This is a genomic window from Janthinobacterium sp. GW460-12-1-14-LB5, assembly GCF_059423585.1.
The window spans coordinates 1-55,894 of the sequence record NZ_JBWKYD010000018.1; the positions used below are offsets into that span (position 1 = coordinate 1).

A 55,894-nucleotide genomic window follows, 5' to 3' on the forward strand; every position below is an offset into this window, starting at 1 on the left:
GGGAATTCGGGTAGCGCATCACCGTGGCGGCCGCAGACAGCACGCCTGCCGCTGCGGCCGTTCACGGCGATGCGCATGTTGCCACTTTAGGAAGATTCAAGTCCGGCCGCCATCGCCGTGCGACAGATTGCACAAAATCGGGGCTGGAATGCAGAAAACGGCGACTGAAGACCGATACGGCATGCGACGATGCTTGAGCATCCTCAATGAGCCGATTCGCCGGCGCGCAAGAATGGCAGTGATGGTTGCGCCACCGGACGGGCCGCTCGGTCGCCGGTTGCGGTGTGGCCGCGCCACGGGGGGCCTGATGTCAGACCGGATTGCCGCAGCCGCCCCGTCGCCGGGCCGTTTGCTTGCCGCCGCGCCGGATGCAGGGCCGGCCGCCAGGGCGCTCGACTTGCTGTCCATCATCGTCGCTGCCGTCGAACAGGCGCCTGGCCTGGCCGTGCGCGGCATCGACCGCGACGGCATCGTGCGCTACTGGAGCTTTGGCGCGGCGCGCCTGTATGGCGTGCCGGCCGAACTGGCCCTGGGCCAGGCCTGGGCCGGCGTGGCCGCCGCCTTGCCGCAAGGCCAGGGCGGGTTCGACGACGGCCACGCGGAACTGGCGGCCGTGTGGGACAGCGGCAAGGCGCGCGGCATGCGCCTGTGGAAGCTCGATGCCGACGGCGCCGCGCCGCGCTGCATCTGTTCCACCGTGTTTCCTGTCATGCAGTCCGGCAGCGTGCGGCAAGTGGTCTGCATCGATGTCGACATCACGGCCAGCGGCCAGGATGGCGCGGCGCAGGGCGCCTTGTTGCTGATGGGCGACAATTTCCGCCAGTTGTACGACAAGTCCGCCGACGCCATCGTGCTGCTGCGGGACGAGCATATCGCCGAGGCGAATCCGGCCGCCATTGCCCTGTTTCAATGCGAAGACCGGCCACGGCTGCTGGGGCGCCGCCTCAGCGATTTTTCACCGTTGCGCCAGCCCGATGGCCAATTGTCCTCGTTGCGCGGCACGCAGATGGCGGCGCAGGCGCACGCGGACGGCAATTGCCGCTATGACTGGCGCTACCAGACGTGCCTGGGGGAACTGTTCTGGGGCGAAGTGCTGCTCACCTCCGTCACGCTCGACCACACCTATCTGTTTTACGCCGTGATCCGCGATATTTCTTCCCGTAAATTGGCCGAGCAGGCGTGGCACCTGTCGGCGCAGGTGGTGGAGCACGCACGCGAGGCCATCGTCGTGCTGGACCCGCAGCAGCGCGTCGTCAGCATGAATCCCGCGTACAGCGAGATCAGCGGCTACAGCCTGGACGACATGCTGGGCAAGCACTTCATCCTGCACGGCATGGAGCCGGACACGCCGGCATTTTTCGACCCCGTGTGGGATGAAGTCGATGCGAATGGCTATTGGCAAGGCGATATCGTGGGCCAGCGCAAGGCGGGCGGGCGTTATCCGGCCTGGCTGTCGCTGACGGCCATCCGCGACCCGCAGGGGCAATTGAGCAATTACCTGGCCATCCTCAGCGATATCAGCGAGCGCAAAAAGAACGAGGAGCACACGCGCCACTTGGCCGAGCACGATTTCCTCACCGACTTGCCGAACCGGGTGCTGCTGCTGGACCGGCTGTCGCTGGCGCTGGCGGCGGCGCGGCGCAAGCTGAGCATGCTGGCCATTCTGTACCTGGATCTCGATCACTTCAAGCACATCAATGACAGCATGGGCCACCATGTGGGCGACTTGCTGCTCAAGGAAGTGGCGCGGCGCCTGGTGCGCTGCGTGCGCGGCGTCGACACGGTCAGCCGGCATGGCGGCGACGAGTTCGTCATCATCCTGGCCGAGGTGGGCGGCATCGACCAGGCGGCCCATGTGGCGGCCAGCCTGCTGCATGCCGTCACGCAGGTGTACCAGCTGGGCGGCTATGAGCTGCAGGTGTCGGCGTCGATCGGCGTGGCCATCTTTCCCAGCGATGGAGACAATATCGAGAGTCTCGTGCACAACGCCGACATCGCCATGTACCACGCCAAGGAAAGCGGGCGCAACAATTTCCAGTTTTTCAATGCCGAAATGAATGCGCAAATCGTCGAGCGGGCCAGCCTGGAGCACGGCTTGCGCGAAGCGCTGGGGCGCGATGAATTCGTGCTCGAGTTCCAGCCCGCGCTGGACGTTGCCAGCGGGAAAATCGTCGGTGCCGAAGCCTTGTTGCGCTGGCGCCACCCGCAACTGGGACTCTTGCCGCCCGAGCGCTTCATCGCCGTGGCCGAAGAGTGCGGCTTGATGGTGTCGATTGGCAACTGGGTACTGCGCCACGCCTGCCTGCGCGCACGCGCCTGGCACGATGCGGGCCATGCCTGGAGGGTGGCCGTGAACCTGTCGCCGGCGCAATGCCTGCACAACAACTTATTGCTCAGCGTGCAAGAGGCGCTGGCCATGTCGGGCTTGCCTGCCGGCTGCCTGGAACTGGAAGTGACGGAGTCCTTGCTGATGAAGGGCGGCGCGCGCCTGGCCGGCGTGCTGGCGCAGCTGCGCGCGCTGGGCGCCAGGCTGGCCATCGACGACTTCGGCACCGGCTATTCGCGCCTGGCCAATCTGCGCCATTACCCGGTGGATAAACTCAAGATCGACCCATCCTTCCTGCCCGCCGCGGCGGACGACGCGGCAGGCGAGTCCGACACGGCCGTCGCCGCCACCATCATCGCCATGGCGCGCGAGCTGCAATTGACGGTGATCGCGGAAGGCGTGGAAACGGCGCAGCAGCTCGCGTATCTGCGGGCGCAGGGTTGCCAGCAATACCAGGGGCGCTTTGCCAGCGCGCAAGTGGCGGGCAGTGTTCTGGCGAAGTTATTGAATTAGTTAATGTTTCCCAGCAGCTTGATACGCATCAAGACCTGGCCATGGTCGGAGGCATGCGGCAGGCCCAGCAGCAAATGGTCGTTCAGGTAGTTCACGTCGAGCACGGCGCCGATGGCGCGCGGCGAGGCGGCGTGGAAATGCTCGGACACAAGGATGTGGTCGATCGTCATGTAGGCGCTGTCGTGGATATTCGTGTAGCCCGCGTGGCGCGCCGCATCCTGGCGCAGGGCGATGGCGTTGGCGTCGTACAGGCGCGCGCGCATTTCCATGCCCGGTTCGCACGGCGCGCCCGCCCCCATGACGATGGACGTGGTGACGGCATTGGCGATGTCGTTGAAGTCGCCCAGCACGATGCGGGGACGGCCGCTGTGACCCAGTTCGCTTGCCAGCACGCGCAGGGCCACCGCTTCCGCGCCGCGCCGCTGCAGCGAGCGCAGGTTGGCCAGCGCGTAGGCGATGGCGTCGTTGCCGTCGCCATGGCGGTAGTCGGGCCGGCGCGATTTCAGATGCACGACGACCACGTCGGTGAGTTGTCCTCCCGGCAAGAGCAGCTGCACGTGCAGCGGTGCGCGGGCGAAGCGGCAGGCATTGTCGTCGGCGGACGCGCTCACGCCGGCCGGAAAATCCGTCCAGGCAACACCGGCGCCCGCCAGCGGCAAACGCGACACGAGCGCCACCGTGGGCAGCATGCGTCCGGCAATATCCGTCGCATCGTAGCCGGCCAGGGTGGCTTCGCGGTAATGGCGCGTGCGCGACAGCACGTCGCGCAGGGCCGCTTGCGAGAAAATTTCCTGGAAAGCGATCACGTCCGCGTCGAGCAGGTCGATCTGCCGCGCCGTCCATTCCGCCTTGGCTGCGTATTGCGCGGGGCTCAACGGTTCCAGGTTGTCATACAATTTTGCCCCGGCCGGGGCAAGGTTGCAGACATTGAAGGTGGCAAAGCGGATTTCTTGCTGCATAATTAGGACTCCTCACTGAACGATCAGCGTATCACGCATGGCTAAAAAAGAGCATATTTCCGAAACCCAGGCGACGCAGCTGCTGCGCAAGCATCAAGTTTCCTTCGAAGAACACCCGTATCCGTATGAAGAACACGGCGGCACCAGCGTCTCGGCGCGCGAGCTGGGGGTGCCGGAACATGCGGTGATCAAGACCCTGGTGATGCAGGACGAGGCCGCCAAGCCGCTGATCGTGCTCATGCATGGCGATTGCAAGGTATCGACCAAGAACCTGGCGCGCGGCATCGGCTGCAAATCCGTCGAGCCGTGCAAGCCCGAAGTGGCGCAGCGCCATTCCGGCTACATGATCGGCGGCACGTCGCCGTTCGGCACGAAGAAGGCCATGCCCGTCTACGTGGAAGCGTCGATCCTGGAATTGCCGCGCATCTACATCAATGGCGGACGGCGCGGTTTCCTCGTCTCGCTGGCGCCGCAGGTCTTGCTCGACTTGCTCAAGGCCAAGCCGGTGCAGTGCGCGCTGCAGGATTAAGAAAACCAGACGCCACCCTGTCCGTAGGCTGGACGCTGGTGTATATTCTGCTGCGCCAGCCCCGATGCTGGTGCAATAAACACAATAAAGGGAAGAAATGAATCCAGTAATCACAACCGTGGCAATGACAGTGGCCGCTTACTTGCTCGGCTCGATATCGTTTGCCGTGGTGATGAGCAAGGTCTACGGCATTGCCGATCCGCGCACCTATGGCTCGAAGAATCCGGGCGCCACCAACGTGCTGCGCAGCGGCAACAAGGGCGCTGCCATCATGACCCTGCTCGGCGATGGCGCCAAGGGCTGGCTGGCCGTGTTCCTGGCCGACCATTTTGCCAGCGCGCTGGGCGTGGGCGACACGGCCGTGGCCCTGGTGGCCATCGCCGTCTTCCTCGGCCATCTGTGGCCCGTGTTTTTCCGCTTTGTCGGCGGCAAGGGCGTGGCCACGGCCCTCGGTGTGTTGCTGGGCATCAATCCCTGGCTGGGTCTGGCGACCCTGGCCACCTGGCTGATCATTGCCTATGCGTTCCGCTATTCCTCGCTGGCAGCCCTGGTGGCGGCCCTGTTCGCGCCGTTTTACTATGGCTTGCTGTTCGGCGTCGATCCCATCTTGCTGGCCGTCATTGTCATGAGCGTGCTGCTGGCCTATCGCCACAGCCAGAATATCGCGAACTTGCTCTCTGGCAAGGAAAGCAAGATCGGCGGCAAGAAGGATGGGGCCAAGGCGCCCGCGAAGAAGAAGTAAGCGCTTGATTTCCCGCGGCCCGCATGCATATGCTGTGCTTGCGGCGCCGCGCGGTGCGGCCGCCACCGACCCGCGCAAAGGCTGCCCACCATGAGTTCCACTCCCGCCACCCCCATTCCCCTCCGTATCGATTTCGTTTCCGACGTTTCCTGCCCCTGGTGCGTGATCGGCCTGAAATCGCTGGAGCAGGCGCTGGACAAGCTGGACGGCACCGTCCAGGCCGAGATTCACTTCCAGCCCTTCGAGCTGAACGCGAACATGCCGCCCGAAGGCGAGGATATCGGCGAACACATCGCCCGCAAATACGGCTCCACCCCGGAACAGATGGCGCAGTCGCGCGAAGCGATCCGCGCGCGCGGCGAGCAGCTGGGCTTTACGTTTGCCATGGACAAGCGCGGCCGCATCTACAACACCTTCGACGCGCACCGGCTGCTGCACTGGGCCGCTCTGGAGGGGCGCCAGAAGGAACTCAAGATGGCGCTGTTCGATGCCTACTTCACGCAAGGCCAGAACCCGTCTTCGCACGAGATGCTGCTGAAAGTCGCGGGCGACGTGGGCCTCGATACCGCGAAAGCGGCCGAAGTGCTGGCCTCCGATGCCTATGCGGACGAGGTGCGCGCGCAGGAGCGCTTCTACCAGCAGAACGGCATCAATTCCGTGCCCGCCGTCATCATCAACGAGCGTCACCTGATTTCCGGCGGCCAGCCGCCCGAAGTGTTTGAGCAAGCCTTGCGCCAGATCATCAGCGGCGCTTAAGCCAGGCGCCAACGGCGCGCGCCATGGCGGACTTTTTGCGCTACACTCGGCGCAGAAGGAGGATAGTCAAATGCCAACAGCCAGCTGGAATGGCGCCGTCATCGCGCAAGCGACCGATGCGCAGGTGCAAGTCGTTGAAAACAATGTATATTTTCCTTTGTCGGCGGTGACGCAGGCCTATCTGCGTCCCAGCAGCCACACCAGCATTTGCCCATGGAAGGGCACGGCCAGCTATTACGACCTCGTCGTTGATGGCCAGACGAACGCCAACGCCGCCTGGGTTTACCCGCAGCCCAAGGATGCCGCCAGGCAAATTGCCGGCCACGTCGCCTTCTGGCGCGGCGTCAGCGTCGAGCGCTGACCCGACTCCCCGATTTCCCCACCATTCCCACAGAAAGCAGACGATGGATCTACGCCTCGCCGTGTATCAGCTCGCCTCGGCCCATGCGCTCGATGCCCAACAAACCCGGCAGTTGCAGGAAGTGGCCGGCTTCCAGCGCGAACCGGCGCGCCTGGCCTACTGGCTGCCGCGCGGCGTGGCCGTGCTGGGCGCCGCGCTGCTGGGCATGGGCCTGATTTTCTGGGTCGCCGCCAACTGGGAAGACCTGGGCCGCGTGGGCCGCTTTGCCCTGCTGCAAGGCATGCTGGCCGCCGCCTGCGTGGGTGCGTTTGCCGTGCCCAAGGCGAGAGTCCCCTTGCTGCTGCTGGCCTTGCTGACCATCGGCGGCCTGTTCGCATATTTCGGCCAGACCTACCAGACGGGCGCCGATCCCTGGCAATTGTTCGCCCTGTGGGCCGTGCTGGCCTTGCCCCTGTGTTTTGTCGCGCGCAGCGACGTGCTGTGGACGCCATGGATGCTGATCTTTTCGACGGCCGCCACCCTGTGGATGCAGGCGCATGCGCACCACAGCTGGCGCATCGATTCAAGCGATCTGTCCATCTTCGTCGGCGGCTGGCTGGCTGTGCTGGCCGCGTGTGCGTTCGTGTCGCCTTTGCTGGCGCGCTGGACGGGCGCTGGTGTCTGGTCCTTGCGCCTGGGGCTGGTACTCGCCACCCACCTTATCGCTGGCACGGCTGTTACCGGCCTGTTCGGCAGCGAGGTCGGTTCGCCGTACTGGGCGGGTCTGGGCTTGCTGGCCGTCGCTGGCGTCCTGCTGGCCACGCGCCGCTACTTTGACGTATTTGGCCTGAGTGCCGTGGCGCTGGGCATCAACGCCCTGCTGGTGGGCGGCCTGGCGCGTGCCTTGCTTAGCGGGGGGGGCGATGGTGTCGGCAAGCTGGTCATGCTGGGCTTGCTGGCTGCCGTGCTGCTGGCGCTGACCGTGCAAGGCATTTTGTGGCGCACGCGCCAGGAGGCGGCATGAGCAATATCAATAGCCAACGAGCCGATGCGCTCGCCACCCTGATCGATGACGCCACGCGCGCCGGCCTGCTGCCGCCCGACGCCGCCCGTCCCGTGCAGGATGTCCGGCCGTGGCCGCTGGTGCTGATGACGGCCTTCGGCGCCTGGCTGGCCGCCATTCCCCTGATGATTGCGCTGGGCGTGGGCCTGGAAAGCGTCGTGCGCCACGGCCCCGGCGCGTATGTCGTGGCCGCCATCGTGCTGGTGGTGGCCGTGCTGCTGATCCGCACGCGCGGCGTGGCGCTGTTTCTCGAACAGCTGGCCGTGCCCTGCCTGCTGGTGGGCGGAGGTTTGCTCGGCTACGCCTTGTACCGCGACTATTCCACGCAGACGGCGTCGCTGCTGCTGTGCCTGGCAACCCTGGTGGTGGCTGCCGCCTTGCCGCGCGACTGGCTGCGCGTGCTGCTGGGGCTGGTCGCCTGCGGCTTGCTGGGGCTGGGCATCATCGACAGCACGCGCGACTGGATTTTCGACAACGATCCGACGCAACTGTATCTGGCCTGGATGCTGGCCCTGGCTTGCTGGCTTGGCGTCCACTGGCTGCAAAAGCAGGCGTTCAACGATGGCCGCGGCGCACCCGTCGCCGCCTTCCTGGAATCGCTGTCGACGGGGTGGGTCCTGGCCATCTTGCTGGGGCTGGTCTTCTGGTCCGGCATGACCTTCATGCTGGGCGGTGCCCTGGGCGGCGGCTTCACGGGCGACGTGGCGCGCGAAGTGGCCCGGCACCAGGCCGGCGCCTGGTATGCGCAAGCATTGAATGGCGTCTCGCTCGTGCTGGCCACGGCGGGGGCCGCCTGGACGGGCTGGCGCTGGCCGGCGCTGCGCCAGCTGCCCGCCATCGGCGTGGCGCTGGTGCTGGTCGTGCTGGCGTGGTTCATGCCGGCGCTGGGGCCCGTGCTGCTGATCCTCGCGTATTGCGTGACGAGCGGGCGCTCGCGCGTGGCCGTGGCGGCCGCGCTGGCGGCGGCGTGGATCATCGGCAGCTTTTATTACCAGCTGGCCTGGCCGCTGGCCAGCAAGGCGGCGCTGCTGGCCGTGGCCGGCGCGCTGCTGTGCGCCCTGTCGTGGCTGGCCATGCGCGGCGCCGTGCTGCACCTGGTGGAAAGCAAACCGGCGGGCGTGGTTGCGCAAGGCCGCCATGTCCGCCTGGGCGTGCTGGGAGGCTTGCTGCTGGTGTTGCTGGTCGCCAATGGCGGCATCTGGCAAAAAGAGCAGCTGATCGCCAATGGGCAAGCGATCTTCGTGGCGCTGGAACCCGTCGATCCCCGCTCGCTGATGCAGGGCGACTACATGCGCCTCAATTTCGTCAACCTGGGCGTCCTGTCCACTTTGGCCAGCGTGGAGCGGGCGCCAGGCCGGCCCCTCGTCGTGGCCAGGCGCGATGCACGGGGCGTGGCCGAACTGCTGCGCCCGTACACCAAGGAGGCGCTGGCGCCCGGCGAATTCCTGCTCGAGCTGACGCCGAAGGATGGCAACTGGGTGCTGGTCAGCGATGCCTGGTTCTTCAAGGAAGGCGAGGCGGCGCGCTGGGAAAAGGCCCGCTATGGCGAGTTCCGCGTGCTGCCCGATGGCCGCGCCTTGCTGGTGGGCATGCGTGGGGAAGATTTACAGGCGCTGTAGCCGCTTGATTGAACAAACCCAATGGCAGAATCCGGGGTCGTACCCTCAGGGTACGACCCCAGCCTTTGCTCTTGGGGTGGCCGTATCCTGTAAAATTGCCCGATGGATAATATTACGCATTCGGTCATCGGCCTCGGGGTCGGCGAACTGGTACACCGCAGCCTGCCGCCCGAGCCGCAAGCCCCCGCCCAGCGCACCCGGCGCGCGCTGTTCCTGTTTACGGCCTGGTTCGCCAGCAACGCGCCCGACCTGGACCTGGTCCTCACGAAACTGTTGCCGCGCCCCTTCGGCTATATGTTGCACCACCGGGGCCACACGCACACCTTGCTGCTGGCCTTGCCGCAGGCGCTGCTGTTGCTGGCCCTGCTGTGGCTGCTGTGGCCCGGCGCCCGGCGCTTGCTCAAGGAGAGCGTGCCCGCCCGCATCGGCCTGGCGGCTTGTCTGCTGCTGGGATTCTGCTTGCACATGGGCATGGATTTTCTCAATTCCTATGGCTTGCACCCGTTTTACCCGTTCAACAGCCGCTGGCTGTATGGCGATATGGTCTTCATCGTCGAGCCCATGTTCTGGGTGCTGCTGGGCGTGCCCGTGATTATGTCCTTGCGCTACGGCATCGTCAAAAGCGTGCTGCTGGCAGGGCTGGCGGCGGCCCTGTGCTTCTTCACCTATAAAACCTATCTGGCGCCCGCCTCGCTGGCCGTCTTGCTGGGGCTGGGCGTGGTGCTGGCCGTGCTGCAAGGACGGGCCGGCGAGCGGGGGCGCGGACCGCTGCTGCTGGCCTTTGCGCTGGCGGCCACGTTCATCGGCACGCAGGGCGTGGCGTCGGCCCTCGGCCGCAGCCGCATCGAGGCGGCCGTGCAGCGGCTGGATCCGGGAACGCGCGTGTGGGACGTGGCGATGACGGCGTTTCCCAGCAACCCGCTGTGCTGGATTTACGTTTCGCTCGACAGCAAGACGGACGTGTACACCCTGCGGCGCGGCACCCTGAGCCTGCTGCCCGCCTCGCTGGCGCCCGCCGCCTGCCCGGCCGGCCTGGCGGAAACGGGCAAGCAAGGGCAGCAACTGGCGCCCGGCATCGCCGTGTCGGCACAGGCGGCGGGCAGTCTGGCCGCCTTGCGCGCCTTGCAGGAAGACAATTGCTATGTCGACGCCTGGTTCCGCTTTGCCCGCATGCCCAGATTGAATGCGGACAAGCTGACGGACGTGCGCTTCAATCCCGGCATGCTGCCCAATTTCACGACCGTGGAACTGCAGCAGTTCCGCAGCCGCCCGTGTCCCGCCTACGTGCCGGGCTGGGACCGCCCCCGCGCGGACATGCTGGCGCCGCCGAAATAGGGTGCCGGGAGCGAATATATTGCCTTGCGGCAAAAATATCGGGTGTGCACTGACTTCGCTGCGGCAGTGCATGCGACAATTATCAATTCGACATAGATGTCATTAAGTTAGGATTATCTTGGAAGAGCAACACGCCTTACCGTATTTGCGGGAAACCCTGCTGTTTCTCGCCCTGGCCGGGATTTTTATTCCGCTATTGCAACGCCTGAAGGTCAATCAGGTGCTCGGCTTCCTCGCCGTCGGCTGCCTGTTCGGCCCGTTCGGCTTCGGCCTGTGGGCGGGCGACTTCACGTGGCTGACGTATTTCTCGTTCGTGCGCGCCGAGCAGGTCAGCGGCCTGGCCGAGCTGGGCGTGATGTTTTTGATGTTCATGATCGGCCTGGAACTGTCGACGGAACGGCTGTGGGCGCTGCGGCGCTGGGTATTCGGCGCGGGCGTGGGGCAGGTGGCCGTCAGCGCCTGCCTGATCGGCGGCGTCGCGTATTACTTTGGTCTGTCGCTGGAAGCGTCCATCGTGCTGGGCCTGGTGCTGTCGCTGTCGTCCACGGCCGTCGTGATGCAGTTGCTGACGGACCAGCGCTCCCTGCAGACGCCGGCCGGCCAGGCGGGCTTTTCCATCCTGATGTTCCAGGATCTGATGGTGGTGCCGCTGTTTATCCTGATCGACGTGTTCGCCAGCGGGCGCAGCGACGACCTGGCCTACCTGCTCAGCTTTGCGGCCGTGAAATCGGCGGGCGCCATCCTGCTGATCTATCTGCTGGGGCGCCGCGTGATTCGTCCGCTGTTCCAGTTTTTCGTCAAGAAACGCCAGCCCGACGTGTTCATGGCCTTGACCCTGCTCAGCACCCTGGGCATCGCGGGATTGACGTACCTGGCGGGCCTGTCGATGGCGCTGGGCGCCTTGCTGGCGGGCTTGCTGCTGGCGGAAACGGAATTTCGCCATGAAGTGGAAGTGACGATCGAGCCGTTCAAGGGCTTGTTGATGGGCTTGTTCTTCATGTCCGTGGGCATGCAGATCGACGTGCGCGAAATCCTCAAGTCGCCGATTCTGATCCCGCTGGCCGTGCTGAGCCTGTTTGCGGTAAAAACCCTGGTCATCAGCGTGATTTTCCGCCTCGGCGGCTTTCACTGGGGGCGCGCCGTGGAAACGGGCGTGCTGCTGGGGCAGGGCGGCGAATTCGCCTTCATCGTCGTCGCATATGCGCTGGGCACGAAATTGATCGGCCCGCAGGTGGCGCAGTTCGTCATGCTGGTGGTGGGCCTGAGCCTGTTTGCCACGCCGGCGCTGGCCAAGGCGGCGCGTGCCTTCGGCAACTGGTGGGAAAAGCGCCACCATCATCAACTGGCCGACCTGGCGCACGGCGCGCCGCCGCCGCAGGGCAGCACCGTCATCATCGCCGGTTTCGGCCGGGTGGGGCAGTTGCTGGCCAAGGTGTTGACGGAGCAGGATATCGCGTATGTGGCGATTGAAAACGATGCACGGCTGGTGACGACCCTGCATCCGCGCGGCTTTCCCGTGTATTTCGGCGATGCGTCGCGCGCGGAATTGTTGCAAAAGGTCAATGCGGACCGGGCCGCGGCCGTGGTGCTGACGATGGACCATGCGGCGTCCGTGCTGCACGCCGTGAAATCGATCCGCCGCGAGTATCCGCAGTTGCCCGTGTATGCGCGCGCCCGCGACGAGGCGCATGCGGTGGCCCTGATACAGGCAGGCGCCACCCTGGTCGTGCCCGAGGCGCTGGAATCGGCGCTGCAGCTGACGGCTACCGTGCTGCACACGGTGGGCTTGAGTGAAGCGCGCACGACGGACATCGTGCAGGCCGAGCGCGACCGGCGCAATGCCGTGCTGCTGGCGAAGAAGCTGTCGTAACGCAACAGTGCGTGTGGCCGTGCTTTGTAAATTATCTATACAATAATAGTATATGAGCACATTACCCACATGAAAGCCGCGACGAAGAGCGGGGCGGCACCGTTGACGCCGCAGCAAATTGCCGCGCAGGAAACGCAACAGAAATATGGCAAGCCCGAGCGGGGCTGGCGCGAGCAGGTGTACACCGTCATTTTCGAGGCGGAAACGCGCACGGGCCGCGCCTTCGACCTGCTGCTGATCGCCGCCATCCTGATCAGCGTGACGGTGGTCGTGCTCAGCAGTGTCGCCTCCGTGGCCGAGCGCTATGGCAGCTGGCTGACGGCGCTCGAATGGTTTTTCACCATTTTATTTACCATCGAATATTTCGCCCGCCTGGCGTGCCTGCAGCATCCGGTGCGCTACGCCAAGAGTTTTTTCGGCATCATCGACTTGCTGGCCATTGTGCCGACCTACATCGGCTTGCTGCTGCCGGGCGCGCACGTGCTGATCGACGTGCGGATTTTGCGCCTGCTGCGCATGTTCCGTATCCTCAAGCTCACGTCGTATGTGCATGAATACACGGTGCTGGGGCGGGCCTTGCTGGCCAGCCGGCGCAAGATCCTCATTTTCTTGTCTTTTGTCATGATGGTGGTCTTTCTGTTGGGTACTGTGATGTATGTCGTGGAAGGGCCGGAAAACGGTTACAGCAGTATCCCCACGTCGATTTACTGGGCCATCAGCACCATGACCACGGTCGGTTTCGGCGATATCACGCCGAAGACGGACATCGGGCGCACCATCGCTTCGCTGATGATGCTGCTCGGCTGGGGCATCCTGGCAGTGCCTACCGGCATTATCAGCGCCGAAATGACGGTACAGCGCAGTTCCAAGCTGGTCACCACGCGTACCTGTCCCACGTGCCTGAAAGAAGGGCTCGATGACGATGCCAATTTCTGCAAGAACTGCGGTGTCGATTTGCCGCCGCTGGCACGCGATTAATTCATAACCATATTTACTTTACTTTGTTAAGGCCAACATGATTCCAGTTCGCCTGATCGCGACGGGCAAGGCCGTGCCGTCGCTGAGCGTGACGTCCGCCAGCCTGGACCTGACTTTGGGCCACCCGGCCGGCTATACCCTGCGCAAGAGCGGCGTGCTGTCGCGCTTTGTCGCCGCGCCCGATGAATCGCAAAGCCAGCTGGGCGCCGCCGCCCTGCTCGACGCGCTGAAGAACGCCAGCCTGCGTCCGGCCGACATCGATTTGCTGATTTGCGCCAACGGCGTGCCCGAGCAAGCGTTGCCGAACACGGCCTGCTTCGTGGCCGAACACGCGGGATTGCCGCCAGGCACGCAAAGCTTCGACGTCAACGCCAGCTGCCTCAGCTTCATGGCCGCTTTCCGCGTGGCCGCCTCGATGCTGGCCGGCGGCGCCTACCGGCGCATCGCCATCGTCTCGTCCGACCTCGCCTCGCGCGGGGTCGACTGGAGCGAGCCGGAAGCGTCGATGATCTTCGGCGACGGCGCCGCCGCCGTCATCGTCGAGCGGGGCGACGGCAGCGCCGGCATCCGCGCCTACAAGATGGGCACGTATCCGGAAGGGCGCCGCTACTGCGAAATCCGCGGCGGCGGCACCGAGCGCAACCCGCGCAACGGCTGCGAACCGGGCGATTACCTGTTCCGCATGGATGGCAAGGCCGTGTTCCGCCTGGCCGTCAAGGTGATGCCGGATTTCCTCGCGGAACTAATGGCCGAATCGGGCGCGGGACTGGAAAAAGTCGACGTGGTCGTGCCGCACCAGGCCAGCCCGCTGGGGCTCGCGCATGCGGCGCGCATCCTTGACGTTCCCGATGCTAAAATCATCAAGATCTTTGAAACGCATGGCAACCAGGTGGCCGCGTCCCTGCCCACCGCCCTGCACGAGGCGGTGATGACGGGGCGGGCCGTGGCAGGCCAGCGTTTGCTGATGATGGGCACGGCTGCGGGCCTGACCATCGGCGGCATGATTCTTGACCTGTGAAGGTGGTGCGATGAGGCGGATACTGGTCACGGGAGCGACGGGCGGCTTGGGGCGCAATGCCGTGCGCACCCTGCTGGCGCAGGGCGTGGAAGTGCGCGCCACGGGCCGCAATGCCGCCGTGGGCCGCGAACTGGAACGCATGGGCGCGCAATTCGTCGCGCTTGACCTGGCGCAAGCCACCCCGCGCCAGGTCGATGAGCTGGTGCGCGGCATGGACACCGTCTGGCACTGCGCCGCGCTGTCCTCGCCGTGGGGCGCGGAGCGCGACTTCATCGCCGCCAACGTCACGGCCACGGGCCAGTTGCTGCGCGCGGCCGCCAGCCTGCACGTGGCGCGCTTCGTGCACATCTCCACCCCGGCCATCTATTTCGACTACCGCAACCGCTACGAGGTGCCGGAAACCTTCCGCCCCGACGCCTTCGTCAACGCGTACGCGCGTTCCAAGGCGATGGCGGAAAGGCTGGTGCAGGATTGCGTCGACCGCCACCGCGGCATGACGTGCGTGATCCTGCGCCCGCGCGCCATCTTCGGCCCGTACGACCAGGTCTTGATTCCGCGCCTGGCGCGCGTGCTGCAGCAGCGCGGCGGCAAGCTGCCGCTGCCCAACGGCGGCGCGGCCACCATCGACGTCACCTATGTGGATAACGTCGTGCATGCGATGTGGCTGGCCACCGTGCACAAGACCATCGCTTCCGGCGCCGCCTTCAACATCACGAATGGCGAACCGGCGCGCCTGTGCGACATCTTGCGCACTTTGTTCTGCGAGCACCTGCAGCAGCCGTTCGAAATCGTCAGCGTGCCGTACCGCGTGCTGGCGGTGGTTGCGCGCCTGATGCAGTTCGCCTCGCGCTTTACGCGGCGCGAACCGTCGCTCACGCCCTACAGCATCGGCGCGCTCAGTTTCGACATGACGCTCGACGGCGCCAAGGCGCGCAAGGTGCTCGGCTATCGTCCCGTCGTCAGCCTGCAGGACGGCATCGCCCGCACGGCGCAATGGATGCGCCAGGAAGCGGCGGCGCACAAGGTGGGCAAGGAGCGCAATGGCTAGCATCACCGCGTTTCGCGTCGGCCACTGCACCCATCCGTCCTGCATGGTTCTGAAAGGCAGCGGGCTGGCCAGCCGCTGCTTCCCCTCGCGCGCCTACCTGATCGAAACGCGCGCGGGCCTGTACCTGTGGGACACGGGGTATGCCGAACACTTCCGCGCCGCCACGTCGAAAGGCGTGTACCGCATGTACGCGTGGGTCACGCCCATCTCGTTCGACGAGAATGAGTCGCTGCACGGCCAGCTGCGCGCGCATGGCGTATCGCCCGGCGACATCCACACCTTGCTGCTGTCGCACTTCCACGCCGACCATATCGCCGGCCTGCGCGACTTTCCCGGCGCGCGGCTGATGGCCTCGAAAACGGGCTGGGACGCCGTGCGTGGACTGTCCGGCGTGGCCGCCGTGCGCCAGGCCTTCGTGCCCGAGCTGCTGCCGAACGATATTGCCGACCGCCTCGATTTCGTCGAAAGCGTGCCCGAGACGGCCTTGCCGGCGGCCCTGCTGCCGTTTACGCACGGGCGCGACGTCAGCGGCACGGGCGAAATCTACATCGTCGACCTGCCCGGCCACGCCATCGGCCACCTGGGCGCCTTCGTGCTGCAGGACGGCGGCTGGACCTTGCTGGCGTCCGACGCGGCGTGGGTGCCGGAAAGCTTCCAGCAACTGCGCGGACCATCGGAACTGTCGTTCCTCATCCAGCACAAGCGCGCGCCATACTATGAAACGCTGAACCGCCTGCACCAGCTGCACCGGTCGGGCAATGCGCAGATCCGCATCACGCATGAAGACACCAACGATTATTTGCCAGTGGCGGGCCGCCCGTGAAACGTATTGTCTGGCTGTTGCTGTCGTACTGGCGCACGCGCCGCCTGCATTTTGCTGACCGCGCGCAGCTGGACGCCTACCAGCGCAAGCAACTGGCGCGCTTCACCGAGGTGCTGTGCGCGCGCAGCAGCTACTTTGCGCCGTTCCGCGATCTGCCCCTGGCGCAGTGGCCGACCATGAACAAGGCGCTGATGCTCGAACATTTCGACGCCATGAACACCGAAGGGGTGACTTTGGCGCAGGCGATGGACGCGGCCATGGCGGCTGAACATAGCCGCGACTTCACGCCGGCCGTGGGCGACATCACCGTGGGCCTGTCGTCGGGCACCTCGTCGCGGCGCGCCGTATTTACCGTCAGCCCCAGCGAAAAGGCGCAATGGGCGGGCGTGATGCTGGCCAAGGCGCTGCCCGACGGCCTGTTTTCCGGCGAAAAAGTGGCCCTGTTCCTGCGCGCGAACAGCAATCTGTACACGGCCGTGCGCTCGCCGTGGCTGACGTTTGCCTTCTACGACCTGTTCGCACCGTTCGACAGCCTGTGCGCGCAGCTTGCGCAATATCAACCCACCGTCATCGTCGCGCCGGCCCAGGTGCTGCGCCAGCTGGCGCTGCGCGTCATCGACGGCAGCCTGGCGCTGGCGCCGAAAAAAGTCATCTCGGTGGCCGAAGTGCTCGAAGCGCAGGACCGCGCCCTGATCGCGCACGCGTTCGGCGCCGTGCATGAAATCTACCAGGCCACGGAAGGTTTCCTTGCCAGCAGCTGCGAACACGGCGTGCTGCATTTGAACGAAGAATATGTGCACGTCGAGCCGCAATGGCTCGACGCTGAAGAACGTCGTTTTGTGCCCGTGATTACCGACTTCACGCGCATCACGCAGCCCATCGTGCGCTACCGCCTGGACGACATCCTGATCGCGCGCGCCACGCCATGCCCGTGCGGCCGCGCCACGCGCGCCATCGACGGCATCGAAGGGCGCTGCGACGACATGCTGCTGCTTCCCTCTGCACGCGGCGGCGCCCCCATCGCCGTGTTTGCCGACGTCTTGACGCGCGCGTTCGCGCAAGCCTTGCCGGCCGACGCCGACTACCGCCTGCTGCAGTCGGGCGATGCTGCCCTGCAGCTGCATGCGGCCCTCGACGACGCGGGCCTGGCCGCCCTGCGCGAACACCTGGCGGCGGTGCTGCGCGGCCTGGGCGTGGCCGTCGACGCCCTGGCCTGGACGACGGGCAGCGAACTGCCTCCCTTTGACCCCACCATGAAACGGCGCCGCATCCGGCGCCTTGCGACCGCATGAACCCTTCTTCCATGACCGTACGCGGCCGCCTGCTGCATCTGCTGGCCGGCTGGGGCAGCGTCGGCCTCGTGTATTTTTCCAGCGATGTGCTGCAAGGGCAGGGCGCGCTGCTGCCGGAAACGGCCATCGACCGCGCCATTCCCTACACGGACGCCGCCATCTGGCTGTATCTGTCGTTTTTCATCCTGATCCCCTACGCCTACCTGGCGGCCGATGCGGCCCGCGTACGCTGGCTGGCGCGCGCCATGGCGCTTTCCGCGCTGGCCTGCGGCGTGGTCTTCCTGCTGTATCCGACCACGCTCGCGTATCCGCCCGTGGGTGACGGTCATGCCTGGAGCACGCAGGCGCTGCGCCTGCTGCAGGCGGCGGATTCCGCGCAAAACTGCCTGCCCTCGCTGCATGGCGCCCTGACCTTGCTGTGCGTGTGGGCCTTGTGCGACAAACGCCATCTGCTGCGTTCCGCGCTGGCGCTGGTGCTGGGAGTGGCCATCTGCTACGCCATCATCGCGCTGCGCCGGCACGTGAGCATCGACCTGGCCGCGGGCCTGGCCGTGGGCGTGGCGGGCGGCATGTTGGCGAAAATGCAGGTATTCTGGACGGCTCGCCGCGCCATTTCCACTGAAACCGCATCATGATGAACCCCTTTGCCCTCTCTTTCCTTGTCATGCTGGCCTTCGTGCTGGCCGAACTGCTGATCCTCAAATGGGTGCGCAAGACGCCCGTGCCGTGGAAGGACGTCATCTTCAACCTCAATTCCGGCCATATATTGATGTGGGTGTTCCGCGGCGTGGAAGTGGCGGCGTTCGCCCTGCTGCTGCGCCATGTGAACCTGCACATCGTCGACCGGTGGCCCGTGGCGGCGCAGTGGGTGTTCGCCTTTTTTGCCTGGGACCTGTGCTTTTACTGGATGCACCGGCTGCACCATAAAATCCCGCTGCTGTGGGCCGTGCACGTGGTGCACCACCAGGGCGAGCATTTCAACCTGTCGCTGGGCGTGCGCAATTCCTGGTATTCATCGCTGACGAATTTCCCCTTCATCGCCATCCTGGCCGTGCTGGGCGTACCGCTGGAAATCTTCCTCGTCGTCTCGTCGCTGCATTACACGGTGCAGTTGTATAACCACAATGCGCTGGTGAACAAGTCCGGCATTCTGGATAGCTTCATGGTCACGCCCTCGCACCACCGCGTGCACCATGGCACGGATAAACGCTACATCAACCGCAATTTCGGCGGCACCTTGTTGATCTGGGACAAACTCTTCGGCAGCTTCCAGCCGGAACTCGATGGCGTGGAAATGCGCTATGGCGTGAAGGGCATGACACAAACCCACAATCCGCTCCTGGCCAGCAACAGCAAGTTGTTCAAGTGGCTGCGCGCGCGCTTTCCCCACTGGCAGTCGCGCGGCACTTTCGAAGTGCCCGAGCTGTTCATCGGCATCGGCGGGGTGATCCTGTTTGGCCTCGTGATTTATTACGTCAACCACGAAGCGGCGCTGGCCGGCGCGCAGCAAGCCATCCTGTTCGCACTGATCTTTGGCGGCACCCTGGCGCTGGGCGGCTTGTCGGACGCGCGGCGCTGGGGCGCCATCGCCTGGGTCGCCATCGCGCTGGCCATGCCTGCCCTGTATCTGGGCTGGTATGGCCCGCGCGATGCGTGGGGCATGGTGTTCCTGGCCGCGCTGCTGGCGCATGGCCTCGACGGCGCGCGCCGCCTGTGGTGGCCGGCTACGGCGGGGACGCGCGCGTGACGCCGCCGGTACCTTCCCTGCCGCCGCTGCGCTTCCAGCCCGCCCGCGATTCCGCCTTCCGCCGCGAACTGCGCGCGCGCGCCGACGCCTACCTGGCGGCCGAAGGAAAACACCGCTTCGGCGACTGGCGCCTGCATGCGAAAAGCGTCTTTCTGACCGCGTTGACGGCGGGGCTGTACGCGCTGGCGCTGCACGCCGGCAGCACCTGGCCGTTTGTCGCCAGCTATGTCGCCTGCCTGATGGCGGCCATGGCGCTGGCCATGAATACCCTGCACGACGCGGCCCACAGCGCCGTCTTCCGCCAGGGACGCCTGAATCGCATCCTGATCCGCCTGGTGGGCGTGCCCGTGGGCGTGGACACGGATTTCTGGACCATCCGCCACGTGCATTTCCATCACACGTATGCGAACGTGGAAGGCTATGACCTCGACACGGAACCGAATCCGTTTTTGCGCCAGACGCCGTTCCAACGCTGGGCGCCCCAGTACCGCTATCAATACCTGTACTGGCCCGTGGTGGCGGCCCTTTCGCTGCCTTACCTGAACTGGTATGGCGACTGGCTGGACCGCTTCGGCAAGACGCCCGTGGCCGCGCACAGCCGCTTGCAGGGCTGGCGCGGCTGGCTGTCCTTCCTGGGCTGGAAGCTGGGCCACGTGGCGCTGGTGCTGGCGCTGCCCATGTGGGTGCTGCAGCAGCACGGCATCGGCTGGGGCGTGGTGCTGGGCGCGTATTTCCTGGGCCAGATGCTCGCCTCGTGCGTGCTGGTGGCGCTGATCCTCGGCACGCACTGGGCCGAAGTGGAATTCTTTCAGCCGGGAGAGGACGGCACCCTGCCGCACGACTGGTACCAGCACACGTTTTACACGGCCTGCGACTGGACGCCGAAACCGCGCGCGCTGCGCTGGCTCAGCTACTGGCTCGGCGGCCTGAATCTGCACCTGACGCACCATTTGTTCCCCACCTGGAGCCACCGCCACTACCCGGCGCTGGCGCGCATCCTGGCCGAACTGGCGCCGCGCCACGGCCTCGTGTACCGCGAACTCGGTTACGGCCAGTTGCACGCCTCGCAGCAAGCCTTCCTGCGCGCCATGGGCCAGCCGCCCGCCCAGTCCTGACGAATCGCGCTTGACTGTTTTTCCGTTTCGTCTTACATTTCTGTAACGACAGAAATAAGAGAAAATCATGGAATTGAGTCCGACGACGCAGAAATACATTCTCCACTGGGGGGAGATGGGCACCCGCTGGGGCGTCAACCGCACGGTGGCGCAGATCCACGCGCTGCTGTTCCTGGCCAATGCACCGCTGACGGCGGAAGACATCGCGGCCAGCCTGAACGTGGCCCGCTCGAACGTCAGCAACAGCCTGAAGGAATTGCAAAGCTGGGGCCTGGCGCGCATCACGCACGTGATGGGGGACCGGCGCGACCACTTCGTCGCCCTGCAGGATGTGTGGGAAATCTTCAGGGTCATCATGGAAGAGCGCAAGCGGCGCGAGATCGACCCCACGCTGACGGTGCTGCGCGAATGCGCGATCGAGGGCGAACAGGATGCGGCGATACCGCCGGAAACGCTGGCGCGCATGGGCGAAGTGCTGGCCTTCCTGGAAATGCTCAGCTCCACCTACAGCGACTATAAAAACCTGCCGCCGGCCACCCTGCAGCGCATGCTGTCGATGGGCGGCAAGGTGGCCAAGTTCCTCAGTCCGGAAGACAAGCCGGGCAAGCCGGGAAAAGCATGAACGGCCCCTCGGAAGGAGAATTGTTCAAGAAGGTGATGGGAGAGCGCTGGCTGACTCTGCACCCGGATATCCGCCGCCGCTTCGAGAAAAATCCCGCGCCCGGCCAGCCCCTGTACTACCGGGGCGAGCTCAGTGAACTCACGAGTTCGCGCCTGGGCAAGGTGCTGGGCTGGCTGACGCGCCCCTTCATCGACGGCGCCTTGATTCCGTACGACGATCACGACTTCCCCGTCGATATCGAAGTGTATTCGCGCCCCGGCTGCCCCTTCATCTTCAAGCAGCGCACCTACCGCCTGCACGGGCGCGCGCCGATCCGCTTCACGTCCTACATGGCCGAAAGCGAAAAAGGCGAAGTGCTCGAATACGTGGGCATGGGACTGGGCATGAAGCTCGTCCTGCACGTCGAGGATGGCAATCTGCACTTCACCAGCGACGGCTATTTTTGGGACCTGTTCGGCTGGCGCATGCCGCTGCCCGGCGTGCTCACGCCCGGCAAGACCTATCTGTGCCACCGCAACGACACGCCGCAGCAGTTCAACATCCGCATCGAGATCCGCCACGCGCTGTTCGGCACCACGTTTACCCAGGCCGGCGTGTTCCGCGAATCCGCCGCGCCGGAAATTCACAAGGAGACACCATGAATACGCATCTGCTGGCCCTGCAACTGATGGCGGCGCAAGGCTGCCTGGGCGCCTTCGACACCATCTACCACCATGAAATCACGGAAGCGCTGCCGCAAAAGGCGTCGGCGCGCCTGGAACTGACCATCCACGCCACCCGCGCGCTGATCTACAGCCTGCTGTTCGTGGGCCTGGCCGCCTGGGAGTGGCATGGCGCCTGGGCCTGGGTGCTGGTGATCGTGTTTGGCGTGGAAATCGTGCTGACCCTGTGGGATTTTGTTGTGGAAGATCAAACCCGCCTCTTGCCCGCCACGGAGCGGGTCACGCACACGGTGCTGGCGATCAATGCGGGCGCCTTCATCGCGCTGCTGGCCCTGAACAGCAGCGAGTGGGCCAGCTTGCCGACGGCCCTCGTGTGGCAGCCGTATGGCTGGCTCAGCGTCTTCCTCGTCCTGTGCGGCGTGGGCGTGGGCTTGTCCGGTCTGCGCGACGCGTATGCCGTATGGCAGCTGGGACGGCGCAAGGTGCAGGAGACGGCAGAGCAAGAGGAGCACCTGCGTTTTGCCGCCGCGCCGCAGTCCGTGCTGGTGACGGGCGCCACGGGTTTTATCGGCCAGCAGCTGGTTAGCGCCTTGCTGGCCGACGGCCATGCGGTGACGGTGCTGACGCGCCAGCCCAAGCAGGCCGCGTGGACCTTCGACGGCCAGGTGCGCTGCATCCGGTCGTTCGGCGAATTATCGGATGCGCAGCGCATCGACATGGTGGTCAACCTGGCCGGCGCGCGCATCGTCGGCAAGCGCTGGACGGACGCGCGCAAGGCGGCCTTGCGCCGCAGCCGCGTGGCGCTGACGCAAGAACTGGTGGCGTGGATCGCCCGCGCGCAGCACAAGCCGAGGGTGCTGCTGTCGGCGTCGGCCATCGGCTATTACGGCGTGCAGCCGCAGGGCGACGCCACGGAATTGACGGAGGAGAGCGCGCCGCAAGCCATCTTCATGTCGCAGCTGTGCCAGGAGTGGGAAGCGGCGGCGCGCCAGGCGGAACGCTATGGCGTGCAGGTGGGCTGCATGCGCTTCGGCCTCGTCTTCGGCCACCAGGGTTCTCTGCCGCAGATGCTGCTGCCGATACGCTTCGGCGTGGGCGGCCCGCTGGGCAGCGGCAGGCAGTGGGTCACGTGGGTGCACGTGCGCGACGTGATCCGTGCCATCGCCCATGTGGCGCGCCGCAGCGAAGAGGGTGCCGTGAATGGCGCGTATAACTTCTGCGCGCCGGAAGCGATCAAACAGCGCCGCTTCGCCCAGGTGGCGGGCAAAGTGCTGCACCGGCCATCCTTCATGCCGACGCCGGCCTTCGTCATGCGCGCCTTGCTGGGCGAGCAGGCCGACTTGCTGGTGGAAGGCCAGCGGGTCGCCCCGCGCCGGCTGTTAGCCGACGGTTTTGTCTTCCGCTATCCGCAGCTGGAAGGTGCGCTGCGCAGTTTATAAGTTGGCGTAAGATGGGGGCCTTGGAGGAACCGAACCATGCCCCGCTTCAGCCATACGATAGACAGCCATGTTTACCAGTTCGCCAGCCTGAAGGAACTGCTGGCGAAAGCCACGCCGCCCCGTTCGGGCGACGTGCTGGCCGGCGTGGCGGCATCGAGCGCGCGCGAGCGGGTGGCGGCGCAACTGGCGCTGGCCGAGGTGCCGTTGTTGACATTCCTCAATGAAGCGCTGGTGCCGTATGAAGACGATGAAGTCACGCGCCTGATCGTCGATACCCACGCGCGCGCCGCGTTCGCGCCCATTTCCCATCTGTGCGTGGGCGATTTCCGCGACTGGCTGCTCGATGACGCGACGGATACGGCCACGCTGGCACGCGTCGCCGCCGGCATCACGCCGGAAATGGCGGCCGCCGTCTCAAAAATCATGCGCCTGCAGGACCTGGTGCTGGTGGCCCGCAAGTGCCGTGTCGTCACGGCTTTCCGCAATACCCTGGGCCTGGAAGGGCGCCTGTCCACGCGCTTGCAGCCGAATCATCCGACCGATGACGCCACGGGGATTGCCGCGTCGATGCTCGATGGCTTGATGCTGGGCAGCGGCGACGCCGTGATCGGCATCAATCCCGCCACCGACAACGTGGCGCAGGTGGTGTCGCTGCTGCACCTGCTCGACGCCGTCATAGCTCAATATCAGATTCCCACCCAGTCCTGCGTGCTGACGCACATCACCAACACGCTCGAAGCGATCCGCCGCGGCGCGCCCGTCGACCTGGTGTTCCAGTCGGTGGCGGGCACGCAGGCAGCCAACCGCAGCTTCGGCATCGACCTGGCGCTACTGGCCGAGGGCCGGGCGGCGGCCCTGTCGCTGGGGCGCGGCACGGTGGGCAGCAACGTCATGTATTTCGAGACGGGCCAGGGCAGCGCCCTGTCGGCCGGCGCCCACCACGGCATGGACCAGCAGACGTGCGAGGCGCGCGCGTATGCGGTGGCGCGCGCGTATCAACCGCTGCTGGTCAATTCCGTGGTGGGTTTCATCGGCCCGGAATACCTGTACGACGGCAAGCAGATCATGCGCGCGGGGCTGGAAGACCATTTCTGCGCCAAGCTGCTGGGACTGCCCATGGGCTGCGACGTGTGCTACACCAACCATGCGGAAGCGGACCAGGACGACATGGACGCCTTGCTGACCATGCTGGGCGTGGCCGGCTGCAATTTCATCATGGGCGTGCCGGGCGCGGACGACATCATGCTGGGCTACCAGAGCACCTCGTTCCACGACGCCCTGTATGCGCGCCGCGTGCTGGGCCTGCGTCCCGCGCCGGAATTCGACGCCTGGCTGGCGCGCATGCGGATCACGGATGCGCAGGGGAACCTGAACACGGCGCTGGCGCCCGCCTTCCAGGCGGCCTTGCTGCGCCTGGACGCCTAGGGGGTATGCATGGACGAAAACCATCTGTGGCAGGCGCTGCGCGCGCATACGGCGGCGCGCATCGCGCTGGGACGCAGCGGCGTGAGCGTGCCGACCCGCGCGCAGCTGGCGTTCCAGCTGGCCCACGCGCAGGCGCGCGATGCCGTGCACCTGGCGCTTGATGGCGAGGCCCTGGCGCGCGTCCTGGCCGCGCAAGGGCAAGACTGCATGCAACTGCACAGCGCCGCCGCCACGCGCGCCGACTATCTGCAACGCCCCGACCTGGGCCGCCGCCTCGACGACGTTTCACGGGCGCGACTGGCTGCTGGTGCTATGGGCGTGGACCTGGCGCTGGTGGCGGCCGATGGCCTGTCGGCGCTGGCGATACAACGCCACGCGGCGCCGTTCCTGGCCGCTTTGCGCGCACGGCTGGCGCCGGAAGCGTGGACGCTGTCGCCGCTGCACATCGTGGCGCAGGGGCGGGTGGCCATCGGCGACGAGGTGGGGGAATTGATAAAAGCGCGGGCCGTGCTGGTGCTGATCGGCGAGCGGCCGGGCCTCAGTTCCCCGGACAGCCTGGGCCTGTACCTGACGTGGGCGCCGAAAGCAGGCTTGCTGGACGAGCGCCGCAACTGCATCTCGAACGTGCGCCCGGAAGGCCTGGCATATGCGCCAGCCGCCTACCGGCTGCATTATTTGCTGTCGCAGGCATTTACCAGGCAGTTGTCGGGCGTGGACTTGAAGGATGAAACGGTGGCAGAGGGCGCGGCCCTGGCGGGCGCGCGCAACTTCCTGCTGGCGTGATCAGACTTCGCGGATTTCGTCGAGCGGCCAGCGCGGGCGCACGTTGAACGAGTAATCGTGCTTGGCGGCGGCCGGGTTGATCTGCAGGCGCATGGCGCCGGCAAAGGCGATCATGGCGCCGTTATCGGTGCAGAATTCCAGCTCCGGGTAATACACCTTGAAACGCTTCTTGGCGGCCGCCGCGTTGAGCGAGGCGCGCAGCTGCGCGTTGGCGCCCACGCCGCCGGCGATCACCAGGCGCTTCAAGCCCGTGTGCTTGAGGGCCGCCACGCATTTGGCCGTCAGCACGTCGACGATGGCGTCGACGAAGCCGCGCGCGATGTTCGCCTTGTCCTGTTCGCAGATATTGGCGATGACTTTTTCTTCATGGTTCTTGACCACCGTCAGTACGGCCGTCTTCAAACCGGAGAAACTGAAATTGAAATCCTTCGAATGCAGCATGGGGCGCGGCAGTTTATACGCCAGCGGGTCGCCGAATTCGGCCAGGCGCGAGATGGCGGGGCCGCCCGGATAGCCAAGGCCCAGCAGCTTGGCCGACTTGTCGAACGCTTCGCCGGCCGCATCGTCGAGGGTTTCGCCCAGCATCGTGTACTGGCCCACGCCATCGACGCGCATCAGCTGGGTGTGGCCGCCCGACACCAGCAGCGCGATGAACGGGAATTCCGGCGGCTCCGACGCCAGCAGCGGCGACAGCAAATGCCCTTCCAGGTGGTGGATGCCCAGCACCGGTTTGTTGATGGCCAGGCCCAGGCTGCAGGCAACCGAGGAACCCACCAGCAGCGCGCCGGCGAGGCCCGGCCCTTGCGTGTAGGCGATGGCGTCGATTTCGGACAGACCGATGCCGGCCTTGGTCAAGGTTTCATCGAGCAGCGGGATGGCGCGGCGGATATGGTCGCGCGACGCCAGTTCCGGCACTACGCCGCCATACTGCTCGTGCATGGCTACTTGCGAGTAGAGGGCGTGCGACAGCAGGCCGCGTTGCGTGTCGTACAAGGCCAGGCCGGTTTCGTCACAGGAGGATTCGACGCCAAGAACAATCATGAAGGTACTGAATAGGGAGGAGTAATCCGCCATTGTAAAGGAAAGCCGGGCAGTCCACCGTGCGGCCGGCGCACCATTTCGGCGGCAGTGTGCACTTGCGCAGTGCGGCGCGGGCCGGTTTTGCCCGCGATTCCGGCTGCTTTGCGCTTGTGCCGGCACTGGCACCGCTCTTGCTTAGTCAAGCGTGTGCCTTTCTCGAGGGAGCTAGCAATGCCGGAACAATGGAAAATGATTTGCCGCCTGAAGGACATGCCGCTGGCGGGCGCGCGCATGGTGCAGCGGGGCCTGGCCTGGCAGGATTTGCCCGGCGTGGCGCTGTTTCGCGCCCTGGATGACACGGTGTATGCGCTGCTCGACACGGTGCCTTGCCTGGGCGGCCCGCTGGCGCACGGGGTGCTGATGGAGAAAAACCTGATGGGGCCGAAGAACAGCTGGATCATCGAGCTCGATTCGGGCCGCCTAGTGGCGCCCGTGCAGGGCATGGCGCGCACGTACGCCGTGCGCATCCTGGACGGGCGCATCTATCTGGACTTCAACGAGCTCAATATCCCGGCCAGCAAGGCGGAGCAGGCGCTGGCCGGTTCGTTCGCCGTGCTGCCGCATGTGCAGATGGCAGTGTGAGAAAAAAAACGGCGCACAGGGCGCCGTTTTTCGTATCCGCGAGAGGCTTATGCAGGGCGGCTTAACAAGTGCGCATGCGCGTCGCGCAGCATGGTGGCCGTCGTATCCCAGTCGATGCAGCCGTCCGTGACGGAGCAGCCGTAGGTCAGTTGCGACAGGTCTTGCGGGATCTTCTGGTTGCCGCCGACGATGTTCGATTCGATCATCACGCCCACCAGCGAGCGGTTGCCCTGGCGGATCTGGTTGACCACGTCGCCCATCACCAGCGGTTGCAGTTCCGGTTTTTTATAGCTGTTCGCATGCGAGCAGTCGACCACCAGGTTGGCCGGCAGCTTGGCCTTGGCCAACGCCTGTTCGGCGATGGCGATCGAGACCGAATCGTAGTTCGGACGGCCGTCGCCGCCGCGCAGCACCACGTGGCCGTAGGCGTTGCCGCGCGTGCGCACGATGGCGACGTTGCCTTCGGCGTTAATGCCGAGGAATGAGTGCGGGTGCGCCGACGACAGGATCGCGTTGACGGCGATGCTGATGTCGCCATCGGTGCCGTTCTTGAAGCCGACCGGTGTCGACAGGCCCGACGACATTTCGCGGTGCGTCTGCGATTCCGTCGTGCGCGCGCCGATGGCGGTCCAGGCGATCAGATCGCCCAGGTATTGCGGCGAGATGGGGTCCAGCGCTTCGGTGGCGGTGGGCAAGCCCAGTTCGCACACGTCGAGCAGGAACTGGCGCGCCTTTTCCATGCCTTCGTTGACCTTGAACGAATCGTCCATGTACGGGTCGTTGATATAGCCCTTCCAGCCCGTGGTGGTACGCGGTTTTTCGAAATACACGCGCATCACCAGCAGCATCGTGTCCTTGACTTCCTCTTGCAGCGCTTTCAGGCGGCGCGCGTAATCGAGGCCGGCGACCGGGTCGTGGATCGAGCAAGGGCCGACGACGACGAACAGGCGCTGGTCCTTGCGGTCGATGATGTTGCGCAGCGCTTCGCGGCCGCGGCTGACGGTGTCGAACGCGCTCTCCGACAGCGGCAGCCTGGCGTGCAGTTCGGCTGGCGTCGGCATGGGTGCGAAGGAGGTGACGTTGATATTTTCGATGTCTGGCGTATTCATGATTCTGGCTCGGCTTTCGCTATTGCGTTCTTTAAGAGGCAATAGTGTAGCGGAAATGCGGCCTGGCGGCGGGGATGGGGCCAAAACGGGAATGGATGAGTTGTTTTTATGGCAGGCCCGGCTCGCCGTCGGCCAGGCTGGCGCCGCACGTGCTGTGATCGAGGATGGCGGCTTCGTACTGGCGTATCTGCGCGTCCAGGCAGGCGATTTGCTGGCGCAGTAATTGATGCAGCGCAATCTGGCCAGCGTGGAGATGGCCTTCCAGGCATGCCATCTCCTGCTTGCGCAGCTGCCGCACGGCTTGCAGGCGGCGCAGCCACAGGCGCAGCTCCACGTAGGCGGGCGAGGGCGGCGTCCAGGGGGCGGGGCGTGCCGCCGCGCAATACTGGGCCAGCACCACGGCGCCGCGCGCCACGCTGTCGGGCAAGCCGCGGCCGCGCGCATATGCTTCCAGCGGACCCGGCTCGGCATCGCAGACCAGCATGCCCATCTCGGCCAGCGCGCGGGCTGGCGCCTCGCTGTACGGCATATCGAGGCGCAGACAGACGCGCAAGCCCATGACGGGCACGTCGTTCCGTTGCAGCCAGCTGCGCAGCCAGCGGTAGCCGGCCAGGTCGTTTTCCAGCACCTTGCACAGCACCTCGCCGCCCGAGAGCAGCACGGCTTTCAGCAGCAGCTTGCCCGTTTCGATGCCGACGAAGGCAGTTTCCTGTTTGATCGCGTGTGCCATGATGAGTTCCCCCCCCTGTGCAGTCTTATACGCAGCGGCGGCGCGTTTGGATGCAGTCGCGCTGTACATTCCTCAAAGAAATATGTTGAAAAGACTGTTGCATCGGCGCCTATGGCGTCTTCCAGCCCCTCTGCACGGGGAAAAATCCGTGTAAGCTGGCGCCATGACGACTGTATCCATCCCCCATACCGATGTGGCCGGTGAGCCATTTCCCGCCGCGCGTTTCATCAAAGAAATAGGGCGCGGCAAGAACGGCGCGCGCAGCATGACGCGCGACGACGCCCGCGCCCTGTACCGCGCCATGCTCGAGGGCCGCGTGTCGGACCTGGAACTGGGCGGCATTTTGTTGTCGATGCGCATCAAGGGCGAGTCCGTGGACGAGATCGCCGGCTTCCTCGACGCGGCAGAGGCGTCGTTCGCCCCGCTGGCCGCGCCGGCCGGTGAATTTGCCCCGATCATCATCCCCAGCTACAACGGCGCGCGCAAGATGGCGAATCTGACGGCCTTGCTGGCGCTGCTGCTGGCGCGCGCGGGCGCCCCCGTGCTCGTGCATGGCGTGACCAGCGACCCGGGCCGCATCACGACGGCCGAAGTGCTGGCCGCGCTGGGCGTCCCGGCCTCGCTCGACCATGCACAAGCCGAGGCCGCCATGGCGCGCGGCGAAGCGGCCTTCCTGCCCATCGAGGCGCTGGCGCCGCGCCTGGCGCACATGCTGTCGTTGCGGCGCGTGCTGGGCGTGCGCAATTCCACGCATACCCTCGTGAAAATCATGCAGCCGTTCGCCGGGCCCGCCCTGCGCCTGGTGTCGTACACGCACCCCGAATACCTGGAAATGCTCGGTGAATATTTCCTGACCGCCTGTGATCCCGCGCGCGGCGACGCCTTCCTGATGCGCGGCACGGAGGGCGAAACGGTGGCCAACGCCAACAAGGCGCAGCAGATCGACTGGTTTCACGGCGGCGAGCGCACGGTGCTGGTGGAAAAGCAATTGCTGGTGGAAGAGTTGCCGCATTTGCCGGCCGAGCGCGATGCGGCCACCACGGCGGCCTGGATCGCCGCCGTGCTGCGCGGCGAGGTACCCGTGCCGCCGTCGATCGCGGAACAGGTGGAGCAATGCCTGATGGCATCGCGGCAGATTGCAGCACGGCCGCGCTAGCCGCGCCGCCGCAGTTTACAATGGCGTCTTTGTAATCAGCGGTGACCGGAATTCTTATGGCAAAACAATTTGATGTGGCAGTGATCGGCGCGGGCGCGGCCGGCATGATGTGTGCGGCTGTTGCCGCCCAGCAAGGCAAGCGCGTGGTGTTGATCGATCACGCGGCCAAGCTGGCCGAAAAGATCCGCATCTCGGGTGGCGGGCGTTGTAATTTCACCAATATCAACGCCACCCCGCAAAATTTCCTCTCGGAAAACCCGCATTTCTGCAAGAGCGCGCTGTCGCGCTACACGCCGCAGGATTTCCTCGCGCTGGTGAAAAAATACCGGATCGGCTACCACGAAAAGCACAAGGGCCAGCAATTCTGCAATGAATCGGCCGAGCAGATCATCGATATGCTCAAGGATGAGTGCGCCGCCGGCGGCGTGCACTGGCGCATGCCATGCAAGATCGACAATGTTGTCCAGCAAGCGGACGGCGGCTTCGTGCTGCAGACGGACAGCGGCGACATCGAGACGGCCAGCATCGTCATCGCCACAGGCGGCCTGTCGATCCCGAAGATCGGCGCCACCGACTTTGCCTACCGCATCGCCAAACAATTCGACCTGGCGATGGTCGAACCGCGTCCGGCCCTGGTGCCGCTGACGTTCGACCCGGCCAGCTGGGCGCCGTTCGCGGAATTGTCCGGCATCGCGCTGGAAGTCGATGTGGAAACGGGCAGCCTGAAAGGCCGCAAGGCCACGGGCGCGCGTTTCCGCGAAGATTTGCTGTTCACCCATCGCGGTCTGTCCGGTCCGGCGATTTTGCAGATTTCCAGCTACTGGCTGCCGGGCGAACCCATCGTCATCAACCTGCTGCCGGAAGTGGACGTGGCGCAGACCTTGATCGAAGGCAAAGGCACCCTGAAGAAGCAGCTGGGCAATATCGTCGCCCAATGGCTGCCGCAGCGTCTGGCCGACTGCCTGCTGGCCACGAACGGCCTGGCGCCGGACGCGCGCATCGCCGACATGCCCGACGCGCAGTTGCGCAAGCTGGGCCAGGCCATCAATGCCTGGTCCATCGTGCCGAACGGTTCTGAAGGCTACCGCAAGGCGGAAGTGACGCGCGGCGGCATCGACACGCGCGAACTGTCGCAGCAGACCATGATGGCCAATAAGGTGCCGGGCCTGTATTTCATCGGCGAATCGGTCGACGTGACGGGCTGGCTGGGCGGTTACAACTTCCAGTGGGCCTGGGCTTCCGGCGTGGCGGCAGGTATTGCCTTGCAGTAAGCAACTCTGTAGGATGGGGGCACCGGTGCGTGGTTTACGCCACATTCCGGCAATGACTGCAGGCTGCATGCCGCACGCAAGTGGGGAGGGGCTTCCCTTTCGCAATAAAAGCTGCTACTATCTATCTCTTCCTATACACCACCTCAACGGTTTGAATTTTACATGACCACTATTCGCCTTAAAGAAAACGAGCCGTTCGAAGTCGCAATGCGTCGCTTCAAACGCACCATCGAAAAAACGGGTCTGCTGACCGAATTGCGCGCACGCGAATTCTACGAAAAGCCAACAGCTGAGCGCAAGCGCAAGCTGGCAGCTGCTGTCAAGCGTCATTACAAACGCATCCGCAGCCAACAACTGCCGAAAAAATTATTCTAAGACTGTTCAGTCAGAACCAACCCGGGTAGTTCGGCGCATTGTTCGCCACGGGTTTTGTTTTGATTCGCCTGGAGTGATACTTCAGATGAGTCGCATACCCGCTCCGGTTCGCCGCAGCGGGTTTTCGCTTTTGTGGCCCGTACTTGTTTCTGGCCGCGCACGAGCACCGTTCCCATACTGACCAACGAGGATTGCCATGAGCTTGAAAGAACAAATTACCGAAGACATGAAAAACGCCATGCGCGCCAAGGAAACGGGCAAGCTGGGCACGATTCGCCTGTTGCTGGCGGAAATCAAGCGCAAGGAAGTCGACGAGCGCATCGAATTGACGGATGCCCACGTGACGGCCATCGTGGAAAAGATGATCAAGCAGCGCAAGGATTCGATCACCCAGTTCGAAGCCGGTGGCCGCGCCGACCTGGCCGACATCGAAAAAGCCGAGCTGGTGCACCTGATCGGCTACATGCCTGCTGGCCTGTCGGACGAAGAAGTGGCGGCCGAAGTGGCTGCCGCCGTGGCCGCCTCGGGCGCCGCCGGTCCGCAAGACATGGGCAAGGTCATGGCCATCGTCAAGCCGAAGCTGGCTGGCCGCGCCGACATGACCGTGGTGTCCGCCCTGGTCAAGAAAGCCTTGACGCCGGCCGCGTAAGCAACAATAGTAGCAAGGGCTGCCAGCCGTCGCGCTGGCAGCCTGTTAACAGCCCACACGTTGACCTGGCTCAACCTCCGGCCACGTGCGGTAGTATAGTCTGACCTATAACAAGACCCGCCCTCGCCAGTGATACCTCAATCCTTCATTTCCGATTTGCTCAACCGCGTCGATATCGTCGATGTCGTGGGCCGCTATGTGCAGCTGAAAAAAGGCGGTGCCAATTTCATGGGCTTGTGCCCGTTCCACAGTGAAAAGTCGCCCAGCTTTACCGTCAGTCCCACCAAGCAGTTCTATCACTGCTTCGGCTGCGGCGCGCATGGCACCTCGATCGGCTTCCTGATCGAGTACTCGGGCATGGGCTTTGTCGACGCCGTCAAGGACCTGGCGCAAAACGTGGGCATGGTCGTGCCGGAAGCGGACGACAAGATCCCGCCGGCCCAGCGCGCGCAGATCCAGGCGCAGAGCCTGGCCCTGTCCGACGCCATGACGCAGGCGTGCGATTATTACCGCGGACAATTGCGCCACGCGCCGGAAGCCATCGCCTACCTCAAAAACCGGGGCTTGACGGGCGAAGTGGCCGCTCGCTTCGGCATGGGTTTCGCGCCGGGCGGCTGGGATAATCTGCGTTCCGTGTTCCCCGATTACGACGTGGTGGCCCTGGCCGAGGCCGGTCTCGTGATCGACAAGGTCGATGAAGAAGGCAACAACCGCAAGCGCTACGACCGTTTCCGCGAACGCATCATGTTTCCGATTCGCAATACCAAAGGTCAGGTCATCGCCTTTGGCGGCCGCGTGCTCGACCATGGCGAACCGAAATACCTGAATTCGCCGGAAACCCCCTTGTTTTCCAAGGGGTTCGAACTATATGGGCTGTTCGAGGCGCGCCAGGCCATCCGCGACGCCGGCTACGTGCTGGTGACGGAGGGTTACATGGACGTGGTGGCGCTGGCGCAGATGGGTTTCCCGCAAGCGGTGGCGACCCTGGGTACGGCGTGCACGCCCACCCACGTGCAAAAACTGCTGCGCCAGACCGATAACGTGATTTTCAGCTTCGACGGCGACAAGGCCGGCCGCCGCGCCGCCCGCCGCGCACTGGAAGCGAGCCTGGCCCACGTGTCGGACAATAAGACGATCAAATTCCTGTTCTTGCCGTCGGAACACGATCCGGACAGCTATATCCGCGAATTCGGCGCCGAGGGTTTTGAGCAGCAAGTGCATGAAGCGATGCCGCTGTCGCAGTTCTTGCTGAAAGAAGTGTCGGGCGAGCATGATTTGTCGGAGCCGGAAGGGCGCGCCCGCGTGCAGTTCGACGCCAAGCCGCTGCTGCAGCTGATGGCGCCGTCGTCCCTGCGCCTGCAGATCGTGCGCGGCCTGGCGCAGCTGACGCAGTCCACGCCGGCCGAGATCGAAGCCCTGTTCGAACTGGCGAAACCCGTTGCCGTGGCGCACCGCGCGCCGCCGAAATCGGGCCGTCCCGTGCCTGTCGGCCTGGAATTGAAGATCATGCGCATGCTGGTGGCGCATCCACCGTTGACCTTGCGCATCGACGAAGCGGCGCTGACGGCCTTCCAGCACCTGGGGCCGGATGCGGCGCACAGCCTGGGGCAGCTGGTGGCCGTGGGCCAGGCGCTGGGCGAGCATGGCAGTTTCGCCGCCTTGGCGCAGCAATTGAAGGAGCTGGGCAGCGAATACGACGAGATCATCGGCGAGATCGCGGCCGGCACGGAATCCGATTACGACAGCGAATTGTCGTGGCTGGTGAGCACCATCCGCGAGATCAAATTGAATGCCTTGAAGGCGGAATTGCAGCAATTGTTTGCGTCGGGTTTGCCATCGGAGAAAATTGGTGTACGCTACCGCGAAATCATGCAGGAGCAAGGCGAGCTGGAACGCGAACGCGATGCCGAGTTGGTGAATCGCTAACCTTGCTCTGAGGGTATGTCGCGCACTGGAAAAACATTTTTCGCGTGCTATAATTAAATGCTAAGTATTGTGTGCTTTGGCAAGCTAGTTCTGTTTCGTAAATAGTATTTGTTTTCAGTAAGTTAGGCTCTTGATCGGCGCGGTGGATCGTGTCGGCAGCCAGGGCCAACTGGCGGTTTCGGCGTTGCGGGCAAGGCTCGCAGACGCTGGCAAGCCGCGCCAGGCTCTCGCTCCCAACGCGGTCGATGCAGGAATTTTTGCCGAGGCGGCTGGCAACAGCCGGTGGACAGGAATTGCTGCGCTTCCCGCGGATCGTGGCCGATGAGGTGTAAGTAACGTAACAGTGTCGAATTTGCGTAGTCGGCAGGTTCGAAGATGGTGGTTCCCGCAGGTAGACAGGGAACTGGCAGCAAACTTTATCCTAATCCACCGTAAAGCAAGTCGTTGTGTAATCGAAAGCGCCTGTGCCAATCAAGAAACCCGAATCCAAAGCGGCTGCAAAGCCCACTAAAGTTACCACGAAAGCCGAAAAGGCGCTCGACCGGCCAGAAGCGCGCGTGACCAGCGCGCCGCCTGTGGTCAGCCAGACCACCGACGCCGCCACCCTGGCGGCCATCGATACGTCCGGCTATGTCTTGCCGTCGGTAAAAGTGCCAGGCCGCCGCGGCCGCAAGCCCAAAGAATTCCAGCCAGAAAATGATGAAGTCGCCGCGCTGAACGCCGTCGAGCGGGCAGAACTGAAGGCCGTCGACAAGGCCAAGGCCAAGGACCGCAAGGCGAAAGAGCGCGCGCTGCTGAAGGATGCGTTCTCGTCCGATACGGAAGCGAGCGAGGAAGAACTCGAGCGCCGGCGCCAGAAACTCAAGACCCTGATCAAGTTCGGCAAGGAGCGCGGTTTCCTGACGTATGCGGAAATCAACGATCACTTGCCCGAAAACATCGTCGATCCGGAAGCCATCGAAGGCATCATCGGCACCTTCAATGACATGGGCATCGCCGTCTACGAACACGCGCCCGATGCGGAAACGTTGTTGCTGTCCGATAACGTTGCCGTCGTCACCAGCGACGACGAGGCGGAAGCGGCGGCCGAGGCCGCCTTGTCGACCGTCGACTCCGATTTCGGCCGCACCACCGACCCCGTGCGCATGTACATGCGCGAAATGGGCTCGGTCGAGCTGTTGACGCGCGAAGGCGAGATCGAGATTGCCAAGCGCATCGAAGATGGCTTGAAAGACATGATCCAGGCCATTTCCGCCTGTCCCGTGACGATCGCCGAGATCATCGCCGCCGCCGACCGCATCGCCAACGAAGAGATCAAGATCGACGAAATCGTCGACGGCCTCGTCGATGAAAACGAACCGGTCGCCGCCGCTCCTGTCGTGGCCGCTCCCGTCGAAGAAGACGAGGAAGAGGGCGAAGCGGAAGAAGAGGAAGAAGAGGAAGAGGAAGAAGCGAGCGCTTCGGGCGCCGCCGGCTTCTCGGCCGAACAGCTGGAAACCCTGAAACGCACGGCATTGGAAAAATTTGCCGTCATTTCGCAGCAATTCGACAAGATGCGCCGTGCTTTCGAGAAAGAAGGCTATAACTCGAAGCCGTACGCCAAGGCGCAGGAAGCCATTTCGCAAGAGTTGCTGGGCATCCGCTTCACGGCCAAGGTCGTGGAAAAGCTGTGCGACACCCTGCGCGGCCAGGTCGACGAAGTGCGCCATATCGAGAAACAGATCCTCGACGTGGCCGTGAACCGCTGCGGCATGCCGCGCGCCCACTTCATCAAGGTCTTCCCGGGCAATGAAACCAACCTCGACTGGGTCGATGGCGAAGTCAACGCAGGACACGCGTACAGCGCCATCCTGGGCCGCAACATTCCGACCGTCAAGGAACTGCAGCAGCGCCTGATCGACCTGCAGGCGCGCGTCGTACTGCCGCTGCCGGACTTGCGCAACATCAACCGCCAGATGGCGGCCGGTGAAATGAAGGCGCGCAAGGCCAAGCGCGAAATGACGGAGGCCAACTTGCGCCTGGTCATTTCGATCGCCAAGAAATACACGAACCGGGGCCTGCAATTCCTCGATTTGATTCAGGAAGGCAATATCGGCCTGATGAAGGCCGTCGACAAGTTCGAGTACCGCCGCGGCTACAAGTTCTCGACGTATGCGACCTGGTGGATTCGCCAGGCGATTACCCGCTCGATCGCCGACCAGGCGCGCACGATCCGCATTCCCGTGCACATGATCGAGACGATCAACAAGATGAACCGGATTTCCCGCCAGATACTGCAGGAAACGGGTGCGGAACCCGATCCGGCCACCCTGGCGATCAAGATGGAGATGCCCGAGGACAAGATCCGCAAGATCATGAAAATCGCCAAGGAACCGATCTCGATGGAAACGCCGATCGGCGACGACGACGATTCCCACCTGGGCGACTTCATCGAGGACAACAACACCCTGGCGCCGGCCGACGCAGCGCTGCACGCGTCCATGCGGGGCGTGGTCAAGGACGTGCTCGATTCCCTGACGCCACGCGAAGCAAAAGTGCTGCGCATGCGTTTCGGCATCGAGATGTCCACCGACCACACCCTGGAAGAAGTGGGCAAGCAATTTGACGTGACGCGCGAGCGCATCCGCCAGATCGAAGCCAAGGCGCTGCGCAAGCTGCGCCACCCATCGCGCTCCGACAAGCTGAAAAGCTTCTTGGAAGGCAACTAGAAGCCAATAGGGCTTGACGTACGCCCCTGATACCCCTATCCTCGCGTGTCCGTTTCCAAAACGGCCGCGCGAGGCGGGCATCAACAGCGCCGCCACGCCGCAGTCCCCCTGGGCCTCTAGCTCATGCTTGGTTAGAGCAGCGGACTCATAATCCGTTGGTGCCGTGTTCGACTCACGGGAGGCCCACCAGAATTTCTAGCAAAAAAATCCCCGGCGGGTGACTGCCGGGGATTTTTTTATGCGCGACAATCACCGCAAGGTTTACTATTCGGACAGACTAGCTGGCTTCGTCACTAATTTCATCTTTATGTCGGTACGGAGTACATAAGAGGCGTTGCGTACTTTGCCTGCCGTTCAATCTTGTATTTGCAATTGAGTACGCCGCAGGTCATCATCGTTTTTCAATACGGTTATGGTTGTGCTTGTGTCTGAATTGCGGACCTGACCCTGCCAGATGTTCACCTCGCGGAAATGACCGCGTTTTCGTTAGCAACCGGTCTTCGTAAAAGTAATGTCACGGGATTGTGCTGGTCGCAGGTTGACATTGCTAGGCGTTTAGCTTGGATTCATCCTGATCAGTCTAAAACGCGTAAGGCGATTGCCGTACCGTTAAATGTCGATGCATTGCGTGTCATAGTGTTGCAAATTGGGAAGCATCCTATACGGGTTTTTAGCTATAACGGTGAACCTGTCAGGGAAGTGACTAATGCTGCATGCTATAAAGCACTCAAACGTTCAGGGATTGACGATTTTCGATGCATGATTTGCGACATACATGGGTAAGTTGGCATGTGCAGTCCGGCACGCCCTTGAACGTACTGCAGGAGTTGGGTGGGTGGGAGAGTCCCCAGATGGTTCGACGGTATGCGCATTTTTCAGCAGATCATCTAACTGCGTATGCAAATAAGTTACCTACATTTATACGGTAAATTGTATTTTGGTAGTGAGTAATTGCTTAATACGAAAAATATCAATTTTTATGTTGCCAATATTTTAATGGTGTACTATTAATCAGGCGAAATTTTTCGTCATTAATTTTATATTTAAAAATGGGGGGCATATGCTGGAAAAAATTAAAAATGCAATTAATAACCGTGAAGAGTTAGCGTTTACCTACAGTGGCATAGCAAGGGTTGTGCAGCCTGCCGCAGTTGGTGTTTCACGTGCAGGGAATGATGTTCTTAGGTGTTATCAAACTCAAGGTGGGCATGTGGTTGCTAATCACACTTGGGATTTGTGTGACTTGAGTAAAATATTTGGCTTGGCTGGAACCGGGGCGAATTTTGCGGTTGATCCGCCTGGATACAAACGCGGGGATCGTCACATGTTGAAAATTTACGCTGAGCTGTAAATTTTTTGATATATATTGCTCGATGTGAGGCATTGTATTAAGTAGAGCATGTGTCTCATAATCCATTGGTGCCGTGTTCGACTCACGTGAGGCCCACCAGAATTTAGCAATATCAGAACAAGCCCCGGCGGGTCACTGCCGGGGCTTTTTCATGCTGTCGTACAATCGCGGCATTGCGATTAATGAGGGATGAGACAAGATGACGGCTGAAGTGAAGATTGACGATATCGTGGTGGGTGACGGCAAGGCGGCGGTGCGTGGCGCGCTGGTCACGGCGCATTACCGGGGCTGGCTGGAAGATGGCACGGAGTTTGACTCGTCACACATGCGGGGCGAGCCGTTTCGCTGTGTGTTGAGCAATAACAAGGTGATCCAGGGCTGGATTCTGGGTTTGCACGGCATGCAGGTGGGTGGCAAGCGCAAGCTGTGGGTGCCGGCGGAGTTGGCGTATGGCGAGCGGCAGGTGGGTTTGATTCCACCGAACTCCAATTTGACCTTCGAGATTGAATTGCTGGAAGTGCTGACGCGCGATTGATCGCTTGACGCGCAATCAGGCGGGCAGGGCACTTGCGTTGACTCCGGTTTGTTGCGTGAGCAGTTGTTCGATGTCGGCACGCAGCGCCTGCTGGGTGGGGAAGTTGGCATAGCGCAAGGTCACGTAACCGGCCAGCCTGAGCATGGCGTCGCGTTCCTTATCCTGGCGTTCGCGGCCGGCGTGGCTGCGGTCGTCGAGTTCGATCACGGCGATGACGTTCAGTTGCTGGCTGCACAGGACAAAATCGGCCACCTTGCGGTCGAAACGGTTTCTGTTTGCCCGTCCCTGCGCCGTCACCAGTGCGGAAAACGCCACTTGCGCCAGCACCGTGCATTCCGGCAAGGCTGTCTGCAGCAGGTGGTACATCTGCTGCTCGCGCGCCGTCATGACGGGTTTTCTTTGCAGGCGCAGCGGCTTGCGCGACTTGGCAGCCTGGCGCGTGGCCAGCATGGCAAGGAACAGGATCACTGCCGCGATGGCGAGCAGAACGGTGTAGGAAGGCATGGGCTGGCACCAGAATGGACGAGTCCTGATGGTACGCGAACAGCGGCGTGCTTTCGTGCCGCTGCCCGCATATTCAGGTGGTGTGCTTGTGGAAGATCAAGCCTGTTTCAAGTTGACCTGCATCATGTCCAGCGCCGGCACGATGTCGTGCAGGCTGGCCACTTCACAGGTGGGGATGGCGGCCGAGGTGTTGGCCATGTTGTCGGGGTTGAACCAGCAGCTGGCTATGCCGTAGCGGTTGGCGCCCAGGATGTCGGCGTCCAGCCGGTCGCCGATGATGATGGTCGTTTCCTTGCTGAATGCGCGCGCCATGTTGGCCGCGTATTCGAAGAAGCGCACGTCCGGCTTGGCGTGGCCGCACGCTTCGGAGGTGGCGACGAAGGAAATGTAGTCGCTCAGACCGGAGGCGGCGATGCGGCGGTTCTGGATGGACTCGACGCCGTTGGTGATGATGCCCACTTCGCCGAGGCGCGACAGCGTTTCGCACACTTGTTTGGCGCCATCGATGAGCACGACCGTGTCCGGCAGCGATTCCAGATACAAACGGCTGGCCAGTTCTGGGTCGATTGCGATGCCGTTCAGCGCAAACGTCTTGCGGAAGCGTTCCACCTTCAGGAAATCCTTGCTCACCTCACCCGTCTCGAAACGTTTCCACAGGTCGACGTTGATCGCCTGGTACTGGGAAAACAGCGCGTCGATGCCGTCACGCAAGCCCAGTTCATGCATGGTGTGCAGGAACGAGCGTTTTTCGGACGCCCGGAAGTCGAGCAGGGTATCGTCGAGGTCAAACAGGAATAGCTGGTAGGTCATGGTAAGTATTGAAAGCGTGGAACTTGTCTTGCATCGTAGCACGTAGTGCCGAGTTCGGTTGACCATGCCCTGCGCGGGCGATCCGCTACAATCGCTGCCGGACCCGTCACTTTCACTTCATTCCTCCCATGACCCAGCTCTCCGTCAACGTCAATAAAATCGCCCTGCTGCGCAATTCGCGCGGCCGCAATTTCCCGGACCTGCTCGCGTTTTCCGCGCGCTTTCTCGACCTGGGTGCCGCCGGCATCACCTTGCACCCGCGCCCGGACCAGCGCCATGCGCGCTACGATGATGTTGCTCCGTTGCAGCGTCTGTGCGCGGAGCGGGGATGCGAGCTGAATGTGGAGGGCTATCCGGCGGCGGAATTTCTGGAGGTGCTGAAAAGCACGCGCCCGGCGCAATGCACCCTGGTGCCCGACATGCCGGGCCAGCTGACGTCCGATCACGGCTGGGACATCGAACGGCATGCGGCGCTGTTGCGCCCCGTCATTGGGGAATTGAACGACCTGGGCATCCGCGTCAGCCTGTTCGTCGATGCCGACTACCCTGCGCTGGAATGGGCGCGCGAGGTGGGCGCGGCGCGGGTCGAGCTGTACACGGAACGGTTTGCTGAGAGTCATGGCGGCGCGCAGGCCGATGCCGTGTTTGACACGTATCTGCAGGCGGCGCGGCGGGCACAGGCGCTGGGGCTGGGCGTGAATGCGGGGCACGACCTCGATTTGCACAACCTGGCGCGCTTCCTGGACATTCCCGGCATCCTGGAAGTGTCGATCGGCCACGCGCTGGTGGTCGAGTGTATCGAGCAGGGCATGGACAAGGTGCTGGGCCGCTACCTTGAGATATGTCAATCGTAGGGCTGCCGCACATCGAACGCGCTTGCCGCTTGCTGACCTTGCTTACCAGTCATTTCTGAATGGATTTTTGCATGTTTGACGCAACTGCGGGGAGTGGCTTGAGGAGTGGTATTGAGCGCACTATTTGCACTGAAACCTGACCATTTTCGTTTGCTGTGTAATGGCTGCAACGCACTGTTTGACGCCTGGCAAAGCCATGCGCAGGTAGCGTTCGGTACCCGCATACAGGCAGTCCACCTGAAACAGATACTCGGGCGCATCAAAATTGATGTCCCAGCGTTGATGCAAGGTGCCGTTGCGTGTCCATTCCTTGTCCGGGGCCAGGATAGGCAAGGCTTCGCCAGTTGCTGGCGGCTGATCCGCCGGATAGGACAGCACGCGTACGCCATCGAGTTTGCTGGCCGGCAGGTTCCAGCTTGAGGGAGGCGCTTGCGGGCAAGACACGGACGCAATGGGGGCCGCGGCAACTGGCCGCATCGCCGTGGCAGCGATGGCCAATGCCAACAGTGCGAGCGGTTTCATTCCACTACCGAATAGAGTTCGGGACGATTCGATGCCCCGGCCGCCGAACGGCCGAAGTAGATCACGCGGGCGTGTGGTTACGCCACTGCTCGAAACTCAATGCCGCCAGGCACCTGGCGAATGAATAGCGCCGCATGATTGCCCTGCCGCAGACTCTGATAGCGGCCGTTGACGAAGGTGGCAATCACTGTGCCTTTCGCGATACCGCCTTTTTGTAAGGCATAGCGTTTCTCTCTGTGGCCGACGATAGAGAGAGCGTACGCAAGGCGTGGGTTAGCATCTTGATGTGGGCCAGAGCAATACGGAGCATTGACGTAGGTCAGGTCCCCGTGTGTCACGTCAGCAACCTTACATATCCACCCACCAGTTGAGCAAGGTTTCATCATCGTCGTCATCGAGGTTGACGTAGATATTGGCGAAGTACCATTCCACGCCCGTTGCTTCTCGGAAGGCGTCAAAGGGACCGTTGACGTTGTAGATGCCGTGGTGTCCCGGCACGCTGAAGGTGAGGTTGCCCTTGTACTGGCCGTCCAGGGTGCCGCCCAGCTGGCTTTGCACGTCGCGCTCGAGCAGGTCCACTGCCTCTTGCGACACGTCGTCGGCATCGTAGATATGGATGCAGAAGTTGCCGCCGCGCTTTAAGACTTCGGCGGGTGCCAGCGGGTTGGCGATGTTGACGATGTCGCCGCGTGCCAGGTTCAGGGTCAGGCCGGGCGAGGCCAGCAGTTCGTAGACGTGCTCGTCGATCTGGCGCGCCGGCAGGGTTTCATACACGGGACCGCTGGTGTTTTCGCCTGCCAATACGCGGATGTGCGGCAAGCCTTCGCAATTGATGTCTTCCATTTATTCTTTCATAGTGCCGGCGCCATGTGCTGCCAGGCGCGCCAGGTAGAGGGTTGTGGCAATATTGTACCGGGTACGTATCTGCTGGCAGAGCACGCAACGGTGCAAACGAGGAGAAACAATGGAGAATGCGGTGCAAACAGGCGGCTGTCTATGTGGCGCGGTGCGCTTTGAAGTAAGCGGCGAGGGTAGCAATGCGCACAGCTGTTCCTGCCGCAATTGCCAGCAGCATACGGGAGCGCCGACGGTGGCGTGGGTGGAGTTTGCGCGCGATCAAGTGCGCTGGACGGGCACGGCTGGCGCTCCGGCCACCTACCGCTCTTCCGATTATTCCAGCCGGGCCTTTTGCGCCGCGTGCGGCAGTTCCATCGGCGCCATCGACGACGCGCCGACGGTGGCCTTGCTGGTGGGCAGTTTTGATGATCCTGCCCAGGCGGCCTTTGCGCCAGAATATCACTCGTTTGACGATGTCAGGCCGGTCTGGTGGCATTTTGATCCGGCCGCCATGGCGCCTGTCGCAGGCAGTTAGCCGGGCGCGTCAGACTGGCGGCGTGGCCAGGAAGGCGGGCAGGGTTTCCGCCGAGCGCGTGTAGGCGTGCACGGCAGGATAGTCGGCCGGCTTGACGATATCGGGCGTTTCCAGCTGGGCGAAGCTCCAGCCGACGGCAATGGTCACGCCCGCCTCGTCGATACGGCCCGTCTCGCCAGGCAAGGGCAGCTGCGCGCATTCCTGCTCCAGCGCATTCCAGGCGGCATGCAGTTGCATGCTGACCCGTTCCAGCCACGGCGCGTGTTGCTTGTCGAGCGGACGCAGCTTGCGTTCGTAGACGATTTGCACGGCTTTTTCATAGGCGGCCAAGGCCAGGCCCGTCAGGCGCAGCGCCCGCACGCTGTCGGCGAGGGGAGGGGCGGACGTGTCCGGGCGCAGCAGCGATAGATATTGCAGGATCAAGGTAGAGTCCATCAGCACTTGCCCATCGTCCAGGACCAGGGTCGGCACCTTGATGACGGGGTTGATCTCGCGCACGGCATCCATGTTGCGGAACACGGACAGCGACAAGTGCTCGTAGCTAATGCCCTGCAGTTGCAAACAAATGGCGACCCTGCGCACATAGGGCGAGTCGAGCATACCGATCAGTTTCATGGCCAGTCTCCGGGGTAGTCGGGGAATGCCTACGATACCCGCTTGCCTGGCCGTTTGCCAGCGCCGTTTAATTGTGCGCGCTGATACCGCTGCGGAATTGTTCGAAACCGGCGCGCGCTGCCTTGTAGCAATTGCCGGCGGCCGCTTCCAGGCCTTCGCGGTCGAGCACTTCGACCGTGCCACGGCGGTACTGGATCAATCCTTCGTCCTGCAGCTTGCGGGCCGTGACGGTGACGCTTTCGCGGCGCACGCCCAGCATGTTGGCCATGGTGTCTTGCGTGACCTTCAGCTCGTTCGACAGGGAACGGTCGAGGCGGTCCAGCAGCCAGCGGCACAGCTTTTGCTCGATGCTGCAATGGCGGCCGCCCACCACATTTTGCGCCATCTGCGCAAACATGGCGCTGGTATAGCGCATCAGCAATTGCGCCAGGGCGCCGCCTTCATTGAAGACTTCCCGCAGGAAGGCCGTTTTCAGGCGGTAGCCGTAGCCGGCCGTCTGCACGATGGCGGTGCAGGTGGCGCGTTCGGCTTCGTACAGCACCACGCCGGCCACGCCTTCGCGGCCGATGACGGCGATTTCGGTGGTGGCGCCGTCTTCCATCACATATAACAGGGAAACGATGGCGTTGGTGGGGAAGTACGTGTAGTCAATCTTGCCGCCACAATCGAACAGGTGCTTGCCGGCAGGCAAAGCGACCAATTCCAGCTGGCAAAACAGGCGCTCCAGATCGGTGCGCGACAAGGCGCGCAGCAATTCGTTCTGTTGCGCGCCGGTGATGCTGATCATGGGCGTGGCGGGAGCGGCTTGCCAGTTATGCTGGGCAGCGGCGTGGTTATTCGTTGCAGGGGTCAGGTTGCTATAAGCTTTGTACATGGTAGGGCCTCGTCTTCTGATTTTGTTGGATGGCGCTGCTTTTCTGGCTTGCTAGCGTTGTGCTGAATCTTGTATCCACTATAGAACCAGGGGGCGGCGGCGGGCATCGGATGAGCCGACGCGCTTATGTAGGCTAGGAACATTGCCTCGTGTCATCCGACTCCTACGCCTGCCGCTTGATTTTTCCGTGTGGAAACAACAGTGCCTGGACAAAAAAATGCTGCACCTTGCCCGCGACACCTGAACTTTGGCCGCTTGCCGCGATCAAAGCAGTCTGCGCTGCATGACGATGGTGATAAAATGTTGCATTGCGGAAATTTTGCCGGCGTGTCGGAATGAGCCGTCTCATGGCCTGCGCCGCGATGGCGCGCGCGCCTGTCTAGTCCCGTTTATCCGTTTAATGAAGGAAAGCAACGCATGAAATGGTTTTTTGATCTGAAAATTGCCACCAAGCTGATCTTGTCGTTTGGCGCCGTGCTGCTGTTGACGGCCGCGCTGGGCGTGTCGGCGATCCTGTCCATGGCGCGCATCAATACCGCGTCGACGGATCTGTCCGCCAACTGGATGCCCAGCGTGCTGGCGGCCATGTCCATGCGCAGCGATGTCAGTGATTTCCGCCGCTGGGAACTGGCGCACATGCTGGCCGCCCAGGATGCCGACATGGCGCAGAATGAAACGCGCATGACGGAAACGCAGGCAAAGCTGAAGACGGACGGCGACAACTACCGCCGCCTGATTTCGGAACCGGGCGAGAAAGAAGTATTCGAGCGTTTCCTGACGCTCAACGATGAATTCATGCGCCTGCACGCGACCATGCTGAGCCTGTCGCGCGAGATGAAGAAGGAAGAGGCGCGCGCGCTGGCCGTGGGGCCGTCCGCCAAGGTCATGGCGGACATGATGGTGGCGCTCGATAAGCTGGTGGCCATTAACACGGACGGCGGCGTGCGTTCGAGCGCCAGTGCCGACGCCACCTATGCGGCGTCGCGCGCCAGCCTGATCGGTTTGCTGGTGGGCATCGTCGTCATCGGCATGTTGCTGGCGCTGTGGGTGGCGCGCAGCGTGGCGCGTCCGCTGATCGAGGCCGTCGGCGTGGCGCGCCAGGTGGCGGCCGGCGACTTGACGGCGCATATTGTTGTGCAATCGCAAGACGAAACGGGGCAATTGATGCAAGCTCTGAAAGACATGAATGCCAGCCTGCAAAGCCTGGTGGGCCAGGTACGCAGCGGCACCGATACCATCGCCACGGCGTCGAGCCAGATCGCCGCCGGCAACCAGGATCTGTCGTCGCGCACGGAAGAGCAGGCCAGTTCGCTGGAAGAAACGGCCTCGTCGATGGAAGAACTGACCTCGACCGTGAAGCAGAATGCGGACAATGCGCGCCAAGCCAACACCATGGCGCTGACCTCGTCGAGCATCGCCATCGAGGGCGGCAAGGTGGTCAGTGAAGTGGTGGGCACGATGGCGTCGATCAACGCGTCGTCGCGCAAGATCGTCGACATCATCGCCGTCATCGACGGCATTGCCTTCCAGACCAATATCCTGGCCCTGAATGCGGCCGTCGAGGCGGCGCGCGCAGGCGAGCAGGGGCGCGGCTTTGCCGTCGTCGCCACGGAAGTGCGCAACCTGGCGCAACGCTCGGCCGCGGCGGCCAAGGATATCAAGGTGCTGATCGGCGATTCCGTCGAGAAGGTCGAGGCGGGCTCGAAACTGGTGGACCAGGCGGGCCGCACGATGGATGACATCGTTGCCAGCATCACGCGCGTGACGGACATCATGAGCGAGATCACGGCCGCCAGCAGCGAGCAGAGCGCCGGTATCGAGCAGGTCAACCAGGCCATCGCTCAGATGGACCAGGTGACGCAGCAAAATGCGGCCCTGGTGGAAGAGGCGGCCGCGGCGGCTGAATCGATGCAGGAACAGGCTGCCAGCCTGAGCGAAGTGGTCAGCATCTTCAAGCTCAATGCGACCGGCGCCGCCGCGAGCCGGCCGCGCGCGCCCGTCAGCGTCAAGGCGCCGGCAGCCGTGACGCCGGCAGCTGCGCCACGTCAATTGGCCGGCACGGCGCGCCGCGCGGCGCCAGTGGATGAGTGGGAAAGCTTTTAATTAAGCGCGCTTGCGTGGTTTCCTGACGCCTTTGGGGACGGGTGCTGCAGCGGCTTGCTGGCGCTGTTGCCACGCCCTCAGGGCTGCTTCGTAGGTGGCCAGGTCTTCCTGGTACATTTCCAGCACGCAAAAGGTACAACCGCTGTGGCAGCACTCGTCATTGCCCGGTTTGCTGGGCGCTTGCGGTGGCGGATCGTGGGGGAAAGGCGGGGTAGGCATGATGAGGGCAGGGGACGGCGGAGCAGGCATCAGAGCAGGCATAGGAGCTGGCATAGGACCTAGCATGATACGGCATCCCGGCGCGTCGTTGCTGGAACGCTTTTTGCTCAAAAATCACGGTTTCCGTGTACAGTTGCGGTGAATTAGGGTATCGTTTACAGCACTGATATTGTATCTTCTGCGCGCGATGTTCCGCCGGCGCGATCTCCGCCGCCATCGCAGCACACCTCTTCGACGCTCCCGCATACGCCCTACAGCATGTCCCGGAGCACGGAGGTGCCGCAAGAACGATGATCCATGGCTTGCAAGACGGAGCTGCCTGTGCCCCGAAATGTTGTTTATTGAGAAAGCATGGCTTCCGCAGTGCGGAGGCACACCAGAAAATTTATGTCTGAAACCGAATCGACTCCTACGCCCAGCCCGGCGATTGCCCCTGAAGCGGCGCCTGCCGCCGCACCTGCACCTGCCGCATCCGCTGCTCCCAGCCTGACTTTTGCCGACTTTGGCCTCGCGCCCGAAATCCAGCGCGCCCTGACCGACCAGGGCTACACCCATCCGACACCGATCCAGGAACAAGCGATTCCCGTGGTATTGCAAGGCCGCGATGTGATGGGCGCCGCGCAAACGGGTACCGGCAAGACGGCCGGTTTTTCCTTGCCGATCATCCAGTTGCTGATGGCGCATGCCAGCAGCAGCATGTCGCCGGCACGCCACCCGGTGCGCGCGCTGATCCTGACGCCGACCCGCGAACTGGCGGTGCAGGTGGCGGAAAACGTCAAGGCTTACGCCAAGCACACGCCGCTGCGTTCGACCGTCGTCTTCGGCGGCATGGACATGAAGCCGCAAACCGTCATCCTGCGCGGCGGCGTCGAAATCGTCATCGCCACGCCGGGCCGCCTGCTCGACCATATCGAGCAAAAGAACATCAGCCTGAGCCAGGTGCAGATGCTGGTCATGGATGAAGCGGACCGCATGCTGGACATGGGTTTCCTGCCGGACTTGCAGCGCATCATCAACTTGTTGCCGAAGCAACGCCAGAACCTGATGTTCTCGGCCACGTTCTCGCCAGAAATCAAGAAACTGGCCGCGACCTTCCTCAACGATCCGCTGACGATCGAAGTGGCGCGCAGCAACCAGACGGCCGACAAGGTCACGCAAGTGGTCTACAAGGTGACGGAAGACCAGAAGCATGCCCTGGTCGCCCATCTGCTGCGCCAGCGCGACCTGAAACAGGTCATCGTGTTTTCGAACACCAAGATCGGCGCCTCGCGCCTGGCCCGCGTGCTGGAGCAGGAAGGCATGAGTGCCACGGCGATTCACGGCGACAAGAGCCAGCAAGAGCGCATGGCGGCGCTGGAAGCGTTCAAGAAGGGCGAGATCGACGTGCTGGTGGCCACCGATGTGGCGGCGCGCGGCCTGGACATTTCCGACTTGCCTTGCGTCATCAACTTCGACTTGCCGTACAACGCGGAAGACTATGTGCACCGCATCGGCCGCACGGGCCGCGCCGGCGCCTCGGGCGACGCCATTTCGATCTACTCGGATAAAGACGAGCGCTTGCTGGCCGATATCGAGAAGCTCATCAAGCAAAGCATCAAGCGCGGCGAATTGACGGGCTTCAACCCGGCTCCGGCCCGCAGCAGCGACAGCGAGCGCCGTCCGCCGCGCCGCAGCGAAGGTGGCGAGGCGCGTCCCGCGCGCGCCTCCGAGAGCCGCCATGCCGGCGAGAGCCGCGACAGCCGCTCCGCCGAACGCGGCACGCGTCCCGCCTTCGGTCCTGGCGCCCGCCGCGAAAAGGCCGATCCCTGGTTCCTGAAGCCATATGAGCCAGCCAAGGCAGCAGCCCCGGTTGCCAGCAGCACGACGCCGGTGCCGGTCAAGCCGAAGCAGAAGGTGGCGGCGTTGCTGGGTGGTTTGTTGAAGTAATAACGTTTATCAGTCTGTATTCTGGATGGCGCAGACGCTGGGGCATTGTCCCCAGCGTTTTTTTTTGCGTGTTGTTGCCTCGGGGTCGATGCCGCAGGCGGCGTGACTGTCTTGTTGTCTGCTGAAATTATTGCTCTAGCAACTTTCCCGCGTGAAGCCTGCAGGCTGTCTTTAAAGATTTGATAGCGTGGTATTTCTCTTTGACGGGTATGGGCGCATAGACGACCTGGCTTGCTGTCATGGCCGCAGCAGGTGGGAATTGTTGAGGATTGGCTTGCTTTAAAGCATGTGCGGCAGAATCTGGCATGCAGGGCAAATATTATAGGTGGTGGCGGTGGCTATGTTGGTGCGGAATTGTGACAAGGTGTAAAACCGTACAAGATGGTTAGAAAATAGGAGGCTGTGCATATATCATGCAGGTTTGGAAGGCAGCATCTGGAAATGTCGAAAAGTGTTGGGTGTTGGCGGCGTGCCGTCGCTGGCATGCCGGAGGGATGGATGGCGTTGCAGCTGGGGTGCTCTGCCGTGTGATGCGGAGTGCCGGAGCAGGCCGTTAATTGCATTATCAGTCATTGCGTCATTGCTTGCTTAATTGAAAATATTTTCTGCATCTGCTGCAGTATATTTATGCAGACAATATGCTTTCTGTCTATCGTTGTTGCGAAGAAATGGAGCTGTGGTTGCATGGCGGGATGTGGTTTTTAGGCGAGAATTTCGTATTTTTAGCAAGACAATAATGTTAAAATGGTGCGACTGTATTTTTAAAAAGCAATTAGAAATATCTTGCGTCACATCATTCAGCGCATTCTGATCTTCTTGGATTCATGTCATCTTTGATGTGGGATGATTCATCGATTAGTCGGTTGTCAAAGTGGCTGGCTGTGTTGCTCGGGCTCTCGATTACTTTGAGCTTGTTACGGTTCCCGTTTTGAGGCACGTCAATTTGTTGCGCTGACCAGGCTAGGGTAAATGTATGTCCGGCTGAGTCTCGGGCAATATCTATCCTCTCCTTCTCCTGGTTAGTGCAATGTGCTACCGAGTCGCCCCGACGGATATGATGCCGATTTGTTAACGATATCGGTATCTGCTGAGCATGTTGCGTTTATTTAATTCGTTATTCTCATTTAATTAATAATATAAAAATGTTATCAGATAAGTCTATTCTCATTACCGGCGGAACGGGTTCGTTCGGCAAGGCCTTTGTCAAAACCGTGCTGGAGCGTTATCCGACCATCAAGCGCCTCGTGGTATTTTCGCGCGATGAATTGAAGCAGTTTGAAATGGCGCATGAGTTTTCGGATGAAAAGTATGCCGGTATCCGTTATTTCATCGGCGACATCCGCGATGAAGCCCGCCTGCGCCGTGCGCTGGAAGGGATTGATATCGTGATTCATGCTGCTGCGTTGAAACAAGTGCCCGCAGCGGAATATAACCCGTTCGAATGCATCAAGACCAACGTATTGGGTGCGCAAAACCTGATCGAGGCTTGCCTGGATACCAAAGTGCAACGTGTAGTTGCCTTGTCGACAGACAAGGCTGCCGCGCCGATCAATCTGTACGGCGCTACCAAGCTGTGCTCGGACAAGCTGTTCGTTGCAGCCAATAATATCGTTGGTCATCGCGATCTGCGTTTCAGCGTCGTTCGTTACGGTAACGTAATGGGCAGCCGCGGGTCGGTGATTCCATTCTTCCTCGAGCGCCGCGCGACGGGTGTCCTGCCGATCACCGATACGGCCATGACTCGTTTCAACATCAGCCTGCAAGAAGGCGTGGACATGGTACTGTGGTCGCTCGAGAACGCCTGGGGCGGCGAAGTACTGGTGCCGAAGATTCCTTCCTACCGCATCACCGATGTGGCTGAAGCCATTGGTCCTGAATGCAGCTTCCCTGTTGTCGGCGTGCGTCCAGGCGAAAAGATTCATGAGGAAATGATCACTTCCAGCGACAGTTTCAATACCGTTGATATGGGCAAGTATTACGCCATCCTGCCGATGAGCGCCAAGTATTCGACGCAAGAGTATTGCGACAAGATGGGCGCCAAATTGGTGCCGCCAGGTTTCTGCTATGACAGTGGCAGCAATACCGATTTCCTGAGCAAGGAACAATTGCGCGAGTTGATCCAGGCTCACGTTGACCCTACCCATACCGCGTAAAACATGACGATGATTCCTTACGGTCGACAGGATATTTCCGAGGCCGATATTCAGGCCGTCGTCGATGTCTTGCGCTCCGACTTTCTGACGCAGGGGCCGGCGGTGCCGGCGTTCGAGCAAGCGCTGGCGACATATTGCGGCGTATCCCACGCGATTGCAGTCAATAGCGCCACGAGTGCCTTGCATATAGCATGCCTGGCACTGGGCGTCGGCCCGGGGGATCTGGTCTGGACCAGTCCAAATACCTTCGTTGCCAGTGCTAATTGCGCCTTGTATTGTGGCGCCGATGTCGACTTTGTCGATATCGATGCGCGCACCTACAATCTGAGCGTGGAGGCGTTGGCGCACAAGCTGGCACAGGCGAAGCTGGCTGGGCGTCTGCCGAAGGTTGTCATCCCCGTGCATTTGACGGGGCAGCCTTGCGACATGCTTGCCATCCATGCATTGGGCCAGGAATACGGTTTCAAGATTATCGAAGATGCTTCGCATGCCATCGGCGGCAAGTATCGTGGCGAAGCCATAGGCAATTGCCGCTACAGCGACATTACCGTCTTCAGCTTTCACCCTGTGAAGATTATTACCAGTGCCGAAGGCGGCATGGCTACCACGCAAGATGCACAGTTGGCGACCAGCCTGCAGCAACTGCGCAGCCATGGCATTACGCGCGATCCTGAGCTGATGACACATGCGCCCGATGGTGCATGGTATTACCAGCAGGTCACGCTCGGCTACAACTACCGCATGACCGACATGCAGGCGGCGCTTGGCCTGAGCCAGATGGTGCGCCTCGATGAGTTCGTGGCACATCGCCATGTCATGGCGCGCCGCTATGATGCCTTGCTGGCTGATTTCCCTGTCATCACGCCATGGCAGCATCCTGACGGCTATTCAGGCTTGCATCTGTATGTGATCCGCCTGCAGACCGAGCGCTTGACGCAGACGCACCGCGACGTCTTCGACGCCCTGCGCGCGCAATCGATCGGCGTCAATCTGCACTATATTCCCGTGCATACCCAGCCTTACTATGAGGCAAAAGGTTTCAAACCGGGCGATTTCCCGGAAGCGGAACATTATTATTCGCAAGCCATCAGCCTGCCCATGTATGCCACCTTCACGGACGAGCAGCAAGACCGCGTTATCGAGGCCTTGCGGAAAGCGCTGAAATGAAAATAGGCTTGGGCGCAGTTCAGTTCGGGCTCGATTATGGTATCGCCAATACGGCAGGCAAGGTCAGCGAAGGGGAAGTGGCGGCGATTCTGGCCGCTGCGGCCCGGTTGCAATTGACATTGATCGATACGGCGGCACTGTATGGCGACAGCGAGGCGGTGCTTGGCCGTGTGATGTCGCCTGCCGCGCCTTTCGATATCGTGACCAAGACGCCGCAGTTTTCCGGGGCGGCCGTGACCGAAGTGGAGGCGCAGCAACTGGAAGACAGCCTGCACGCCTCGCTGCGCAAGCTGCAGCGCCCCAGCGTCTATGGCCTGCTGATCCACCGCGTCGACGATTTATTGTTGCCGGGCGGAGAAGCGCTGATGGCGCGCATGGCACTGTTGAAGCAACGGGGTCTGGTCAGCAAGATTGGCGTGTCCGTCTATACTGGGCAGCAGATTGATGCCGTACTGGCGCGCTTCCCGATCGACCTGATTCAGCTGCCGATCAACGTGCTGGATCAGCGTCTGCTGCATAGCGGACATTTGCGCAAATTGAAACAGGCTGGCGTCGAGATACATGCCCGCTCCGCGTTCCTGCAAGGCTTGCTGCTGATGGCGCCTCATGACTTGCCGGCCCATTTTGACGGTGTGCGCGAGCATTTGGCCGCCTATCACCGTTTTATTGCAGGACAAGGTCTGACGCCGCTGCAAGCCGCGCTGGGCTTTGTGACCGGGCTGGAGGAGATCGACCAGGTGGTATGTGGCGTCAATTCCAGTGTGCAACTACAGGAAATATGCGCGGCGGCCGGACACACGGCCGCAGGCGCCGCGCGCGCCGGCTATGACGCGTTTGCGATCTGCGACGAAGCGATCGTCAATCCGGCCTTGTGGCAGCAGGCAAAGGGAAAATCATGATATTGGCAATACTGCAGGCCCGTGTTTCATCGTCGCGGCTGCCAGGCAAGGTGCTCAAGCCCTTGCTGGGCGAGCCGATGCTGCTGCGCCAGATCGAGCGTTTGCGCGACGTCCGCCAGATCGATCAATTATTGGTGGCTACGAGCCGTGAAGCGTCGGATGACGCCATTGAAGCATTGTGCGTGGCTAACGGCATCGCTTGCTTCAGGGGCGATCTGAACGACGTGCTGGAGCGTTTTCACCAGGCGGCGCAAACGTTTGCACCCGAGCATATCGTGCGTTTGACGGCCGATTGTCCGCTGACCGACCCCGCGTTGATCGACGAGGTTATCGCGTTTTATCTGGCCGGCGGCTACGACTACGTCAGCAATTGTGTCGAGGCCAGCTACCCCGATGGCCTCGATGTGGAGATTTTCCGCGCCTCTTGCCTGGATGAGGCGTGGCGCGAAGCGCGTCTGCCGTCGCAGCGCGAGCATGTTACGCCGTTCATTCATCAGCAAACCGGGCGCTATAAGGTGGGTGTGTACCGTCACGCCACGGATTTGTCGCACTTGCGCTGGACGGTGGATGAGCCGAAGGATTTCGAGCTGGTTTCCATGATTTATGACGCGCTGTATCGGAAAAACACGCGGTTTTCAATGCAGGATGTCCTGTCCCTGCTGGAGCAGCGCCCCGAACTAGTAAATTGGAACACCATGCATGGACGTAACGAGGGATATCAAAAATCGCTCGACGCCGATGCCATACCGACTACCCCCCCCACCATAGAGAACTAATATGTCTACACGCTATCAACGCTCTGAAGAGTTATTGGAACGCGCCCTTAAAACGATCCCGCTCGGCTCGCAGACTTTCAGCAAGAGCAAAACCCAGTTTCCATTGGGTGTTTCGCCGTACTTTATTCAACGCGGCAAGGGTAGCCATGTATGGGATGTGGATGGAAATGAATACATCGACTTCATCAGCAGTCTGGCGTCGATCACGCTCGGCTACAACGACGAGGACGTGACCAATGCGGTCAAGGCGCAGTTGGACGAGGGCGTCATTTTCAGCCTGCCGCATCAGATTGAAATGCAGGTCGCGGAGAAAATTTGCGAAATCGTGCCTTGCGCCGAGATGGTGCGTTTCGGCAAGAATGGTTCCGATGCGACCTCCGGCGCCATCCGTGTGGCGCGTGCTTACACCAACCGCGAACATGTGGCCGTGTGCGGCTACCATGGCTGGCAGGACTGGTACATCGGTTCGACCGCGCGCAACCGCGGCGTTCCCGTTGCCACGCGCGAACTCACGCATACCTTTGCGTACAATGACCTGGCATCGCTGGAAAAGCTGTTTGCCGACTTCCCCGAGCAGATCTCGGCCGTGATCCTCGAACCGATGAATGTGTACGCACCAAAGGAAGGATTCCTCGAGGGCGTCAAGGCACTGGCCCACAAGCACGGCGCGTTGCTGATCTTTGATGAAACCATCACCGGCTTCCGCTACGCCAATGGTGGTGCGCAAGAGCTGTTTGGCGTCACGCCCGACCTTGCCACGTTCGGCAAGGGCCTGGCAAATGGCTACCCGGTATCTGCCATCGCCGGCCGCGCCGATGTCATGAAGCTCATGGAAGAAATCTTCTTCTCGTTCACCTTCGGTGGCGAAACGCTGTCGCTGGCAGCGGCCTTGGCGACGATGGAGAAATTACAGCGCGAACCTGTCGTGGCGACGATCAAGAAGCAGGGGCAGAAAATTATCGACCGCCTCAATGCCATCATCGAGACGAATGCGGCACAGCACATCATGAGCGTTGCCGGCCATCCGAGCTGGAGTTTCGTGCTGATCAAGGATGCTGCTCCGTACACGCAATGGCATATCAAGACCTTGTTCATGCAAGAAATGTTGGCGCGCGGCATTCTGACGTTCGGTACACATAACGTCAACTACAGCCATAGCGACAGCGATCTCGAGAAGCTGTTTGCGGCTTATGAAGAAGTCGTGCCGATGCTGGTTAGCGCCGTCAAGGATGGAACGCTGGAAGGTTTGCTGCGCTGCAAACCCTTGGAACCACTATTCAAGGTGCGATGAGTAGCTCCGTTGTCATTCGCGTCGATGCTTCCGTACAGATGGGGAGCGGTCACGTCATGCGCTGTACAACCTTGGCGAAAGAGCTCCGGTCGCGTGGCGCATCCGTCACCTTTATTTGCCGAAAACTGCCCGGTAACTATATCAACTGGCTGGTGTCGAATGACTTCGAGGTGATTGCATTGCCCGCGCCTGTGGATGACAAGGTGGTCACGGCCAGTCAGGTTGGGCATTTTTCCTGGCTGGGTGTGTCTCTGGAGCAAGAAATTGCGGATGTGTGCGAGGCTTTGTCACATAGGCCGGTGCATGACTGCCTGATTGTCGATCATTACGCGCTTGATGAGCAGTGGGAACGCGTGGCGAGATCATTCGCAAACACGATCATGGTCGTCGATGATCTTGCTGATCGCCGGCATGACTGCGATATTTTGTTGGACCAGAATTTTTATCTGGGCATGCAGCAGCGCTACGATCATTTGTTGCCTTTGTCGTGCAAGAAGCTCCTGGGTCCAGCGTATGCCTTGCTGCGCCAGGAGTTCGTGGTGCAGCAATCCCACGTCAGGCCGCGAGACGCCGCTGTGCAGCGCGTCCTGGTGTTCTTTGGCGGCATAGATGCCGACAACTACACGGCGCCCGCCATTGCCGCACTGGCGCGTGCCGCCAGGCCGGAAGTGCAGGTCGATGTCGTGATTGGTGCGCAACATCCGGCGCGTGCGGCGATCGAAGCCAGCTGCATGCAACATGGCTATGAATGCCACGTGCAAACCTCGCGCATGGCCGAATTGATGGCGCAAGCCGATTTGGCGATGGGAGCAGGCGGTACTGCTACCTGGGAACGTTGCTGTCTTGGTTTGCCAGCTTTGACCGTTTGCGTCGCGGAAAATCAGCGGCAACTGGTCAATGACGCGGCGCACGCCGGCTTCATTTATGCTCCGCGCATCGAGCTTGGCGATACCTTGGAAGAGACCTTCTTGCGCCATTATCTGGCATTGCTGGATAATCCGGGTTTGCGTAATTTCCTGTCGCGCCGCAGTCTCGAGATTGTCGATGGCCGTGGTGCTGCGCGCGTGGCCCGCTTGATGGGGAGCAATGCCATCGCATTGCGCCTTGCCACTGCAGGGGATTCGGCGGCCTTGATGGCCTGGCGTAACGATGATGCAATCCGTGCTGTGTCGCGCAATACGGCGCCGATCACGGCGGAGAATCATCAACGCTGGTTTGATGCTGTGTTAAGCGATGCGCAGCGCATTTTGCTGATTGGACACCACGCCGATGGCCACGCTGCAGGCGTGGTGCGGTTTGATGTGCGTGACGATAGCGCCGAAGTATCGATTTA

General features: G+C 62.4%; 54 protein-coding genes, 1 tRNA gene and 1 pseudogene (1 of these 56 cut by a window edge). 43 read left to right on the top strand and 13 right to left on the bottom strand.

Annotated features, from left to right (window positions below):
- Positions 1-307 precede the first annotated feature (307 nt).
- Positions 308-2,839 carry a sensor domain-containing protein gene (locus AC07X6_RS18770; protein ID WP_494791983.1) on the top strand — a complete coding sequence of 844 codons (2,532 nt, stop codon included), beginning with the start codon at positions 308-310 and terminating at the stop codon, positions 2,837-2,839.
- On the opposite strand, the gene AC07X6_RS18775 is transcribed toward AC07X6_RS18770, so the two are convergent.
- Positions 2,836-3,798, bottom strand: a complete 963-nt coding sequence (locus AC07X6_RS18775) for an endonuclease/exonuclease/phosphatase family protein (RefSeq protein ID WP_494791984.1) — start codon at positions 3,796-3,798, stop codon at positions 2,836-2,838. The two genes, AC07X6_RS18770 and AC07X6_RS18775, sit on opposite strands and share 4 nt — an antisense overlap.
- 37 nt (positions 3,799-3,835) lie before the next feature.
- Between AC07X6_RS18775 and ybaK the strand changes: the two genes are divergently transcribed.
- The 21 genes from ybaK (at position 3,836) to eutC (ending at position 25,004) form a co-directional block, all read left to right on the top strand.
- Positions 3,836-4,327, top strand: a complete 492-nt coding sequence (ybaK, locus tag AC07X6_RS18780; protein WP_086143850.1) for a Cys-tRNA(Pro) deacylase — start codon at positions 3,836-3,838, stop codon at positions 4,325-4,327.
- A 97-nt stretch (positions 4,328-4,424) separates the two neighbouring features.
- Complete coding sequence (plsY, locus tag AC07X6_RS18785; protein ID WP_230539942.1) at positions 4,425-5,069, top strand: glycerol-3-phosphate 1-O-acyltransferase PlsY; 645 nt, start codon at positions 4,425-4,427, stop codon at positions 5,067-5,069.
- A 90-nt stretch (positions 5,070-5,159) separates the two neighbouring features.
- Positions 5,160-5,825: a DsbA family oxidoreductase gene (locus AC07X6_RS18790; RefSeq protein ID WP_494791985.1), complete on the top strand. Its 666-nt coding sequence runs from the start codon at positions 5,160-5,162 to the stop codon at positions 5,823-5,825.
- A gap of 70 nt (positions 5,826-5,895) precedes the next feature.
- Entirely contained in the window at positions 5,896-6,186 is a 291-nt protein-coding gene (locus AC07X6_RS18795) for a DUF427 domain-containing protein (protein ID WP_494791986.1), read from the top strand.
- A gap of 43 nt (positions 6,187-6,229) precedes the next feature.
- Positions 6,230-7,189: a DUF2157 domain-containing protein gene (locus AC07X6_RS18800; RefSeq protein WP_494791987.1), complete on the top strand. Its 960-nt coding sequence runs from the start codon at positions 6,230-6,232 to the stop codon at positions 7,187-7,189.
- The gene (locus AC07X6_RS18805) at positions 7,186-8,847 is read left to right on the top strand and encodes a GDYXXLXY domain-containing protein (RefSeq protein WP_494791988.1); all 1,662 of its coding nucleotides are present in this window, start codon (positions 7,186-7,188) and stop codon (positions 8,845-8,847) included. The genes AC07X6_RS18800 and AC07X6_RS18805 overlap by 4 nt, the downstream gene beginning before the upstream one ends.
- A gap of 102 nt (positions 8,848-8,949) precedes the next feature.
- Positions 8,950-10,182 carry a metal-dependent hydrolase gene (locus tag AC07X6_RS18810; protein ID WP_494791989.1) on the top strand — a complete coding sequence of 411 codons (1,233 nt, stop codon included), beginning with the start codon at positions 8,950-8,952 and terminating at the stop codon, positions 10,180-10,182.
- Positions 10,183-10,300: 118 nt separating this feature from the next.
- Entirely contained in the window at positions 10,301-12,052 is a 1,752-nt protein-coding gene (locus AC07X6_RS18815; RefSeq protein ID WP_494791990.1) for a cation:proton antiporter domain-containing protein, read from the top strand.
- A 69-nt stretch (positions 12,053-12,121) separates the two neighbouring features.
- Positions 12,122-13,030: an ion transporter gene (locus AC07X6_RS18820; RefSeq protein WP_494791991.1), complete on the top strand. Its 909-nt coding sequence runs from the start codon at positions 12,122-12,124 to the stop codon at positions 13,028-13,030.
- A 37-nt stretch (positions 13,031-13,067) separates the two neighbouring features.
- A complete protein-coding gene (locus tag AC07X6_RS18825) occupies positions 13,068-14,048 on the top strand; it encodes a 3-oxoacyl-[acyl-carrier-protein] synthase III C-terminal domain-containing protein (protein ID WP_494791992.1) in 981 nt (326 codons plus the stop codon).
- 10 nt (positions 14,049-14,058) lie between these two features.
- Entirely contained in the window at positions 14,059-15,096 is a 1,038-nt protein-coding gene (locus AC07X6_RS18830) for an NAD-dependent epimerase/dehydratase family protein (protein ID WP_494791993.1), read from the top strand.
- Positions 15,089-15,919 (top strand): MBL fold metallo-hydrolase, encoded by an 831-nt coding sequence (locus AC07X6_RS18835; protein WP_494791994.1) that lies wholly within the window; start codon positions 15,089-15,091, stop codon positions 15,917-15,919. Before AC07X6_RS18830 ends, AC07X6_RS18835 begins: the two co-directional genes overlap by 8 nt.
- On the top strand, positions 15,916-17,211 hold the full coding sequence (locus AC07X6_RS18840) for a F390 synthetase-related protein (protein WP_494791995.1): 1,296 nt from the start codon (positions 15,916-15,918) through the stop codon (positions 17,209-17,211). Before AC07X6_RS18835 ends, AC07X6_RS18840 begins: the two co-directional genes overlap by 4 nt.
- A complete protein-coding gene (locus tag AC07X6_RS18845) occupies positions 17,208-17,846 on the top strand; it encodes a phosphatase PAP2 family protein (RefSeq protein WP_494791996.1) in 639 nt (212 codons plus the stop codon). Before AC07X6_RS18840 ends, AC07X6_RS18845 begins: the two co-directional genes overlap by 4 nt.
- Positions 17,843-18,958 carry a sterol desaturase family protein gene (locus tag AC07X6_RS18850; protein WP_494791997.1) on the top strand — a complete coding sequence of 372 codons (1,116 nt, stop codon included), beginning with the start codon at positions 17,843-17,845 and terminating at the stop codon, positions 18,956-18,958. Before AC07X6_RS18845 ends, AC07X6_RS18850 begins: the two co-directional genes overlap by 4 nt.
- A complete protein-coding gene (locus AC07X6_RS18855; RefSeq protein WP_494791998.1) occupies positions 18,955-20,073 on the top strand; it encodes a fatty acid desaturase family protein in 1,119 nt (372 codons plus the stop codon). Before AC07X6_RS18850 ends, AC07X6_RS18855 begins: the two co-directional genes overlap by 4 nt.
- Positions 20,074-20,140: 67 nt before the next feature.
- Positions 20,141-20,695 (top strand): GbsR/MarR family transcriptional regulator, encoded by a 555-nt coding sequence (locus tag AC07X6_RS18860; protein ID WP_230539927.1) that lies wholly within the window; start codon positions 20,141-20,143, stop codon positions 20,693-20,695.
- The gene (locus tag AC07X6_RS18865) at positions 20,692-21,336 is read left to right on the top strand and encodes a DUF4166 domain-containing protein (protein WP_494791999.1); all 645 of its coding nucleotides are present in this window, start codon (positions 20,692-20,694) and stop codon (positions 21,334-21,336) included. The genes AC07X6_RS18860 and AC07X6_RS18865 overlap by 4 nt, the downstream gene beginning before the upstream one ends.
- Complete coding sequence (locus AC07X6_RS18870; protein WP_494792000.1) at positions 21,333-22,796, top strand: TIGR01777 family oxidoreductase; 1,464 nt, start codon at positions 21,333-21,335, stop codon at positions 22,794-22,796. Before AC07X6_RS18865 ends, AC07X6_RS18870 begins: the two co-directional genes overlap by 4 nt.
- A 36-nt stretch (positions 22,797-22,832) precedes the next feature.
- Entirely contained in the window at positions 22,833-24,221 is a 1,389-nt protein-coding gene (locus AC07X6_RS18875) for an ethanolamine ammonia-lyase subunit EutB (RefSeq protein WP_494792001.1), read from the top strand.
- Between the two features lie 9 nt (positions 24,222-24,230).
- Entirely contained in the window at positions 24,231-25,004 is a 774-nt protein-coding gene (gene eutC, locus AC07X6_RS18880) for an ethanolamine ammonia-lyase subunit EutC (RefSeq protein ID WP_494792002.1), read from the top strand.
- Here the strand turns inward: eutC and tsaD are convergent, their stop codons facing one another.
- Entirely contained in the window at positions 25,005-26,045 is a 1,041-nt protein-coding gene (tsaD, locus tag AC07X6_RS18885; RefSeq protein ID WP_494792003.1) for a tRNA (adenosine(37)-N6)-threonylcarbamoyltransferase complex transferase subunit TsaD, read from the bottom strand.
- A 210-nt stretch (positions 26,046-26,255) separates the two neighbouring features.
- On the opposite strand from tsaD, the gene AC07X6_RS18890 reads away from it, so the two are divergent.
- Positions 26,256-26,666 (top strand): nitrite reductase (NAD(P)H) small subunit, encoded by a 411-nt coding sequence (locus AC07X6_RS18890; protein ID WP_494792004.1) that lies wholly within the window; start codon positions 26,256-26,258, stop codon positions 26,664-26,666.
- Between the two features lie 47 nt (positions 26,667-26,713).
- On the opposite strand, the gene AC07X6_RS18895 is transcribed toward AC07X6_RS18890, so the two are convergent.
- Positions 26,714-27,775 carry a 3-deoxy-7-phosphoheptulonate synthase gene (locus AC07X6_RS18895; RefSeq protein WP_494792005.1) on the bottom strand — a complete coding sequence of 354 codons (1,062 nt, stop codon included), beginning with the start codon at positions 27,773-27,775 and terminating at the stop codon, positions 26,714-26,716.
- A 106-nt stretch (positions 27,776-27,881) separates the two neighbouring features.
- Complete coding sequence (locus AC07X6_RS18900; protein WP_494792006.1) at positions 27,882-28,505, bottom strand: hypothetical protein; 624 nt, start codon at positions 28,503-28,505, stop codon at positions 27,882-27,884.
- 163 nt (positions 28,506-28,668) lie between these two features.
- On the opposite strand from AC07X6_RS18900, the gene ybiB reads away from it, so the two are divergent.
- The 10 genes and pseudogenes from ybiB (at position 28,669) to AC07X6_RS18950 (ending at position 38,476) form a co-directional block, all read left to right on the top strand.
- The gene (gene ybiB, locus AC07X6_RS18905) at positions 28,669-29,661 is read left to right on the top strand and encodes a DNA-binding protein YbiB (protein ID WP_494792007.1); all 993 of its coding nucleotides are present in this window, start codon (positions 28,669-28,671) and stop codon (positions 29,659-29,661) included.
- A 56-nt stretch (positions 29,662-29,717) separates the two neighbouring features.
- Positions 29,718-30,932 carry a BaiN/RdsA family NAD(P)/FAD-dependent oxidoreductase gene (locus tag AC07X6_RS18910; protein WP_230539917.1) on the top strand — a complete coding sequence of 405 codons (1,215 nt, stop codon included), beginning with the start codon at positions 29,718-29,720 and terminating at the stop codon, positions 30,930-30,932.
- Between the two features lie 162 nt (positions 30,933-31,094).
- Positions 31,095-31,307: a 30S ribosomal protein S21 gene (gene rpsU / locus AC07X6_RS18915; RefSeq protein ID WP_008451879.1), complete on the top strand. Its 213-nt coding sequence runs from the start codon at positions 31,095-31,097 to the stop codon at positions 31,305-31,307.
- Positions 31,308-31,503: 196 nt separating this feature from the next.
- Positions 31,504-31,956 (top strand): GatB/YqeY domain-containing protein, encoded by a 453-nt coding sequence (locus tag AC07X6_RS18920; RefSeq protein WP_070223119.1) that lies wholly within the window; start codon positions 31,504-31,506, stop codon positions 31,954-31,956.
- Positions 31,957-32,085: 129 nt separating this feature from the next.
- Complete coding sequence (gene dnaG, locus AC07X6_RS18925; RefSeq protein ID WP_070287782.1) at positions 32,086-33,882, top strand: DNA primase; 1,797 nt, start codon at positions 32,086-32,088, stop codon at positions 33,880-33,882.
- A gap of 464 nt (positions 33,883-34,346) precedes the next feature.
- Positions 34,347-36,590, top strand: coding sequence for an RNA polymerase sigma factor RpoD (gene rpoD / locus AC07X6_RS18930; protein ID WP_076567827.1), 2,244 nt, complete (start codon positions 34,347-34,349; stop codon positions 36,588-36,590).
- A gap of 110 nt (positions 36,591-36,700) precedes the next feature.
- Positions 36,701-36,779: transfer RNA gene (locus AC07X6_RS18935), tRNA-Ile, on the top strand.
- A 258-nt stretch (positions 36,780-37,037) separates the two neighbouring features.
- Positions 37,038-37,519 (top strand): annotated as a pseudogene (locus AC07X6_RS18940) (site-specific integrase); the annotation flags it as partial.
- Positions 37,520-37,650: 131 nt separating this feature from the next.
- Positions 37,651-37,941: a hypothetical protein gene (locus AC07X6_RS18945; protein ID WP_492959582.1), complete on the top strand. Its 291-nt coding sequence runs from the start codon at positions 37,651-37,653 to the stop codon at positions 37,939-37,941.
- A gap of 199 nt (positions 37,942-38,140) precedes the next feature.
- Positions 38,141-38,476 (top strand): FKBP-type peptidyl-prolyl cis-trans isomerase, encoded by a 336-nt coding sequence (locus AC07X6_RS18950; RefSeq protein ID WP_494792008.1) that lies wholly within the window; start codon positions 38,141-38,143, stop codon positions 38,474-38,476.
- A gap of 15 nt (positions 38,477-38,491) precedes the next feature.
- On the opposite strand, the gene AC07X6_RS18955 is transcribed toward AC07X6_RS18950, so the two are convergent.
- Both AC07X6_RS18955 and AC07X6_RS18960 read right to left on the bottom strand, forming a co-directional pair.
- Entirely contained in the window at positions 38,492-38,980 is a 489-nt protein-coding gene (locus AC07X6_RS18955; protein ID WP_494792009.1) for a DUF2726 domain-containing protein, read from the bottom strand.
- A 96-nt stretch (positions 38,981-39,076) separates the two neighbouring features.
- On the bottom strand, positions 39,077-39,790 hold the full coding sequence (locus tag AC07X6_RS18960) for a YjjG family noncanonical pyrimidine nucleotidase (RefSeq protein WP_494792010.1): 714 nt from the start codon (positions 39,788-39,790) through the stop codon (positions 39,077-39,079).
- A 128-nt stretch (positions 39,791-39,918) separates the two neighbouring features.
- On the opposite strand from AC07X6_RS18960, the gene AC07X6_RS18965 reads away from it, so the two are divergent.
- Complete coding sequence (locus AC07X6_RS18965) at positions 39,919-40,644, top strand: pyridoxine 5'-phosphate synthase (RefSeq protein ID WP_494792011.1); 726 nt, start codon at positions 39,919-39,921, stop codon at positions 40,642-40,644.
- A gap of 120 nt (positions 40,645-40,764) precedes the next feature.
- Here AC07X6_RS18965 and AC07X6_RS18970 read toward each other — a convergent pair whose 3' ends face one another.
- From AC07X6_RS18970 to AC07X6_RS18980, 3 genes are all read right to left on the bottom strand, one after another.
- Positions 40,765-41,166: an STY0301 family protein gene (locus AC07X6_RS18970; protein ID WP_494792012.1), complete on the bottom strand. Its 402-nt coding sequence runs from the start codon at positions 41,164-41,166 to the stop codon at positions 40,765-40,767.
- A 77-nt stretch (positions 41,167-41,243) separates the two neighbouring features.
- Positions 41,244-41,561, bottom strand: coding sequence for a BPSL0067 family protein (locus AC07X6_RS18975; protein WP_494792013.1), 318 nt, complete (start codon positions 41,559-41,561; stop codon positions 41,244-41,246).
- A complete protein-coding gene (locus AC07X6_RS18980; RefSeq protein WP_230539908.1) occupies positions 41,515-42,009 on the bottom strand; it encodes a DUF4265 domain-containing protein in 495 nt (164 codons plus the stop codon). The genes AC07X6_RS18975 and AC07X6_RS18980 overlap by 47 nt, the downstream gene beginning before the upstream one ends.
- A gap of 121 nt (positions 42,010-42,130) precedes the next feature.
- Between AC07X6_RS18980 and AC07X6_RS18985 the strand changes: the two genes are divergently transcribed.
- A complete protein-coding gene (locus tag AC07X6_RS18985; protein ID WP_494792014.1) occupies positions 42,131-42,538 on the top strand; it encodes a GFA family protein in 408 nt (135 codons plus the stop codon).
- 9 nt (positions 42,539-42,547) lie between these two features.
- Here AC07X6_RS18985 and AC07X6_RS18990 read toward each other — a convergent pair whose 3' ends face one another.
- From AC07X6_RS18990 to AC07X6_RS19000, 3 genes are all read right to left on the bottom strand, one after another.
- The gene (locus AC07X6_RS18990) at positions 42,548-43,153 is read right to left on the bottom strand and encodes a glutathione S-transferase (protein ID WP_474292686.1); all 606 of its coding nucleotides are present in this window, start codon (positions 43,151-43,153) and stop codon (positions 42,548-42,550) included.
- 67 nt (positions 43,154-43,220) lie between these two features.
- On the bottom strand, positions 43,221-43,940 hold the full coding sequence (locus tag AC07X6_RS18995; protein WP_230539986.1) for a Crp/Fnr family transcriptional regulator: 720 nt from the start codon (positions 43,938-43,940) through the stop codon (positions 43,221-43,223).
- Between the two features lie 250 nt (positions 43,941-44,190).
- A complete protein-coding gene (locus tag AC07X6_RS19000) occupies positions 44,191-44,376 on the bottom strand; it encodes a hypothetical protein (protein WP_494792015.1) in 186 nt (61 codons plus the stop codon).
- A 68-nt stretch (positions 44,377-44,444) separates the two neighbouring features.
- On the opposite strand from AC07X6_RS19000, the gene AC07X6_RS19005 reads away from it, so the two are divergent.
- Entirely contained in the window at positions 44,445-46,130 is a 1,686-nt protein-coding gene (locus AC07X6_RS19005; protein ID WP_494792016.1) for a methyl-accepting chemotaxis protein, read from the top strand.
- On the opposite strand, the gene AC07X6_RS19010 is transcribed toward AC07X6_RS19005, so the two are convergent.
- Complete coding sequence (locus AC07X6_RS19010; RefSeq protein ID WP_230539903.1) at positions 46,131-46,349, bottom strand: oxidoreductase-like domain-containing protein; 219 nt, start codon at positions 46,347-46,349, stop codon at positions 46,131-46,133. It lies immediately after the preceding gene.
- A gap of 387 nt (positions 46,350-46,736) precedes the next feature.
- Here AC07X6_RS19010 and AC07X6_RS19015 point away from each other — a divergent pair, with 387 nt between their 5' ends.
- The 7 genes from AC07X6_RS19015 to pseG all read left to right on the top strand — a co-directional run.
- Positions 46,737-48,275, top strand: coding sequence for a DEAD/DEAH box helicase (locus AC07X6_RS19015; protein ID WP_494792017.1), 1,539 nt, complete (start codon positions 46,737-46,739; stop codon positions 48,273-48,275).
- A 1,142-nt stretch (positions 48,276-49,417) separates the two neighbouring features.
- Positions 49,418-50,428, top strand: coding sequence for a UDP-N-acetylglucosamine 4,6-dehydratase (inverting) (pseB, locus tag AC07X6_RS19020; protein ID WP_230539901.1), 1,011 nt, complete (start codon positions 49,418-49,420; stop codon positions 50,426-50,428).
- A gap of 9 nt (positions 50,429-50,437) precedes the next feature.
- Complete coding sequence (gene pseC / locus AC07X6_RS19025) at positions 50,438-51,595, top strand: UDP-4-amino-4,6-dideoxy-N-acetyl-beta-L-altrosamine transaminase (protein WP_230539985.1); 1,158 nt, start codon at positions 50,438-50,440, stop codon at positions 51,593-51,595.
- On the top strand, positions 51,592-52,494 hold the full coding sequence (locus AC07X6_RS19030; RefSeq protein ID WP_230539900.1) for an aldo/keto reductase: 903 nt from the start codon (positions 51,592-51,594) through the stop codon (positions 52,492-52,494). Before pseC ends, AC07X6_RS19030 begins: the two co-directional genes overlap by 4 nt.
- Complete coding sequence (locus AC07X6_RS19035; protein ID WP_494792018.1) at positions 52,491-53,270, top strand: cytidylyltransferase domain-containing protein; 780 nt, start codon at positions 52,491-52,493, stop codon at positions 53,268-53,270. Before AC07X6_RS19030 ends, AC07X6_RS19035 begins: the two co-directional genes overlap by 4 nt.
- A 1-nt stretch (position 53,271) precedes the next feature.
- On the top strand, positions 53,272-54,561 hold the full coding sequence (locus AC07X6_RS19040; RefSeq protein WP_230539898.1) for an aminotransferase class III-fold pyridoxal phosphate-dependent enzyme: 1,290 nt from the start codon (positions 53,272-53,274) through the stop codon (positions 54,559-54,561).
- Positions 54,558-55,894: the 5' portion of a UDP-2,4-diacetamido-2,4,6-trideoxy-beta-L-altropyranose hydrolase gene (gene pseG, locus AC07X6_RS19045; protein ID WP_494792019.1), read on the top strand. It continues 196 nt past the right edge of the window; the window shows 1,337 of its 1,533 coding nt (coding positions 1-1,337); it begins with the start codon at positions 54,558-54,560; its stop codon lies beyond the right edge, outside the window. The genes AC07X6_RS19040 and pseG overlap by 4 nt, the downstream gene beginning before the upstream one ends.

What these genes read in the sequence shown, in the direction of transcription:
- AC07X6_RS18770 (WP_494791983.1), top strand. Translation starts at nt 308, where the DNA reads ATGTCAGACCGGATTGCCGCAGCCGCCCCGTCGCCGGGCCGTTTGCTT.
- AC07X6_RS18775 (WP_494791984.1), bottom strand. Translation starts at nt 3,798, where the DNA reads ATGCAGCAAGAAATCCGCTTTGCCACCTTCAATGTCTGCAACCTTGCC.
- ybaK (WP_086143850.1), top strand. Translation starts at nt 3,836, where the DNA reads ATGGCTAAAAAAGAGCATATTTCCGAAACCCAGGCGACGCAGCTGCTG.
- plsY (WP_230539942.1), top strand. Translation starts at nt 4,425, where the DNA reads ATGAATCCAGTAATCACAACCGTGGCAATGACAGTGGCCGCTTACTTG.
- AC07X6_RS18790 (WP_494791985.1), top strand. Translation starts at nt 5,160, where the DNA reads ATGAGTTCCACTCCCGCCACCCCCATTCCCCTCCGTATCGATTTCGTT.
- AC07X6_RS18795 (WP_494791986.1), top strand. Translation starts at nt 5,896, where the DNA reads ATGCCAACAGCCAGCTGGAATGGCGCCGTCATCGCGCAAGCGACCGAT.
- AC07X6_RS18800 (WP_494791987.1), top strand. Translation starts at nt 6,230, where the DNA reads ATGGATCTACGCCTCGCCGTGTATCAGCTCGCCTCGGCCCATGCGCTC.
- AC07X6_RS18805 (WP_494791988.1), top strand. Translation starts at nt 7,186, where the DNA reads ATGAGCAATATCAATAGCCAACGAGCCGATGCGCTCGCCACCCTGATC.
- AC07X6_RS18810 (WP_494791989.1), top strand. Translation starts at nt 8,950, where the DNA reads ATGGATAATATTACGCATTCGGTCATCGGCCTCGGGGTCGGCGAACTG.
- AC07X6_RS18820 (WP_494791991.1), top strand. Translation starts at nt 12,122, where the DNA reads ATGAAAGCCGCGACGAAGAGCGGGGCGGCACCGTTGACGCCGCAGCAA.
- AC07X6_RS18825 (WP_494791992.1), top strand. Translation starts at nt 13,068, where the DNA reads ATGATTCCAGTTCGCCTGATCGCGACGGGCAAGGCCGTGCCGTCGCTG.
- AC07X6_RS18830 (WP_494791993.1), top strand. Translation starts at nt 14,059, where the DNA reads ATGAGGCGGATACTGGTCACGGGAGCGACGGGCGGCTTGGGGCGCAAT.
- AC07X6_RS18835 (WP_494791994.1), top strand. Translation starts at nt 15,089, where the DNA reads ATGGCTAGCATCACCGCGTTTCGCGTCGGCCACTGCACCCATCCGTCC.
- AC07X6_RS18845 (WP_494791996.1), top strand. Translation starts at nt 17,208, where the DNA reads ATGAACCCTTCTTCCATGACCGTACGCGGCCGCCTGCTGCATCTGCTG.
- AC07X6_RS18850 (WP_494791997.1), top strand. Translation starts at nt 17,843, where the DNA reads ATGATGAACCCCTTTGCCCTCTCTTTCCTTGTCATGCTGGCCTTCGTG.
- AC07X6_RS18860 (WP_230539927.1), top strand. Translation starts at nt 20,141, where the DNA reads ATGGAATTGAGTCCGACGACGCAGAAATACATTCTCCACTGGGGGGAG.
- AC07X6_RS18865 (WP_494791999.1), top strand. Translation starts at nt 20,692, where the DNA reads ATGAACGGCCCCTCGGAAGGAGAATTGTTCAAGAAGGTGATGGGAGAG.
- AC07X6_RS18870 (WP_494792000.1), top strand. Translation starts at nt 21,333, where the DNA reads ATGAATACGCATCTGCTGGCCCTGCAACTGATGGCGGCGCAAGGCTGC.
- AC07X6_RS18875 (WP_494792001.1), top strand. Translation starts at nt 22,833, where the DNA reads ATGCCCCGCTTCAGCCATACGATAGACAGCCATGTTTACCAGTTCGCC.
- eutC (WP_494792002.1), top strand. Translation starts at nt 24,231, where the DNA reads ATGGACGAAAACCATCTGTGGCAGGCGCTGCGCGCGCATACGGCGGCG.
- tsaD (WP_494792003.1), bottom strand. Translation starts at nt 26,045, where the DNA reads ATGATTGTTCTTGGCGTCGAATCCTCCTGTGACGAAACCGGCCTGGCC.
- AC07X6_RS18890 (WP_494792004.1), top strand. Translation starts at nt 26,256, where the DNA reads ATGCCGGAACAATGGAAAATGATTTGCCGCCTGAAGGACATGCCGCTG.
- AC07X6_RS18895 (WP_494792005.1), bottom strand. Translation starts at nt 27,775, where the DNA reads ATGAATACGCCAGACATCGAAAATATCAACGTCACCTCCTTCGCACCC.
- AC07X6_RS18900 (WP_494792006.1), bottom strand. Translation starts at nt 28,505, where the DNA reads ATGGCACACGCGATCAAACAGGAAACTGCCTTCGTCGGCATCGAAACG.
- ybiB (WP_494792007.1), top strand. Translation starts at nt 28,669, where the DNA reads ATGACGACTGTATCCATCCCCCATACCGATGTGGCCGGTGAGCCATTT.
- AC07X6_RS18910 (WP_230539917.1), top strand. Translation starts at nt 29,718, where the DNA reads ATGGCAAAACAATTTGATGTGGCAGTGATCGGCGCGGGCGCGGCCGGC.
- rpsU (WP_008451879.1), top strand. Translation starts at nt 31,095, where the DNA reads ATGACCACTATTCGCCTTAAAGAAAACGAGCCGTTCGAAGTCGCAATG.
- AC07X6_RS18920 (WP_070223119.1), top strand. Translation starts at nt 31,504, where the DNA reads ATGAGCTTGAAAGAACAAATTACCGAAGACATGAAAAACGCCATGCGC.
- AC07X6_RS18945 (WP_492959582.1), top strand. Translation starts at nt 37,651, where the DNA reads ATGCTGGAAAAAATTAAAAATGCAATTAATAACCGTGAAGAGTTAGCG.
- AC07X6_RS18950 (WP_494792008.1), top strand. Translation starts at nt 38,141, where the DNA reads ATGACGGCTGAAGTGAAGATTGACGATATCGTGGTGGGTGACGGCAAG.
- AC07X6_RS18955 (WP_494792009.1), bottom strand. Translation starts at nt 38,980, where the DNA reads ATGCCTTCCTACACCGTTCTGCTCGCCATCGCGGCAGTGATCCTGTTC.
- AC07X6_RS18960 (WP_494792010.1), bottom strand. Translation starts at nt 39,790, where the DNA reads ATGACCTACCAGCTATTCCTGTTTGACCTCGACGATACCCTGCTCGAC.
- AC07X6_RS18965 (WP_494792011.1), top strand. Translation starts at nt 39,919, where the DNA reads ATGACCCAGCTCTCCGTCAACGTCAATAAAATCGCCCTGCTGCGCAAT.
- AC07X6_RS18970 (WP_494792012.1), bottom strand. Translation starts at nt 41,166, where the DNA reads ATGAAACCGCTCGCACTGTTGGCATTGGCCATCGCTGCCACGGCGATG.
- AC07X6_RS18975 (WP_494792013.1), bottom strand. Translation starts at nt 41,561, where the DNA reads ATGACGACGATGATGAAACCTTGCTCAACTGGTGGGTGGATATGTAAG.
- AC07X6_RS18980 (WP_230539908.1), bottom strand. Translation starts at nt 42,009, where the DNA reads ATGGAAGACATCAATTGCGAAGGCTTGCCGCACATCCGCGTATTGGCA.
- AC07X6_RS18985 (WP_494792014.1), top strand. Translation starts at nt 42,131, where the DNA reads ATGGAGAATGCGGTGCAAACAGGCGGCTGTCTATGTGGCGCGGTGCGC.
- AC07X6_RS18990 (WP_474292686.1), bottom strand. Translation starts at nt 43,153, where the DNA reads ATGAAACTGATCGGTATGCTCGACTCGCCCTATGTGCGCAGGGTCGCC.
- AC07X6_RS18995 (WP_230539986.1), bottom strand. Translation starts at nt 43,940, where the DNA reads ATGATCAGCATCACCGGCGCGCAACAGAACGAATTGCTGCGCGCCTTG.
- AC07X6_RS19000 (WP_494792015.1), bottom strand. Translation starts at nt 44,376, where the DNA reads ATGAGACGGCTCATTCCGACACGCCGGCAAAATTTCCGCAATGCAACA.
- AC07X6_RS19005 (WP_494792016.1), top strand. Translation starts at nt 44,445, where the DNA reads ATGAAATGGTTTTTTGATCTGAAAATTGCCACCAAGCTGATCTTGTCG.
- AC07X6_RS19010 (WP_230539903.1), bottom strand. Translation starts at nt 46,349, where the DNA reads ATGCCTACCCCGCCTTTCCCCCACGATCCGCCACCGCAAGCGCCCAGC.
- AC07X6_RS19015 (WP_494792017.1), top strand. Translation starts at nt 46,737, where the DNA reads ATGTCTGAAACCGAATCGACTCCTACGCCCAGCCCGGCGATTGCCCCT.
- pseB (WP_230539901.1), top strand. Translation starts at nt 49,418, where the DNA reads ATGTTATCAGATAAGTCTATTCTCATTACCGGCGGAACGGGTTCGTTC.
- pseC (WP_230539985.1), top strand. Translation starts at nt 50,438, where the DNA reads ATGATTCCTTACGGTCGACAGGATATTTCCGAGGCCGATATTCAGGCC.
- AC07X6_RS19030 (WP_230539900.1), top strand. Translation starts at nt 51,592, where the DNA reads ATGAAAATAGGCTTGGGCGCAGTTCAGTTCGGGCTCGATTATGGTATC.
- AC07X6_RS19035 (WP_494792018.1), top strand. Translation starts at nt 52,491, where the DNA reads ATGATATTGGCAATACTGCAGGCCCGTGTTTCATCGTCGCGGCTGCCA.
- AC07X6_RS19040 (WP_230539898.1), top strand. Translation starts at nt 53,272, where the DNA reads ATGTCTACACGCTATCAACGCTCTGAAGAGTTATTGGAACGCGCCCTT.